Origin of the sequence: Rhodococcus sp. YH3-3, from assembly GCF_001653035.1 — a bacterium.
Classification (GTDB): Bacteria; Actinomycetota; Actinomycetes; order Mycobacteriales; family Mycobacteriaceae; genus Rhodococcus_F; species Rhodococcus_F qingshengii.
Window position 1 is genome coordinate 2,443,890 of record NZ_BCWH01000002.1, and the last position, 57,671, is coordinate 2,501,560.

Sequence of the window (57,671 nt, forward strand, 5' to 3'; positions counted from 1 at the left end):
ATGAACAGCAACGAGACTTTCACGTACCTCGCGCGCAGCGTGGATCCGGCGGTTGCTGCCGAGATCTCGGACAAGTTCCGGGAGGTCGGCCTCGAGCGTCAGGACATCCGCGAGTACCCCGGTGGCTCTCTGGCCGCGAATCTCGTCGGCGCGACCGGCTGGGACGGGCACGGTTTGCTCGGTCTCGAAGATTCGATGGACTCCACGCTCGCCGGAACCGATGGATCCGAAACGTATGACCGCGGTTCCGACGGCGCTGTGATCCCCGGTAGCTGGCGTGACAAGCAACCGGCAGTCAACGGTTCGGGTGTCGAGCTGACCATCGATTCGGACCTCCAGTTCTACGTTCAGCAGCAGGTCCAGATCGCCAAGGACAAGTCGGGCGCAAAGAACGCTTCGGTTGTGGTCATGGACTCCAAGACGGGACAGGTGTTGGCCATGTCCAACGACAGCACCTTCAACCCCGCAATCGGCATCGACAAGAACGCGCCGACAGCCGAAATGGGCAATCCGTCGGTCAGTACGCCGTTCGAGCCCGGATCGGTGAACAAGATCGTCACCGCAGCAGCGGCCATCGAGGACGGTAAGACAACTCCGGACGAAGTTCTGCAGGTCCCGGGCAGCATCACGATGTCCGGTGCCACAGTCAAGGACGCGTGGGATCACGGTGTGGCCCCGTACACCTCTACCGGTGTGTTCGGAAAGTCCTCGAACGTCGGCACCTTGATGCTCGCTCAGCGAGTGGGCGAGGATCGCTACGCAGACATGCTGAACAGGTTCGGCCTCGGACAACGCACCGACGTCGGACTTCCCGGCGAGAGCGCGGGCAGCGTTCCGAGTCGCGACCAGTGGTCGGGCGGAACCTTCGCGAACCTGCCGATCGGGCAGGGTCTCTCGATGACAACCCTGCAGATGACCGGGATGTACCAGGCCATTGCCAACGACGGCGTGCGAATTCCTCCGCGGATCGTGAAGTCGACTGTCGATTCTTCCGGCACGCGGACCGAGACGCCGCAGCCCGAGGGCGTCGAGGTGGTCAGCGCCCAGACAGCGGCGACCGTTCGGGACATGTTCCGGTCGGTCACTCAGGAAGACACCGGCAACCAACGAGGAACCGGTGTTGCCGCGGGCGTCGAGGGATACCAGGTCAGTGGAAAGACCGGGACCGCGCAGCAGGTGGATCCCGCGTGCAAGTGCTACTCCAACTCCAACTACTGGATCACCTTCGCGGGAATCGCGCCTGCGGACAATCCTCGATTCGTGATCGGAATCATGCTCGACGCACCGGTTCGCGGCGTGGACGGCGGCGGCGGTCAGTCGGCGGCACCGTTGTTCCACAACATCGCGTCGTGGATGCTCCAGCGTGACAGTGTCCCGATGTCGCCGGACCCCGGTCGCAAGTTGGTGTTGCAGGCGGACTGATTGCGGTGTGTCGGTTTCGACACGGTCTTCGGGTGAATCCCGGACACGGTAATCTCAAACGTCGCAGTAACCTCATTCATCGCAGTGCGCCGAACTTTGCTTGCGTTGCGACCGCCATAGACAACGACCGCCATAGACAACGACCGCCATAGACAACGACCGCGATAGAACAACGACAATTGCCAGGAGTCGAGTGACAGTGCCGAATCGTTTGCAATCGTCGAACTCGGACGGCGCTCCCGGGACGCGTCCGACACAACCGGTTGCTACCGCGATCACGGCGCTCTCCGAACTGTCCGGGGCTCGCCTCGAATGGGTGGGGCAACCGGGATCACAGTCCTCGGAGGTCGTCGTCAAGGGCGTCGACCTGCGTGCGCAGGGAATCGTGACCGATGACCTCTTCGCCGCTCTGCCCGGTGCACGGACCCATGGCGCTCAGTTCGCCGTCGACGCTCTGGGGCGCGGTGCGACCGCGATCTTGACCGACGAGGCCGGCCTCGAACTGATCGAGGCCGCGGACAAGGCGCCTGACCGGTCCGTCCCAGTTCTCGTTCATCCGAACCCGCGGGATGTGCTCGGTGAGATCTCCGCGGAAATCTACGGCCGGCCCTCGGAGAAGATGCAGGTCGTCGGGATTACCGGTACATCGGGCAAGACCACGACGTCGTACTTGCTCGAAGCTGCGATTGCCGGAGCCGGCCGCAAGCCCGGCCTGGTCGGGACCATCGAGACTCGAATCGACGGCCGCCGGGTGCCCAGCGCTCTGACCACGCCGGAAGCTCCGCAACTGCATGCTCTGTTCGCCGTGATGGCAGAGCAGGGGATCGATACCGTCGTCATGGAGGTCTCCAGTCACGCTCTTGCTCTCGGACGCGTCGACGGCATCCGCTTCGACATCGGCGCGTTCACCAATCTTTCGCAGGACCACCTGGATTTCCATCGGGACTTCGAGGAGTACTTCCAGGCCAAGGCTCGGTTGTTCGATCCTGAGTCGACGGTGCGAGCCGAGCATGCCGTCGTCTGCGTCGACGACGTGTGGGGTCGACGGATGGCCGAGTTGGCCGCGACCGACGAGAGCGACGCGGTGACCACGGTCTCGACCTCGACGGCCGAGGCCGAGTGGACGGTCGGCGCAGTCGAGGTTGCCGAGGACGGCTCGCAGACCTTCGAGTTGGTCGGGCCGGATGGACAGTCGTGGCCAGTCTCACTTCGTCTCCCCGGGCGATACAACGTGGCCAACGCTGCGCTGGCGTTGACCGTCAGTTTTGCTGCGGGACTCGACCCGGACGCGGCTGTTCGAGCGCTCGGGACCGTGGACGTCCCGGGGCGAGTTCAGCGGATCGACCGGGGGCAGAGCTTTCTCGCCGTGGTCGACTACGCCCACAAGCCGGCAGCGCTCGAAGCCGTGATCGCCACGCTGCGCAACCAGGTTCCCGGCCGAGTGGCCGTGGTGGTCGGTGCGGGCGGTGACCGCGACGCCGGCAAACGGGCACTCATGGGTGAAGCGGGTGCGCGAGGCGCAGACCTGCTGATCGTCACCGACGACAACCCACGCACCGAGGATCCGGCGAAGATTCGCGCTTCGGTGATGCAAGGCGCCATGGACGTGCTCGAATCCGAACGCGGCGAGGTTCGCGAAGTGGGGGACCGGGCCGCCGCGATCGAGCAAGCAGTCCGGTGGGCACAGCCAGGAGATGTCGTCCTGGTGGCAGGCAAAGGCCACGAAGTAGGTCAAGAAATCGACGGGGTCAAACACCCGTTCGACGACCGCGAGGTGTTGGGCGAAATGATCGGCCGATTCGCGATCAACACAGCACATGGAGGCAAGCAATGATCCCGATGACGCTCTCTCGGATCGCCGAGATCGTCGGAGGAACCCTGCACGACGTCGACGATTCGTCGACGCAGGTGACTGGAACCGTCGAATTCGATTCGCGCAAAGTAGCTCCAGGTGGGCTCTTCCTCGCCCTACCCGGAGCGCGTGTCGACGGTCATGATCACGCGGAAGCGGCGGTGGCAGCGGGCGCTGTGGCGGTGCTCGCGGCGCGGCCGGTCGGAGTTCCGGCAATCGTCGTTCCATCGGTGCCGAACGACGGTCCCAGTGCAGTGATGCTGCTCGAACACGACACCGACGGGTCCGGAGCCGCGGTCCTGCATGCCCTCGGCCTTCTGGCCCGAGCCGTCGTCGACGAACTGGCAACTAACGGCGCACCGACCGATGGTGGACTGACGCTTGTCGGAGTCACCGGTTCTGCCGGCAAGACCTCGACCAAGGATCTGATAGCAGCGCTGCTGCGCGAGTGCGGCGAGGTGGTTGCGCCCCCCGGGTCGTTCAACAACGAATTAGGTCTGCCGTGGACAGTGCTCCGCGCCGACGAGAGGACCCGCTTCCTCGTTCTCGAGATGTCGGCCCGTGGGGTCGGTCATGTCGGCGAACTGACGAAGATCGCGCCGCCGAAGATCGGCGTAGTTCTCAATGTGGGCACTGCCCATCTCGGTGAGTTCGGTTCGCGTGAAGCGATCGCGGTCGCCAAAGGTGAACTGGTGGAAGCACTCCCGTCGGCAGCCGACGGTGGAGTTGCGGTCCTCAACGCCGACGACCGCATGGTCGCCGCAATGGCGAGTCGAACCAAGGCCCGGATCGTATTCGTCGGTCAGTCCGAAGACTGCGACGTTCGGGCGACCGACGTGGTTGTCGACGACCAGGCCAGGGCTTCCTTCACACTGAACTGTTCACAGGGTTCTGCACGTATTCGCCTGGCCGTTCACGGCGAACACCACGTGAGCAACGCCCTGGCCGCGGCGGCCGTCGCACTCGAGAACGGCCTCGCGGTTGCAGACATCGCGCGTGTCCTCGAGGGCACGAAGGCAGCGTCCGCGAGGCGGATGGAAGTCACCGAGCGCGCCGACGGCGTCACCGTCGTCAACGACAGTTACAACGCCAATCCCGATTCCATGCGCGCTGCGCTCAAAGCGTTGGTGTCCATGGCGCGATCGGATCGGCACTTCGGTCGCCGTAGCTGGGCTGTGCTCGGAGAGATGGGTGAGCTCGGACCGGAATCAGTTGTCGAGCACGACGCGATCGGTCGCCTGGCCGTCAGACTCGATGTCAGCAAGTTGATCGTCGTCGGGACGGGCCGCACCTCGCGTGCGATGCATCAAGGAGCAGTGATGGAGGGGTCGTGGGGTGACGAGTCCGTCGTCGTGCCCGACGCAGCTGCGGCAATCGCCATTCTCGAAGCGGAACTCGAACCGGGCGATCTCGTCCTGGTGAAGGCGTCCAAGTCGGTGGAACTGTGGACGGTCGCCGAAGCGATACTGGCCGCAACGCCCAGCGACAACACCGGTGACGCGAACACCGATGGCGAGAACGGCGGGGATTCGCAGTGATCCAGATTCTTCTCGCCGCAGGCATCGCGCTGGCGGTCTCCATCATGCTCACGCCGATCCTGATCAAGGCGTTCTCGAAACAAGGTTTCGGGCAGGAGATCCGAACCGAAGGTCCAGCCAGTCACCAGGCCAAGCGCGGCACTCCCACGATGGGCGGCGTCGCGATCCTGACCGGAATCTGGGCCGGCTATCTCGGCTCACACCTCATCGGTCTCGGCATGGACAACGCGGAGGGACCGTCGGCGTCCGGCCTACTCGTTCTCGGTCTGACCACCGCGCTCGGTGGAGTCGGTTTCCTCGACGACTTCATCAAGATCCGCAAGCAGCGCAATCTGGGACTGAACAAGACAGCGAAGCTGGTCGGCCAGTTCGTCGCTGCCATTGCCTTCGGAATTTTGGCCCTTCAGTTCCGCGGTGACGACGGGCTGACTCCGGGCAGTGTTCATCTGTCGTACGTCCGCGACATCGCCACCGTCTCACTCGGTTCCGTGGTCTTCATCGCCTTCTGCTACCTACTGGTCAGCGCCTGGTCCAATGCCGTCAACCTGACCGACGGCCTCGACGGATTGGCCGCCGGAGCGATGAGTTTCGTTCTCGGCGCCTACGTCATCATCACGTTCTGGCAGTTCCGCTACTCGTGCGAGACGAATCCCGGTAAGGGTTGCTACGACGTCCGAGACCCGCTCGACCTCGCGGTGCTCTGCGCGGCAGGCGCGGGCGCGTGCATCGGTTTCCTCTGGTGGAATGCCGCACCCGCCAAGATCTTCATGGGCGACACCGGTTCTCTTGCCCTCGGCGGCATGCTCGCCGGATTGTCGATCACCACCAGCACGGAACTGTTGATGGTGGTCATCGGTGCACTGTTCGTCGCGGAGGCCGCGTCGGTGGTGATCCAGGTAGCGGTGTTCCGGTCCAGCCGACGGCGGGTCTTCCGAATGGCGCCGTTCCATCACCACTTCGAACTCGCCGGGTGGGCTGAAACCACGGTCATTATCAGATTCTGGTTGCTGGCGGCTATTGCGTCGGCTATCGGATTGGCACTCTTCTACAGCGAATACCTCGCAGCGCTCGGAGGCTGAAAACCATGACCAGCTCAGCGGCTTCCGAGAATGATCTGTCCTGGCTTCGCGGTACGCGCGTGCTGGTCGCCGGAGGGAGGGTGTCCGGTCAAGCGACTATCGAGCCTCTCGTCGCCCTCGGTGCTGTCGTGACGGTCGCCGATTCGACCTTGGACTTGGCGGAGCGCTGCGCGGAGCTCGGCGCGGACATGGTGACCACCACCTCGATCGAGGATGCTCCGGATTCGATCACCGAGTACGGGCTCGTCGTCACCAGTCCGGGCTTTCGGCCGGATGCACCGATCCTTGCAGCCGCCGCCGGTCACGGGATTCCCATCTGGGGAGACGTCGAGTTCTCCTGGCGCGTCGACCACAGCGGGCACTTCGGCACACCCCGTAAATGGCTCGTCGTGACGGGGACGAACGGAAAGACCACGACGACGTCGATGCTGGCCTCGATTCTCGACGCCGCTGGAGTTGTCGGCCGAGCCTGCGGAAACATCGGGCTGCCGATACTCGACGCACTCGCCGAGACGTCGCCGCGCGTGGAGTACCTCGCTGTCGAACTGTCGTCCTTCCAATTGCACTGGGCGCCTTCGGTGCGTCCGGATGCCGGCGTGGTCCTCAACGTCGCCGAGGATCACCTCGACTGGCACGGCGGAATGAGCGCGTACGCCGAGGCCAAGTCGCGGGCGCTGAGCGGAAAGGTCGCGGTGGTCGGCCTCGATGACGCGATCGCTTCCGAACTGGGAACTCGCGCAACTGCAGACATTGTCACCGGGTTCAGATTGGGTGAACCGGGCGAAGGGGAACTGGGGGTCGAAGCGGGACACCTCGTGGACAACGCATTCGGCGATCACGTCCGCTTGGCCGAAGCAGCGTCGATAGATCCCGCCGGCCCGGCAGGCGTCATGGACGCGCTGGCCGCCGCCGCCTTGGCGCGGGCACTCGGATTCGAGGCAGACGTCGTCGAACGCGGTCTGGCCGCACACAAGGTCGGCCCACACCGAGGGGCGCTGGTCGGCCGTGTCGGGTCCGTTGTGTACATCGACGACTCCAAGGCCACCAATCCGCACGCAGCCAGACCGTCGATACTCGCGCACGATCGCGTCGTCTGGGTTGCAGGCGGTCTGCTCAAGGGAGCCAGCGTCGACCAATTGGTGAGCGAAGTCGGCCCTCGACTCTCCGGCGCTGTCCTTCTCGGGCGTGACGCTGGTGTGATCGAGGACGCGCTCGCGCGACACGCACCCGATGTTCCCGTGGTGCACGTGATGTCGGGGGACGATGCAGTGGTGAGCGAAAACAGCAGCAACTCGACTCTCACCATCCGGCTGCCGTCGGGTGCCGACGCGGATGCCGTCATGGCCGCAGTGGTAATCGAAGCTGCCGAGTTGGCGTCCCCCGGTGATGCAGTTGTACTCGCCCCGGCCGCCGCGTCCTTGGACATGTTCGCCAGCTACGGACATCGTGGTGACAGCTTCGCCGCCGCCGTAGCCGCATTACCCGATCCGTTCACGGATTCGCCTGGCCAAGCCGGGAACTTGCTATGACCAAGGGTCCCAAGACCCGAATCGGTGCCTGGTTGGCGCGGCCGTTGGCGTCGTTCCACCTGGTGGTGACGATTGCCACGATGTTGACTGTCTTGGGGCTCGTGATGGTTCTGTCGGCGTCGAGCGTCGAGCAGTACGTGTCCGGTGGCTCGGCGTATTCGTTGTTCACCCAGCAGTTGATCTTCGCGATTCTCGGAGCTGTGCTCTTCTACGTCGCGCTGCGGATCCCGGCGAGAGTGCTCCGGCAGTACTCGTTTCCGCTGTTCGTCGTCGTGCTGATCATGCTGGTACTCGTCCTGATTCCGGGAATCGGCACAGAAGCGCAGGGCGCGCGTCGCTGGTTCAACGTCGGCGGGTTCTCGGTGCAGCCCTCGGAAATCATGAAGGTCGCGTTGGCGATCTGGGGCGCCCATCTGTTGGCTTCGCGGCGGCCGGACGACCGATCCGTGAAGTCGATCCTGATTCCGCTCGTGCCCGCAGCAATGCTGGTCTTCGCGCTGGTCGTCGCGCAACCGAACCTCAGTACGACCATCGCATTGGGAATCATCGTCGGGGCCCTGCTGTGGTTCGGTGGGCTGCCACTGAAGCTCTTCGGCTCGATCGCGGTGACGGGCGTCGTCGTGGCGGGCGTGCTGGCGATGACGGCCGGTTATCGTTCCGATCGAGTTCAAGCCTTCTTCAACAAGAGCGACGACCTGCAGGGCAACAACTATCAGGCCAAGCAGGCTTTGTATTCGCTCGCCGACGGGGGCCTTTTCGGACGCGGACTCGGTCAGAGCGTCGCCAAGTGGAACTACCTACCCAACGCGCACAACGACTTCATCTTCGCGATCATCGGCGAAGAGTTGGGATTTGTCGGCTGCGCAGTGGTGATCGGTTTGTTCGCTGTATTCGTCTACACGGGATTGCGGATCGCAGCCCGCAGCATCGATCCGTTCTGGCGGCTCCTGTCGGCCACTGCAACTACCTGGATCGTCGGCCAGGCAATGATCAACATCGGTTACGTCATCGGACTGCTGCCGGTGACCGGACTCCAGTTGCCCTTGGTCTCCGCCGGCGGTTCGTCCTTGGCGATCACGTTGTTCATGTTCGGTGTCATCGCCAATGCAGCGCGCCACGAGCCCGAAGCAGTTGCCGCTCTGAACTCCGGGCAGGACGGCAAGATCTCGAAGTTGCTCAGACTGCCGAAGCCCGTGCTGTACCCCCCGCCGTCAGGGGGCCGGCCGATCCGTCGACCGAAGCCCGCACGGCAGATCGAACCGGCACGCGGACGCGACGGCCGGCGCGCGATCGAGACGGGCGATCGACGCAAGCGGGCAGATCAAGGCGCTCGCCCTTCCTCGGATTCCAACCGAGGTGCGGCCGCTGGGTCACGGAAGCGCACCGCGGGAGGGCAGAATGGTCAGCGTCGGCAGGCGCCGACACGTAGGGCACAAGATCCACGAGAAGTTCGAGAGCGAGGAATTCGTAGGTGAGCGGCAACAAATCGGCTCTGTCGGTAGTGGTGGCAGGGGGAGGCACGGCTGGTCACATCGAACCCGCACTTGCTGTCGCGGACGCGGTCAAGGCCGCTGCGCCCGACACCAGAATCACTGCGCTCGGGACGGCGCGTGGTCTAGAAACCACCTTGGTGCCGGCTCGCGGGTACACGCTCGAGCTCATTCCCCCGGTTCCGCTTCCTCGTAAGCCCACGATGGATCTCGTCAAACTGCCGACACGCATCCTCGCCTCGGTGCGCAAGACCCGTGAGGTACTCGATTCCGTCGACGCCGACGTGATCGTCGGTTTCGGTGGCTACGTCGCGCTTCCGGCCTACCTTGCAGCACGTGGTGGTGTTCTTCGGCGCCGCCGCAAGATTCCGATCGTCATCCACGAGGCAAACGCGAGCGCCGGAATCGCGAACAAGATCGGTGCTCGCCTGGCGACGCGGGTGCTTGCCGCCGTTCCGGGGTCAGGTGTGAAGAACCGCGGCGATCAGGACGCCGAGATCGTCGGCATTCCGGTCCGGGCGTCGATCGCGAATTTCGATCGAGCGGGACTCCGCTCGCAAGCTCGCGAGTACTTCGGACTTCCTCAGGACGGTCCCGTTCTGCTCGTCTTCGGCGGATCGCAAGGCGCGAAGTCGCTCAACGACGCGGTGTCCGGAGCAGCGGAAGAACTGGCGAAGGCCGGGATCTCGGTCCTTCACGCACACGGACCCAAGAACTCCCTCGAAGTCACGCAGTACTCGGAGACGGCACCGTATGTGGCTGTTCCCTATCTTTCGCGGATGGATCTCGCGTATGCCGCAGCCGACGCGACTATCTGTCGTTCGGGCGCGATGACCGTCGCCGAGGTCTCGGCGGTCGGGCTTCCGGCCGTCTACGTTCCGTTGCCGCACGGCAATGGTGAGCAGGAACTCAACGCGAAACCCGTTGTCGCAGCGGGCGGTGCGATCATCGTCTCCGACAACGAGCTCACGCCGACGTTCGTCGCCGGTACCGTCGTCCCGATGCTGAGCGACAGCGCGCGCCTCGACAAGATGAGCAGTGGCGCTGCCAACGTCGGGCACCGCACCGCGGCAACCGAGATCGCACGGATCGTGCTCGACATCGCGGCAAAGGAAAACGCCGTCCAGGAAAACGCAAGGGGAAACCGATGACCGCGCTGCCCGCCCACCTCGAGCGAGTACACATGGTCGGAATCGGCGGTGCCGGTATGTCCGGCATCGCTCGAATTCTGCTTTCCCGCGGGGGCCTCGTCTCGGGTTCGGACGCCAAGGAGAGCCGAGGAGTCCTGGCGCTCCGTGCACGCGGGGCGCAGGTCCGGATCGGCCACGACGCCGATGCTCTCGACCTGCTGCCGGGTGGTCCGACCGTCGTCGTCACGACGCACGCGGCTATCCCGAAGGACAACCCGGAACTCGTCGAGGCCGCTCGCCGCGGAATCCCGGTGATTCTTCGTCCGGCTGTCCTTGCATCACTGATGCAGGGCAATCGCACGTTCCTGGTTTCGGGTACACACGGCAAGACGTCGACAACGTCGATGCTCGTGGTCGCCCTGCAGCACTGTGGTTTCGACCCTTCGTTCGCCGTTGGCGGCGAACTCAACGAAGCGGGAACGAATGCCCATCACGGCAGCGGTGACGTCTTTGTCGCGGAGGCGGACGAGAGTGACGGGTCGCTGCTGCAGTACGACCCCAACGTGATCGTCGTGACCAACATCGAGGCCGATCACCTCGACTATTTCGGGAGTGTCGAAGCGTATGTGAAGGTGTTCGACGATTTTGTCGACAAGTTGCGTCCGGGTGGGCTCTTGATTGCTTGCCTCGACGACCCGGGATCGGCGGATCTCGCGAAGCGAATCGTGGCCTCGGGCCGTTCGGACATCCGGGTACTCGGTTACGGATCGGCAGACGCGCAGGAGGTGGAGGCGGGCACCGCCTTCGAGCCTGTCGACGGTGTCGAGGTCGGAGTCCGACTACTGGGCTTCCATGCGCACGACGTCGGGGGAGTCCTGCAGTTCCACCTGGCGGGCGAGAGCGCCGCGCGAACCGTGCGGATGGCAGTGCCGGGTCGTCACATGGCGCTCAACGCACTTGCGGCTCTACTGGCTGCCCGTGACGCCGGCGCCGAGACGGAGGAGATCGTCGAGGGGCTCGCCGGATTCGGTGGCGTACACCGCCGGTTCCAGTTCACCGGCCGCGAGCGTGGTGTCCGGGTGTTCGACGACTACGCCCACCATCCGACCGAAGTTCGGGCGGTTCTCGGCGCGGCGGCGGATCTGGTTCGACCGGAGGACGATTCGTCGTCGACCAATTCGGCAGCCGGACGCGTGATCGTGGTCTTCCAACCTCATCTCTATTCACGCACCGCCGCGTTTGCCGAGGAGTTCGCGCAGGCGCTGGACTTGGCCGACGAGGTTGTCGTTCTCGATGTCTACGGCGCTCGCGAAGAGCCGATGCCGGGCGTCAGTGGTGCGCTGGTCGCTCAGTCGGTCACGAAACCTGTTCACTATCAACCGGATCTGTCGCAGGCGCCAAAGCAGGTGGCGGCGTTGGCTCACCCCGGCGACATCGTCATCACGATGGGTGCCGGTGACGTGACCATGCTCGGCAAACAGATCCTCGATGCTTTGCGTTCGGCGCCGCATCCCGCGCCGCGATGACACCCGACGCACGAAGTCGGCGCGGGCGTCGAGATCCTCGAGCCAGACAAGCCACCAGTACGCGTCGGCGCAGTACTCGCACCGAATCGCGATACTCGACGCGGTCGACGGAGCCGGCTCCCGAACCCACACCGACTCGTAAGTGGTTCAAGCGACCGCTGATCGTGGCACCGCTGGCAATCGTGCTGGTGGTGGGAATTGCGTTGACGGCTTGGTTGTCGCCGGTGCTCTCGGTCCGGGGCACCGAAGTTCTCGGTGCGACGACCGTCAGTGAGGAACAGATCCTTTCGCTCCTGGCCGTACCGACCGGTCAGCCGTTGATGCGGGTAGACACCGGCGCCGCCGCCGCACGTGTGGCGACGATTCCGAAGGTGGCCTCGGCTCGTGTGCAGCGGATGTATCCGTCTACTATCCGCGTCACCGTCACCGAACGGGTACCGGTCGTCTTCGTCGACTCACCTGAGGGTGCACACCTGCTGGACGAGAAGGGCGTCGACTTCGAGATGGGCGTCCCGCCGCCCGGGGTTCCGCGTCTGGTGACACCGACGCCGGGGTGGAACGACGAGCCGACGCTTGCCGCGCTCGAGGTGTTGTCGGTGTTGCCGCCGGATCTGCGATTTCAGGTGGGAGAGGTTGCCGCTCGGTCGATTTCGAGTGTCACGCTGACTCTGCTCGACGGTCGCGTCGTAAACTGGGGCGGTGTCGAGCACTCGGATCGTAAGGCTGCTGTGACGCTTCCGCTGTTGACCCAACCGGGGCAGACGTACGACGTGTCCAGTCCTGATCTGCCGACGGTGCGATAGCGCCCGGTGCAGCCGTGCGTCAGTGCGCAGCAAATACTTCGGTGTGTCTCGGCGCGCCTAATGGCGGAACGCGACGACGGTGCATAGCGTTTCGTTTCAGATCGAATACTTGACATAACTCTAACCCTGTGGTTGAGGTTTAGGGTTGTTCTCGAAGAGCATGAAGCTACAAAAACAGCAGTAACAAAGACAGCAGCACTGACAAGCAGCGTGAAACACGACACGGAAGGCGAGAGCCGATGACGCCCCCGCACAACTACCTCGCCGTAATCAAGGTCGTCGGCATCGGCGGCGGCGGCGTGAACGCAGTCAACCGCATGATCGAACAGGGACTCAAGGGAGTCGAGTTCATCGCGGTCAACACGGACGCGCAAGCCCTTCTGATGAGTGACGCCGACGTCAAGCTCGACGTCGGTCGTGAATTGACCCGTGGCCTCGGCGCCGGTGCCGACCCGGAAGTGGGTCGCAAGGCAGCCGAAGATCACAAGGACGAGATCGAAGAGGTCATCAAGGGCGCCGACATGGTGTTCGTGACCGCAGGCGAGGGTGGTGGCACCGGAACCGGTGGTGCCCCTGTCGTGGCAAGCATCGCCCGGAAGCTGGGCGCACTCACCGTCGGTGTCGTGACGCGACCGTTCTCTTTCGAGGGCAAGCGTCGTGGGGGACAGGCGGATACCGGAATCCAGGCGCTCCGCGAGTCCTGCGACACGCTGATCGTCATTCCCAACGATCGCCTGCTCCAGCTCGGTGACGCGGCCGTCAGCCTGATGGACGCGTTCCGCAGCGCGGACGAGGTTCTCCTCAACGGCGTCCAGGGCATCACCGACCTCATCACCACCCCGGGTCTGATCAACGTCGACTTCGCGGACGTCAAGGGTGTCATGTCCGGTGCCGGTAGTGCGTTGATGGGAATCGGTTCCTCTCGGGGTGAGGGACGCGCGATCAAGGCGGCGGAATCCGCGATCAATTCCCCGCTCCTCGAAGCTTCGATGGAAGGCGCCCGCGGCGTGCTCCTGTCGATCGCCGGCGGTAGCGATCTGGGTCTGTTCGAGATCAACGAGGCGGCTTCGCTGGTGCAGGAAGCTGCCCACATCGACGCCAACATCATCTTCGGAACGGTCATCGACGATTCACTCGGTGACGAGGTTCGTGTGACGGTCATCGCTGCGGGATTCGACGGAGGAGCTCCGGCTCGTCGTCCCGTGGAGTCGACCGCGCAGGGACGTGGAGCTATCGGCGCCGGGCGCGCGGGTGAGGTCGGCCGGTCGCCGGTGGCCGCCGAACCTGCTGGCGAGCAGCCGATTTCCGCAGCGCGCGAGACCACCGGTTCGGGCAGCTTGCCTCCGATCGGTGGCCCCCGCCATGCGCCGGTCCAGGAAGACGAGGGCGACGACGACGTCGACGTGCCGGTCTTCATGCGTCGCTGACGTAGGGCTACAAACAGTTTCGAGAACAGGGTGCCCGGAATTTCTGGGTACCCTGTTCTTGACTGGATGTCCGGTCACGTCTGAGCCGGACGACAACTTTCGACGTTTGTGAGCACACTTATCTTGAGTACCGAGAAGTCGACCACCCGCACCCGCATTCGCCGCGTCGTGACCAGCCGAGCCGGTGGTGTTTCCGCGTCACCGTACGAGTCGTTCAATCTGGGCGATCACGTCGGAGACGATCCGGCAGCCGTCGATGCGAATCGCCGACGTCTGGCACGCGAAATAGGCGTCGAGCCTGACCATCTCGTGTGGATGGAACAAATCCATTCGCGCAACGTCACTGTCGTGACGGAACCGACCGACGAAGTGATTCCGGTGACGGATGCTCTGGTCACCACTGTTCCCGGCCTGGCGCTAGCCACCCTCAGTGCAGATTGTGTTCCCGTTCTGCTCTCCGACGAGGAGGCCGGTGTGATCGCGGCCGTTCATGCCGGACGGATCGGTGCCCGCATCGGTATCGTCCCGCGCGTCCTCGCGGAGATGGTGCGTCAGGGCGCGGACGTTTCGCGTATCGGCGCCTTCCTCGGTCCGGCTGCGAGCGGACGCCAGTACGAGGTTCCCGCTGCGATGCGCGCGGACGTGGAAAAGCACTTGCCGGGCAGCGCAACTCGCACCGAGAAGGGCACGCCGGGGCTCGATCTGCGTGCGGGACTGCGTAAGCAGTTGCTCGCCGCGGGTGTGTCCGGTGTCGCCGAGGACCCGCGGTGCACGATCGAGGATCGCGCGTTGTTCAGTCATCGCCGAGAATCTCTGACCGGGCGTCAAGCTGCAGTGATCTGGATGGAAGCGCCCGCAGCGCAGGAAACCGTCTAGGCAGAAATGCGCGAGACGGAAATGCGGCTGACAGAAATATCGACGGCACTCGACTCGGTGAGGGCGCGATTGGCGGCCGCCTGCCTTGCCGCCGGTCGCGAGGTTTCCGACGTAGCACTGCTGCCGGTGACCAAATTCTTTCCGGCGTCCGACGCTCGAATCCTGTACGAACTGGGTTGCCGTGAATTCGGTGAGTCTCGTGAGCAGGAAGCAGTGGAGAAGGTCGCGGACTTCGACGGCGCTGCACAGACGGGCGCGATCGATGATCCGGTTCGCTGGCACATGATCGGACAGTTGCAGCGCAACAAAGCTCGGTCGGTAGCGAAGTGGGCCTATGCAATTCACTCGGTGGACAGTGCGCGACTGGTCGATGCACTCGATCGGGCTGCGCTGAGTGCTTTGTCGGACGGTGAGCGCACGGAGCCGCTCCGGGCGCTCATCCAGGTAAGTCTCGACGGAGACCCCGCGCGTGGCGGAGTTCCGACGGGCGAGCTAACGCCTCTCGCCGAGCGGATCGAATCAGCCGAAGGTCTCGAATTCGCGGGACTGATGGCCGTCCCGCCGCTTGGATCAGATCCGGACGAGCAGTTCGAAATCCTCCGCAGGGCACATCTTTTGATCCTCGAATCGCATCCCCGGGCAACCGAACTCTCGGCCGGTATGACCGGCGATCTGGAGGCTGCAGTGCGCCACGGATCAACCTGCGTGCGTGTCGGAACCGCACTGCTCGGCTCACGACCAGTAATCTCGAGGTGATCGCTCAGGTGATCGCCCAACCCGTCCACACCGCTGCGACCGGTCGCAGTCGGATTGATTCCGCCGCGCCAAGGAAGGTCGATCAATGAGCAACCTGCATAAGTTCAAGGCTTACTTCGGCATGGTTCCCCTCGATGACTACGAGGACGAATACGTGGAGGAGCCCGATCAGGCTCGCCGCGCACCCCGTCGTAGTCACGACGGCTATGCCGAGCGCGACGACCGCGAGTTCGTCGAACCTGCCTTCTCGAAGGCGAGCTACGCGCCCAGTCGTCGTGACGAAGAGGACGCGGAGTTCGATCGCTACGATTCCCGGCCCCGCGTCGACACCGTTCCCAGCCGCAGCAGCCGCCCGGCGATGGCGCCGCGCCCGGTCGACGACGGCGGCCCGCTCGCCAAGATCACGACACTGCGTCCGCAGAGCTACGCAGAGGCCCGCACGATCGGTGAGCGGTTCCGGGACGGCACTCCCGTCATCATGGATCTGGTCGACATGAGCAACGCCGACGCGAAGCGTCTGGTCGATTTCGCGGCCGGCCTGGCGTTCGCATTGCGTGGTTCTTTCGACAAGGTAGCCACCAAAGTGTTTCTTCTCTCACCGGCCGACATCGACGTTTCCGCCGAGGAGCGCCGTCGGATCGCCGAGACGGGTTTCTACAGCCAGAAATGATGGTCTCGACCGCAGTCCGGCCCCTGAGCAGGGGTGACGTGAGCACATTCGAACGGCGGCCCGTCCCGGCGGACGCCGCATTCGGACCCATCGCCGGCCGTTACAAGACGGACTCGATGCGGACCGGTTCCGGAATTGCTGCGGTGTGTCTGTTTTGGACACACCGCAGAAGTCAGGCAGAGTGAGGGTGTGGACGCGCTTCTCTCTGTGATCTATCTGGTGCTGGTTGTCTTCTGGCTGTTGCTGATCGGCAGAGTGATCGTCGAGTTCGTTCGTTCGTTTGCCAGAGATTGGCGACCGACCGGATTGGTCGCAGTCATTCTCGAAACCATTTTTACGATCACCGATCCTCCGGTGAAACTGCTCCGCAGGTTGATCCCCCCGATCAACCTCGGTGGAGTTCGCTTGGATCTATCCATCATGGTCTTGCTTTTCATCGTCATCATCCTGATGTCGGTTGTTCGCTGAGCGCAGTCCGAGTGAGTGGTATGCCAGAATGGATGCCATAACTCATCCAGTGGTTCGCCACTACGTAGACTGTGTTGCAACTGAATGCTTGCTAGACCGCCAAATGACGCGTGAAGGGATCCTTCCATGCCGCAACTGACTCCAGCTGACGTGCACAACGTTGCGTTCAGCAAGCCGCCTATCGGCAAGCGTGGCTACAACGAGGACGAGGTCGACGCATTCCTCGACCTCGTCGAGCAGGCGCTGTCGCAGCTCATCGAAGAGAATGCGGACCTGCGCCAGCGCGTAGGTGAGCTGGATCAGGAGCTCGCGGCTGCCAAGAAGTCGCCGGCACCTGCTCAGCAGGCAGCACCCGTCGCAGCGCAGCCCAAGCCGGAGCCCGCTCGGGTCGTCGAACCGCCCAAGCCTGCACCTGTTGCAGCGCCGGTTCCCGCCGCCGCTGCCGTTGCAGCGCCGCAGAGCGGCGACACCCACATGCAGGCCGCAAAGGTCCTCGGACTGGCTCAGGAGATGGCGGATCGCCTCACCAACGATGCCAAGACCGAGTCCGAGCAGCTGCTCGGCAGTGCCCGCACCAACTCCGAGCAGCTCATGAGCGAGGCTCGCAGCAAGGCTGACGGCATGATCGCGGATGCGCGCAACAAGTCGGAGGCGATGCTCACCGACGCTCAGACTCGCTCCGAGACCCAGCTTCGCCAGGCTCAGGAGAAGGCAGACGCTCTCAAGGCGGACGCCGAGAAGAAGCACACCGAAATCATGGCGACCATCAACCAGCAGCGTTCGGTCCTCGAGGGCCGTATCGAGCAGCTCAAGACGTTCGAACGCGAGTACCGGGTGCGCCTGAAGTCCTACCTGGAATCGCAGCTCGAAGAGCTCGAACAGCGCGGCTCGGCCGTTCCGGTCGACGGTGGACAGGATTCCTACAGCCCGTCCTTCGCCAAGGGAAACAGCTGACCGAGAGCGCCCCGTCGGCTCAGCTATCGGACCGGACAAAGGTTGATACGTGCTGGTCGTGACGTTGGTTCTCGCGGGAGTTGGTTTCGCTCTCCTGATCGTCGCCCTGACCACAGGGTCGCTGATCTGGGCGTGGGCATGTATCGCGATTTGTGTAGCAGGTGCCGTCCTCCTGCTGGTCAGTGCGCTGACCAGCAGGAAGGCGGTTCCTTCGTTGGATGACCCGGCATCGGGCAGCGGAATGTCGTCGCCTTACGGTCGAGTCGAGAGTTCCTCGAATTCGTCGATCGACGATGCAGCCACCGCCAACGATGACAATCAGAGAAATCATGGCGAGTCGCCGGGTGGCCCCGACAAGTCCTAGGGCGAGTTCCGACAAGGTCCAGGACGAGTATTAGACTGTCCAACACGAATACCAGGCTGTGATCCGGCAATCACCGGGGAGCTTTCGGAAGAACGGTTCTTGTCGCTTCAGGCGCCCAGAACTCAGTAGAACCGAACGGGTGAGCCCGTCACAGCTCGATCGAGTGGTACCTCGGGATCCAAGCGCGGATCTACGGGGTGCAAACGGGGTGGTACCGCGGTGTCGGCGCACAAGCGCCACGTCGTCCCCGTGCCGAGTCCGACTGGCACGAGGAGATCGCCATGGCGAGTAACGGGTATCCCAAAGTCGACTACGGTGTCCCCGCCGACACCGGAGTCAAGTTCCCCGAACTGGAACAGAAAGTCCTGAAACAGTGGGACGACGACGACACCTTCCGTGCGTCGGTTTCCAATCGGGACGGCAGCGAAGAGTTCGTTTTCTACGACGGACCGCCTTTCGCAAACGGCTTGCCGCATTACGGTCACCTGCTGACGGGGTACGTCAAGGACCTGGTGCCGCGCTTCCAGACCATGCGTGGACGCAAGGTCGAGCGACGCTTCGGCTGGGACTGCCATGGCCTGCCCGCAGAACTCGAAGCGGAGAAGCAACTCGGCATCAAGGACAAGGCCGAGATCGAAGTCATGGGTCTGGCCAAGTTCAACGAGTACTGCAAGGCCTCGGTGCTCAAGTACACCGACGAGTGGCGCGACTACGTCACCCGCCAGGCACGTTGGGTCGACTTCGACAACGACTACAAGACCCTGGACGTCGACTTCATGGAGTCCGTCATGTGGGCCTTCAAGGAGCTGCACGACAAGGGCCTGATCTATCAGGGCTTCCGCGTGCTGCCCTACAGCTGGTACGAGCAGACTCCGCTGTCCAATCAGGAGACTCGTCTCGACGACGCGTACAAGATGCGTCAGGATCCTGCAGTCACGGTCGACATGCCGCTGGTCGCTCCGGGTTCACCATTGGACGGCGCAAACGCGATCATCTGGACCACGACTCCGTGGACACTGCCGTCCAACTTGGCCACTGCGGTTCATCCCGAGGTCGACTACGTCCAGGTGCTCGGCGAGGACGGAAAGCGGTACGTGCTCGCGGAAGCACGGGTTGCTCATTACGCACGTGAGCTGGGGGAGGACCCCGAGGTCGTTTCCCGTCACAAGGGCGCCGAGTTGGTCGGACTGTCGTACATACCGCCGTTCGACTTCTTCCTCGGACATCCGAACGCGCACGTCGTGCTTTCGGCCGACTACGTGACAACCGATTCCGGAACCGGAATCGTCCACCTCGCACCGGCTTTCGGTGAGGAGGATATGGATGTCGCCACAGCCAACGGTATCGAGGTCGTGCAGCCGCTCGATCCGGGTGGAAAGTTCACCTCGATGGTTCCGCCGTACGAGGGCTTGATGGTCTTCGACGCCAACCCGGTCATCATCAAGGACCTCAAGGCCGCTGGAAAGCTGCTGCGGCACGAGACGATCGAGCACTCGTACCCGCACAGTTGGCGCAGTGGGCAGCCGCTCATCTACATGGCGGTTCCCTCGTGGTTCGTCGCGGTCACCAAGTTCCGCGATCGCATGGTCGAGCTGAACAAGGACATCACGTGGGTGCCCGAGCACATCCGTGACGGCCAGTTCGGCAAGTGGCTCGAAGGTGCACGCGACTGGAACATCAGCCGAAACCGCTACTGGGGCAGCCCGATCCCGGTGTGGGTGTCGGACGATCCGCAGTACCCGCGTACGGACGTCTACGGATCGCTCGATCAGTTGGAGGCAGACTTCGGTGTGCGTCCGACCGATCTGCATCGCCCGATGATCGACGACCTGGTCCGCCCGAACCCCGACGACCCGACCGGGAAGTCGATGATGCGCCGCGTTCCCGAGGTGCTCGACTGCTGGTTCGAATCCGGTTCGATGCCGTACGCGCAGGTGCACTACCCATTCGAGAACCGTGAATGGTTCGAGGGCCATTTCCCGGGCGATTTCATCGTCGAGTACAACGGGCAGACTCGCGGCTGGTTCTACACGCTGCACGTGCTGGCCACCGCACTCTTCGATCGTCCGGCGTTCAAAACCGTTGCTGCGCACGGCATCGTGCTCGGCGACGACGGACTCAAGATGAGCAAGTCCAAGGGCAACTACCCGGACGTGAAGGAGGTGTTCAACCGCGACGGCAGCGATGCCATGCGATGGTTCCTGATGTCTTCGCCGATCTTGCGCGGCGGAAACCTCATCGTGACCGAGCAGGGCATCCGCGAAGGTGTGCGTCAGGCATTGCTCCCGCTGTGGAACGCCTGGAGCTTCCTGCAGTTGTACGCGCCGGAATCCGGTGTGTGGCGTACCGATTCGGAGAACATCCTCGATCAGTACATCCTGGCCAAGCTCGCTACCACCCGCGACGTGATCACCGAGGCCCTCGAGGTCAACGACATCGCCGGCGCGTGCGACGAGCTTCGGTTGTTCTGTGACGCACTCACCAACTGGTATGTGCGACGGTCGCGTTCGCGGTTCTGGGACGAGGATCGCGACGCGATCGACACCCTGCACACCGTGCTCGAGGTCGTGACGCGTCTCGCTGCGCCGCTGTTGCCGCTGGTGTCCGAGGTGATCTGGCGCGGGCTGACCGGGGAGCGCTCGGTTCACCTGGCTGATTGGCCCGAGGCGTCGGAGCTCCCCGCGAACCCCGAGCTGGTAGCGGCGATGGACGACGTCCGGACCGTGTGCTCCACGGTGCTGAGCCTGCGCAAGGCGCAGAATCTGCGTGTTCGTCTTCCGCTGCCCGAAGTCACGGTTGCGGCGCCGGATGCCGAGCGTCTGCGTCCGTTCCTCGGACTGATCGCCGACGAGGTCAACGTCAAGAAGGTCGATCTGACCGATGACGTCGACGTGCACGGGCGCTTCGAGATCGCGGTCAATGCGCGTGCTGCAGGACCGCGTCTGGGCAAGTCCGTTCAGACTGTCATCAAGGCGGTCAAGGCGGGCGACTGGACCGAGAACGCGGACGGCGTCGTGGTTGCGGCGGGCATCGAACTGCTGCCCGAGGAGTACACGCAGAAACTGGTTGCGGCCGAGCCGGATTCGACGGCGGCACTGCCGGACGGTGCGGGACTGGTCGTACTCGATTCCGCTGTGACGGAGGAACTCGAAGCCGAGGGGTGGGCCAAGGACCGTATCCGTCAGTTGCAGGATGCGCGCCGCGCCGCCGGTTTGGACGTCTCGGACCGGATCAACGTCGTACTCGAGGTTCCGCAGGACTGCAAGGAGTGGGCGGAGCGTCATCGCGAATTGATCGCCGGTGAGGTTCTGGCCACCTCGTTCTCGGTGGGTGAAGCGGGAGACGACGCCGTCGATCTCGGTGACGGTATCCGCGCCGCGATTACGAAGGTCTAATACCGCCATATCTACTCCGGCTCCCCGATGAATGTCTGTATGTCGGGGTGCCGGAGTAGTTTGCTCTCATGAGTACGAGCAAGGAAACCGTGGCGCGCATTCTCGAGCAGTTGGAACCGCTCGACGTGCGGGCAAGGGCGATGTTCGGCGAGTACGGAGTGTATTGCGACGAGAAGATCGTGGGCTTGATCTGCGGAGACGTCCTGTTCGTCAAACCCACGGAGGTCAGTACCGAGTTCGGATCAGAGGCCGATCTGGCTCCGCCGTACCCGGGGGCGAAGGATTACTACCGGGTTCCGGAGGAACGGTTGCAGGACCTCGATCACCTTCACGCCTTCATTCAACGGACTGCCGACGTATTGCCCCTGCCGAAGAAGAAGTCGACCGAGAAGAAGGCGCGGACGTAGATTCTGCACCTACTTTTGAGAGAACCGTAACGCCCGATGAATCAAGGTGATCCCACACGAAGTCGCAGGTGGGTGCTGCATCTCGACATGGATGCGTTTTTCGCTTCCGCCGAGCAGTTGACGCGTCCGACGCTGCGAGGTCGCCCGGTGCTGGTCGGCGGCTTGGGCGGGCGCGGAGTGGTGGCCGGGGCAAGTTACGAAGCGAGAGTTTTCGGTGCGCGTTCGGCGATGCCGATGCACCAAGCACGCCGGATGGTCGGTGGCGGAGCGGTGGTATTGCCACCGCGGATGTCGTTGTATTCGGTTCTGAGTAAACGCACCTTCGACGCGTTGCGCCTTCGTATGCCGATCCTCGAGCAATTGTCGGTGGACGAGGCCTTCGGCGAACCGGTGGAATTGGCCGGAGTCGGCGCCGACGAGGTCCGCGCGTTTTGTGAGGACCTGCGGGCGTTGATCAAAGCCGAGACCGGGTTGGTTGCCTCGATCGGTGCCGGCGCAGGTAAGCAGGTCGCCAAGATCGCGTCGGGACTGGCAAAGCCCGACGGCGTCGCAGTGATTCCTCCCGGGATGCAGCACGAGTTGCTCGATCCACTTCCGGTGCGAAAGCTGTGGGGGATCGGTCCTGTTGCCGAGGAAAAGCTCAAGCGTCTCGGAATCGAAACCATCGGAGGGTTTGCCCGCACTCCCATAGCGGAGGTGGCGTCGATACTCGGAACCACTGTCGGACCGGGGTTGCATCGGCTCGCACAGGGGATCGACGATCGGCCGGTCGCCGAGCGTGCCGAATCCAAGCAGATCAGCGCGGAATCCACGTTCGCCGCAGACATCGTCACGATGGCACAATTGCGCGCGGCCGTCGAAAGTAGTGGTCGTGCAGCATTTTCCAGGCTGGAGAAGGACGGAAGAGCTGCTCGCACCGTCGTACTGAAGCTCAAGAAGTCCGACATGAGTATCTTGACTCGATCCGTGACGCTGCCGTTTGCCACCATCGACCGCCAAATCCTTATCGCGACCGCGCAGAAACAGGTCATCGATCCACAGGAATTGGGGCCGATTCGCCTGGTCGGTGTGGGATTCGCCGGTTTGTCCACGGTTCGGCAAGGATCACTTTTTCCCGAGTTGGATCAGGATGTTCCCGGCTATCCGGTCGAGACTCTCACGGGCGCCCTCGATGAGGCCGAACTCGACGTTCCGGTGGCCGCACGCGTCCCTCAGCGCTACTGGCACCCCGGTTTGGACGTGAAGCATCCAGAATACGGACACGGTTGGGTGCAGGGCGCGGGGCACGGTGTGGTGACGGTTCGCTTCGAAACCCGTTCCAGTGGAACGGGAATCGCCAAAACCTTTGCCGAATCCGATGAGGTGCTCGAGGTAGCAGATGCGGTCGACAGCCTTCTCTGAGGATGTCCTTAGACTTTTTCCGCTTACCGTTGGGTAATGTTGTCGACGATCCTCGAGCAAGCACGATGTTCGACTGACGCTCGAATGTGAACACCCGAATGGATAGGACTGAGAAGTTGAAGCTTCAGAAGATGACCGTTGCAGCCGTGGCGATCGCAGCAGCCCTGACGATGACCGCTTGTGGCTCGGACGGAGGAGATTCCGACAAGACCACTTCGGCGAAGCCCACGACCACCACCTCTGCGGCAGCTCCGTCTGAAGTTGTCCTTCCGACATCTGCCGAGCTCAACGGCAAGGTCGCTCAGGCACTCGACGAGAGCGTTCCGGCCGCAGACAAGGTCAACCTCGTCCAGGGCGCCGAGCAGGATCCCGAGCTGATCAACCAGGTCGCCGCTGCCGCCAAGGCTGCCGGCGCACAGGTCGAGATCCTCGACCCGGTCACCGACACGGGTAGCGAGACGGCAGCAGCTTCGCTGAACATCGTCGTCAACGGTCAGCCGCTGCAGCAGGGCCTGCAGGCGTCGTTCGTCTACGAAGACGGCGTCTGGAAGCTCTCGAAGACCACCGCTTGCCAGATCGTCGGCGTTGCAGGTCTGACCTCGCCGGCTTGCGCTGCTTGATCTCTCGGTAACACCTGAAACACCAGAGCGGCCGCCGACTCCCGAAGGGAGTGGGCGGCCGCTCTTCACGTGGTAAGCGACGTCAATGATGGAATCCCTCGGTGACGCGCGGCCGCGGCATCGGGCTGTCCAGTTCGTCGAGGAACGCGGTTTCCTCTTCGATGATGCGCAGCAGATTGGCCGCCAGGTCCATGCTCAGTCCGTTACGAACCACGATGCGCTGCACTGTCAGATCCGCGAGATCGTCCGGCATGGGGTAGGCCGGCACCAACCAGCCCTTGCCTCGCAACCGGTCCGAGAGGTCGTACAGCGTCCAGTTGGACGTGTGCCCCTCGGCGAGGCGCCACGCGAAGACCGGGATGTCGGAACCGTCGTTCCACAGTTCGAACGCGTCGAGTTTCCCGATCCCTTCGGCGAGAAATTTCGCCACGTCCTGGGAGGACTGCTGGATCGCGCGATAGCCGTCGTGGCCGAGACGCAGGAACAAGTAGAACTGCAGGATCACCTGAGCGCCGGGACGCGAGAAGTTCAGTGCGAAGGTCGGCATACTGCCGCCGAGGTAGCTCACCTTGAAGACGAGGTCGTCGGGAAGTAGATCCTGCGATCGCCAGACCACCCAGCCGAGGCCGGGGTAGACGAGCCCGTACTTGTGCGCCGAGGTGTTGATGGAGTGGACGCGCGGTAGTCGGAAATCCCATTCGAGTTCGGGCTGAAGGAACGGTGCGATCATCGCACCGGAAGCGCCGTCGACGTGGATGGGGACGTCGAGTCCCGTCTTCGCCTGGATCGCATCGAGTGCCTTCGAGATTTCCAGGACCGGCTCGTACATCCCGGTGTACGTGACGCCCATGATCGCGACGACACCGATGGTGTTCTCGTCGACGTACTTGTCCAGATCGTGACCGTCGAGGGTGCGGTGTTCCTCGCTGATCGGCACGTAACGCGCTTCGACGTCCCAGTAGTTGCAGAACTTCTCCCAGCACACCTGGACCGCGGAACTCATGATGAGATTTGGCTTTTCGGTGGACTTGCCCGCGGCTTTTCGTGCGAGCTGCCAGCGTCGTTTCATCGCCAGGCCGCCGAGCATGCAGGCTTCGGACGAACCGATCGTCGAGGTGCCGATTGCGTCCTTGGGGGAGGGTGAGTGCCAGAGGTCGGCAAGGATACGCCAGCAATAGGTTTCGATCGCGGCGGTCTGCGGATACTCGTCCTTGTCGATCATGTTCTTGTCGAACGACTCGGCATACAGTTTGGTGGCGTGATCGTCCATCCACGTGCTGACGAACGTCGCGAGATTGAGCCGCGCATTGCCGTCGAGCATCGTTTCGTCGTGGACGATCTGATACGCGGTCTCGGGAAGCATGCCATCGGGTTCGAGTGTGTACTTCGATGCAACCGAATCCTCGCCAGGCCTCGAGAAGATCGGATTGACGGCTACGTAATCGGTGTGATCTGACCTTCTGGGTTCCGGCATGAACTCTGGCTCCTCACATCAGTGTGTCGCGTTGGTCTGTTTCGTACCTACTCTCACCGTTCAGTGTGGACGGGCAGTTGTCAAAGGGTCTGTGGTCCCGAATCATTCGCGAAAGGCCGAGACAGGACGAATCCGCTCGTTGTCAGGGCGTTTGTGCGCGCAGGCGATCTGCGGCGGCCGATGCCATCGAGAGGAGAACATCGGGGGCGATCGGACTCGGCGCCGTCGCGGACAGCTGAGTCAACGTCGTCCCGACTGCGGCCACGATCGCGTCGGCAACCAAGGTGAAACCGCCACTCTCCGTGATGATTCGGAAAGCGAAAGACGCGTCGCCGATGTTCGGGTCCGACGCTCCGCCGACGCGATAGGTGATTGTCGTTCCGTCGGCATCGGTTCCCGAATACTCCGCACACCCAGCCAGCGTGGTCTGAAGTTTCTCGAAAGCTGCTGCTGCCGCGGTGCCGTCGGCGTACGAAGCAGAGTCCTGATCGATGCTCGTGAAATCGGGGCCGGTGAACATGTCGGAGAGGTCGGCGACCGATCCGGGAGCCTGGGTGGCTATCGGCGCCAGAACCTGGGCGCAGACGGCGGGGTCGGTGCTCGACTTGTCCGCCTCCGAATTTTCCGGCGCCGGTGCGAGGCCGAGGTCGTCGACCGGGTCGGGAACTACGTCGAAGTCGGCAGGTAGCTCGGACAGGGTGAGCGCGGCTCGTTGCAGGCCGTCACGGTCGAGAGGCGCCCCGCTCAGCGGTGCGGCCGGAGCAGCCGTGAACGGCGCCAAGCCGACCTGTGGGGCGGAAACCTGCGTAGTCGTGTCGGCACCAGGCGAGTCGTCCGAGCCGCAACCGGTCACGACGAACAGTGCCGCCGTTGCGGTCAGACCAAGTGCGAGAAGCGACCGGCGTGTCACGATTCCCACCGAATGCTGTTGGAGATGGTCTGCCGGATCACCGAGGAGCTGTCCGGGTCGCCGTATGCCTGGTCGCCGCCGACGGTCATCTGTCCGTCGATCGGCAAGGGGAGTGAGAGGTCGACGGTGAGGTTTCCGGAGCCGGCCATGACGTATTGATCGATGTTCAGCGTTCCGGCGTCACCAGCCAGGTTCCAGACCGGGCTCTGCGGGGTCTGCGATACGTCCACCGCGAGCGAAAGCCGATTGCCCTCGCGCGCGGTGAGCGTGACGGTGGTTGTCTGATCGAGCAGGATTTCGCTGCTGACTTGCTGCCGAACCACCCAACGTGCGCCGACACCGACCGGAGCGTCGGGGAGTGCAACGGTCCGGTAGACCGCTTGGCCCAGCGCTTGTTCGATTGCAGCGCGGGCAGCATTGGCCGAGTTGGCGGAGGGCTTCAACCGTAGGGCGGTGATGGCGCCCGAATCCGTGACCGACAATCCGGCCGCAGACCCGTCGGCCCCGCTCAGCGCAGCCTGCAGCGTTGCATCGGGCGAGGTCATCGACGACAGCGTGAGGTCAACGACTGCGGTGGGATCGTCAGCGGTCACGTTTGCCGAGAGCGGGATCGTGATCTCCGGCGAAGAGAAATCCTGCGCCGGTTGTTGATCGATCTGCTGACTCACGACGGCCTGGGTGACGAGCGTCGCCGTCTGCGTGGTGCCGACAGGCAAGTTCGTACGCAAAACCTCGCGCGGCTCGCTTCCCGCCTCGAGAACTTCGACCGTCGCGGCGGTCACCGGAACAGTCACCTCACTCGGCGAGGAGGTCGGGGTGTTCGGAGGTTGATCCGAGTCGCCGCAAGCGGTGAGAACGGTGGTGAGAGCGAGGGCAGCGAGGGCGAACGGAACGCGTCGGCCGGTCGTGGACAGCAGTGGCACGCGCTCCAGGCTAGCCGCAGTTGCAGAGTGCGTGACCCGGTGCGGTGAACATGAGGGATGATGGTTGCGTGAGTACAGACCATCCAGACCGAGATGTCAACGCGGAGGATCAGCCGATTACCGAAATCTCGAAGGCCGACGAGCCCGAAACCGTGAAACCGGAAGCCGTGAAATCGGAAGACGGTGACCTGGCGGTTGTGCCGGTCGAAAAGCCCCGCCGGCTGACCATGCTCATTGCCATCGCCGCTGTCATCCTGCTCTCGGACATTCTCACGAAGGTGTGGGCAGTCGCCGCGGTCAAACCGGGGCAGCCGATCGAAATCATCGGTGACGTGGTCACATTCACGATGGTGCGCAATCCGGGGGCAGCGTTCTCGATGGCGACGTCGATGACGTGGATCCTCACTCTCGTCGCAATCGGTGTGGTCATCGGTGTGATCAAGATCGGTCGCACGCTCCGATCACCGTGGTGGGCGCTCGGTCTCGGCCTCGTTCTCGGCGGCGCGCTGGGTAACCTCGTCGACCGATTCTTCCGCTCTCCCGGAATCATGCGCGGACATGTGGTGGATTTCGTCTCCGTCGGCTGGTGGCCGGTGTTCAACATCGCGGATTCCGCGATCGTCTGTGGCGCGATTCTGCTCGTCGTCCTGACACTGTTCGGCTTCGAACCCAACGGTGAACGCCTGCGTGATCACAAGGCGGACGACAAGAAGCTCACCGAATCGAAGGCTGCAGCCGAGGGAGAAACCAAGTGAGGGAATCCCGTTCGATGCCAGTGCCCGACGGTCTCGATGCCATGCGCGTCGATGCCGGCCTCGCGCGCCTTCTCGGACTCTCGCGCACCGTGGTCGCGACACTCGCGGAAGAAGGCTCGGTACTCGTCGACGGTGTGGCCGTCGGCAAGTCCGATCGTCTGACCGCAGGGTCGTGGCTCGAGGTAGTCCTGCCCGAACCGCCGCGGCCCCTGACCATCGAAGCGACACCGGTCGAGGGAATGGAGATCCTCTACGCCGACGACGACGTCGTGGCAGTCGACAAGCCCGTCGGAGTTGCCGCGCACGCCAGCGTCGGGTGGACGGGACCGACCGTCATCGGCGGACTTGCCGCGGCCGGTTTCCGCATCTCGACGTCCGGTGCCCACGAGCGTCAGGGCATCGTCCACCGCCTGGACGTCGGAACGTCGGGTGTCATGGTGGTTGCCACATCCGAGCGCGCGTACACGTTGCTCAAGCGCGCTTTCAAGCAGCGGACCATCGACAAGCGCTACCACGCTCTCGTGCAGGGACACCCCGACCCGAGCAGCGGAACGATCGACGCGCCCATCGGACGCCATCACGGGAACGACTGGCGATTCACGGTCACAGCCGACGGCAAGCCCAGCGTCACGCACTACGACACCATCGAGGCGTTCCAGGCAGCGAGTCTGCTGGACGTGCACCTCGAAACCGGTCGCACACACCAGATCCGTGTCCACTTTTCGGCGTTGCGCCATCCGTGCTGCGGCGACCTGACCTACGGCGCGGACCCTCGACTTGCCGAAAGGCTCGGCCTCGAGCGCCAGTGGCTGCACGCCGTGTCTCTTGGATTCGCACATCCGGCGGACGGTCGCTGGGTCGAGATCAAGAGCAAGTACCCGAAGGATCTCGAACACGCACTCGAAGTTCTCCGGTCCTCATGACACCGCGCGGGCTTACCCCCGCGCCGGCCGTCGTCGCGGTGGTGGTCGGTGTGGCGGCGGTGGTGGGCGTGGGGTTCGCGAATCCCGTGCCGACCCCGCCGATCCGGACGGACACCCTGGGTCCGGACAGTGGGGAAGCTGTCCCGGACTACCTCGACCGAGCGCGAGATTCCGTCGCGTCGGTCGATGGGCCGGTGTGGGCGTTGGTCTCGTTCACGAAGGCACTCACCGTCGACGAGGTCATCACGTCGACCAGCAGTGTTCAGGTGCCGGGCGCTGAGGTCTCGGGCGTTCGCGTGTCCAGGGTCATGTTCCGAGTTCCGATCGAGCGCGTCCAGACGCCGCTCATGTCGGTGCCCGTTCCCGACAACGACGAAGCAGTACGCAGATCGCCCGGTGTTGCAGCCACGCGACTGGTCTCGCTCGGCGGCGACACCGATCGTCAGCAACAGGTGGCGCTCGCGTCGGCGAAGCAATTGTCCGCCGGGTGCGCCTGCGCGGTGGGCGTGCTGGTGCGAGCTACTCCCGAAGGACTCGAAGCGATCGAACATGACTCGAACGTCCGTGCAGTGGAAGCGTTGCCGTCCGACGCCTCGCCGTGGTTGGCAGCCGTCCGTCCCTTGCTGCCGGAGTACGTGGACGTCGTTGCTCCCGGCCCCGACGATGGTCCGGTCCCGTGAACTCCGGTTCTGTGAACAAGGACGAACGCGCTGAGTCCCGTTCGTCCTCGGGGATCTTCTACGGTGTGGCGGCTTTCCTGTTGTGGGGAACGTTCCCGGCCTTCTTCGGATTACTCGACTTCGCCGATCCGGTCGAGATCCTGGCGCACCGGGTGGTGTGGACCCTTCTGTTGATGCTGATCGTGTTGGCCTTTGCCGGCCGCCTCGGATCGCTTCGCGGAATCAGCGCACGCACCTGGCTGCTGGTGACCGCGGCGTCAGCGGCGATCGCCGTGAACTGGGGGACGTACATCTATGCCGTGGTGTCAGGCCGCGTCGTGGAGGCGGCTCTCGGGTACTTCATCAACCCGCTGGTCACCGTTCTGCTCGGCGTCGTGATCTTCCGCGAACGATTGCGTCCCGCCCAGATCGCCGCGCTCGTTCTCGCTGCCACGGCAGTTGTGGTGATCACGGTCGACTTCGGGAAACCTCCGATCGTCGCTTTGCTGCTCGCCGGCTCGTTTGCCACCTATGGGTTGGTCAAGAAGGTGGTTCCGCTCGATCCTCGAACCAGTTTGACTGCCGAGGGAGTCGTTGCCGCACCGTTCGCGGTCGGCTACCTCGTGTTTCTCGGCCTGACCGGGGCCGGTGCATTCATCAGCAGCGGTACCGGGCACAGCCTGTTGCTGCTTGCCGCCGGCCCGGTCACCGCGCTGCCGCTGCTCCTGTTCGGCGTCGCCGCTCAGAGAGTTCCGTTGGCGACGATGGGCATGCTGCAGTACCTCACCCCGGCGCTCCAGATGGCGTGGGGTGTGGCCGTCATGCACGAGGACATGCCGGCCTCACGCTGGATCGGCTTCGTTCTGATCTGGGCTGCACTGGTGATCTTCACGACAGACACCTTCGTCGCCGGTCGACGTTCGCGGCGTTCGGTGAGGTCGAGCGCCGAACCCGAGGTTCCGGTCACGTGACCGGAGGCGGCGCACGGCGACTCCGCTACGTCGGTCGCCGGTCGTGTCGGCAGCGCGGAATACACTCGATCTCGCTCCCAGACCTTCAGAGAGGCGCACGTGGCTGACTCGTTCGTACATCTTCACAATCACACCGAGTACTCGATGCTCGACGGTGCGGCCAAGGTCGGCGCCATGTTCGAGGAGGCCGCTCGTCTCGAAATGACCGCAGTCGGCATGACCGACCACGGAAACATGTACGGCGCCAGCCAGTTCTACAACGAGGCAAAGAGCGCCGGCATCAAGCCGATCATCGGCATCGAGGCCTACATCGCACCCGAGTCTCGCTTCAACACCAAGCGAGTTCTGTGGGGAGATCGCAGCCAGAAGTCCGACGACGTCTCCGGTAGCGGTGCGTACACCCACATGACGATGGTGGCCGAGAACGCGACCGGACTCCGCAACCTCTTCAAGCTGTCGTCGCTCGCGTCCATCGAGGGCCAGCTCGGTAAATGGCCACGGATGGACGAGGAGCTCATCGCCGCGCACGCCGAGGGCATCATCGCGACCACGGGTTGCCCGTCCGGTGAGATCCAGACCCGCCTTCGTCTCGGTCACGATCGCGAGGCTCTCGAAGCTGCCGCGAAGTGGCAGGAGATCTGGGGCCCGGACAACTTCTTCCTCGAACTGATGGATCACGGTCTCTCGATCGAGCGCCGTGTGCGAGAGGGTCTGCTCGACATCGGCAAGCAACTCGGTATTCCGCCACTTGCCACCAATGACTGCCATTACGTCACCAAGGACGCCGCCGAGAATCACGAGGCGCTGCTCTGCATTCAGACCGGCAAGACGCTCTCCGACCCCACTCGCTTCAAGTTCGACGGCGACGGCTACTACCTCAAGTCCGCTGCCGAGATGCGCGCCATCTGGGACAACGAGGTACCGGGGGCATGCGACAACACCGTTGCAATCGGCGAGCGTGTGCAGTCGTACGAGGACGTGTGGGCGTTCCACGACCGCATGCCGATCTTCCCGGTCCCGGAGGGACACACGCAGCAGACCTTCCTGCGCGCCGAGGTGATGCGCGGACTCGATCGCCGATTCCCGAGCGGACCGCCGCAGGAGTACCTCGCCCGCGCCGACTACGAGATCGGCGTCATCAACGAAATGGGCTTCCCGGCCTACTTCCTCGTGGTCGGCGACCTGATCAACCACGCCAAGGACGTCGGGATCCGTGTCGGGCCCGGCCGTGGATCGGCTGCCGGTTCGTTGGTGGCCTACGCGATGGGTATCACCAACATCGACCCCATCCCGTACGGGTTGCTGTTCGAGCGATTCCTCAACCCCGAGCGTGTGTCCATGCCCGATATCGATATCGACTTCGATGATCGCCGTCGCGGCGAGATGGTTCGCTACGCGACGGACAAGTGGGGCAACGACAAGGTCGCCCAGGTCATCACCTTCGGCACCATCAAGACCAAGGCTGCCATCAAGGACTCGGCTCGCGTCCAGTTCGGCAAGCCGGGCTTCGCCATCGCCGATCAGATCACCAAGGCACTCCCGCCGCCCATCATGGCCAAGGACATCTCTGTCTCCGGTATCACCGATCCGAAGCACGAGCGGTACAAGGAGGCCGTCGAGGTTCGAGCACTCATCGACTCCAGCCCGGACGTCGCGAAGATCTACAAGACTGCGGTGGGTCTGGAGGGGCTGATCCGTAACGCCGGTGTGCACGCCTGCGCGGTCATCATGTCGTCCGAACCGCTCACCGACGCAATCCCGGTCTGGAAGCGCGCCCAGGACGGCGCAATCATCACCGGGTGGGACTACCCTTCGTGTGAAGCCATCGGCCTGCTCAAGATGGACTTCCTCGGTCTGCGAAACCTCACGGTCATCGGCGACACGCTCGAGAACATCAAAGCCAACCGCGGCATCGACCTCGACCTCGACACTTTGCCGATGGACGATGCGGCAACATACGAACTGCTCGCCCGCGGCGACACTCTCGGTGTGTTCCAGCTCGACGGCGGCGGTATGCGCGAGTTGCTGAAACTGATGCAGCCCACCGGATTCGGCGACATCGTCGCCGCCTTGGCGCTGTATCGACCGGGACCGATGGGTGTGGACGCCCACATCTCGTACGCCAAGCGCAAGAACGCCTTGGAAGACGTCAAGCCGATTCACCCCGAACTGGAGGAGCCGCTCGCGGAGATCCTCTCCGAGACCTACGGCCTGATCATCTACCAGGAGCAGATCATGCAACTGGCGCAGAAGGTGGCCGGGTACACCCTGGGTCAGGCCGACTTGCTGCGTCGCGCGATGGGTAAGAAGAAGCTGTCCGAGCTGGAAAAGGCCTACGCCGGCTTCCGGCAGGGCATGTTGGACAACAACTTCAGCGAAGCCGCCATCAAGGCGCTGTGGGACACGGTCCTTCCCTTCGCCGGCTACGCGTTCAACAAGTCGCACTCCGCCGGCTACGGACTCGTGTCGTACTGGACTGCGTACCTCAAGGCGAACTACCCGGCCGAGTACATGGCGGGTCTGCTGACCTCCGTCGGTGACGACAAGGACAAGTCCGCCATCTATCTCGCCGACTGCCGCAAGTTGGGCATCACCGTTCTCCCGCCGGACGTCAACGAGTCACGCGTCGACTTCGCGACCGTCGGCGACGACATCCGTTTCGGTATGGGGTCGGTGCGCAACGTCGGCGCCAACGTCGTCGCTTCGATCATCAAGGCGCGCACCGAGAAATCGAAGTTCACCGATTTCTCCGACTATCTCGGCAAGATCGACGCGATGGCTTGCAACAAGAAGGTCACCGAATCTCTCATCAAGGCCGGTGCTTTCGACTCGTTGGGTCACCCGCGCAAGGGCCTGATGTTGGTTCATGCCGACGCCATCGATTCCGTGATGAGCACCAAGAAGGCAGAGGCGATCGGACAGTTCGACCTCTTCGGCGGTGCCGAAGCGGACGAGTCGATCACCTCGGTGTTCGACGTCAAGATTCCCGAGGAGGAGTGGGACTCCAAGCATCGCCTGGCACTCGAACGAGAGATGCTGGGGCTGTACGTTTCCGGTCACCCGCTCAACGGTGTCGAGCACATTCTTCGCCAGCAGTCCGACACGTCCATCGCTGCGATACTCGAAGGCGGCGTTCAGGACGGTGCCCAGGTAACTCTCGGCGGCATCATCGCCTCGGTGGACCGCCGGGTCAACAAGAACGGTCTGACCTGGTGCATCGTGCAGCTCGAAGATCTCGTGGGTGGAATCGAGGTGCTGTTCTTCCCGCAGGCGTACGCCGTGTACGGAATGGACATCGCCGAGGATGCCATCGTGTTGGTCAAGGCTCGCGTTTCGATCCGAGACGATCGGATGTCACTGATCGGCAACGACCTTGCGGTACCTGATATTTCGGCGATCGGGGTTGCGCGTCCGCTGTCGGTCTCGCTGCCGCTTCGGCAATGCACCAAGGACAAGCTCAGTGCTCTCAAGCAGGTGTTGACCAGGCATCCGGGGACGTCCGATGTCCATGTCCGACTGATCGGCGGAACCGAAATCAGCTTGTGGAAGGTCGACGATGTCCTTCGGGTCGAACCGTCCTCGGCACTGATGGGCGACCTGAAGGCATTGCTCGGACCGAGTTGCCTGACGGTCTGACCGCCGAGCGGACCTGAACCGAACGAAGGGACCTTGCTGCTGATGCAGCAAGGTCCCTTCGTGGTTCGCGGGAGTTCGGGGGAGTGCGGTGATCAGGTGGTGCGTGAGTAGTGCACGCGCCGTACCCACCACGTGACTACAGCGGCCGTTGCGGCAGTCAGTACGGCCACCTGCATCGACTGCGTGACGGCACCGGCGACGACGAACAGCACGAACCCGACCACGAGAGCTTCGATCTTGTACAGCGGCCACCGAGTTCCGGCCAGATCGACGCAATAGTCTGGGGAGGGGCGTGATTCGCGAGTGGAGATATCTGCGGTGGTCATCTCGTCCCTTTCCGATACGGCTGTTCGAAGCTGTGGTTTCAGAGTAGCCAGAGATGAGAGTTCGGGCAAGCGAACTTTATTGATCGGCAGCTCACTTAATCGATCAACCAGGGGAGTGCGCGGGCGACAGGCCTGGTCGGCGTGGTTCGGTGGCCAAGGTGCTCGAGTGGGTGTTCACTGGTACACATGCCAATCACAGGTGAGTACGAACCCAGTCCAGCGTCGTGGGCCGCCGATCAGGTCGCACGCATCGAGAACTCCGGTGGCACCGAGGGAAACGACATGAACGGCATGCCCGTCGTCGTTCTCACGACCATCGGGGCAAAGTCCGGCAAGGTCAGGAAGACGCCGCTGATGCGCGTCGAGCACGACGGTTCGTATGCCGTTGTGGCTTCGCTCGGTGGCGCCCCGAAGAATCCGGTCTGGTACTACAACGTCAAAGCCGACCCGCACGTCACGCTGCGTGACGCGACGCAGGTCTTCGACCTGGTTGCTCGGGAAGTCACCGGCGACGAGAAGGCGGTCTGGTGGGAGCGCGCTGTCGCTGCGTACCCCGACTACGCCGATTATCAGACGAAGACCGATCGTGAGATTCCGGTGTTCGTGCTCGAACCCAAGTAACCCCGCATTCCACAAGAAGCGCTGCATCAATCACAAGTAAATCGTCACTCCCGGGGGTCGGCGATCCCGACTCCCGTGAGTGTGTCATGGAGGTCTGATGAGTCCGAAAACCGTTGCAGATCAATTGGTTCAGCAGCTCGTTGACGCGGGTGTCAGTCGGATCTACGGCATTGTCGGTGACAGTCTCAATCCCATCGTCGATGCGGTTCGTCGCACCGGTGGTTCCGAGAAGGGCGGAATCGATTGGATACACGTCCGGCATGAGGAAGCAGCTGCGTTTGCGGCCGCAGCGGATGCCCAGATCACCGGAAAACTCGCAGTGTGTGCCGGATCCTGCGGCCCCGGAAACCTTCACCTGATCAACGGCCTGTACGACGCTCATCGTTCGGGCGCGCCGGTCCTCGCGATCGCCTCGCACATCCCCAGCGCCCAGATCGGAATGGGCTACTTTCAGGAAACGCATCCCGAGCGGATCTTCATCGAATGTTCGAGTTACACCGAACTCGTCAGCACCCCAGTGCAATCACCACGCGTGGTGCAGTCGGCGATTCAGCATTCGGTGGCTCGAAACGGCGTCTCGGTGATCGTGCTTCCCGGGGACATCGCCGACTGCCCGGCCGAGGGCACTCCGCCGACGCTCGTCGAAACGCGAAGGCCGACAGTCGTCCCGGATGCCGGTGACGTCAAGGCGTTGGCAGATGTGATCAACGGCTCGCGTAAGGTTGCGATCTTCGCCGGCGCGGGCGTGCGAGATGCGCGCGCGGAGGTTCTGGCGTTGGCCGAAACCGTCGGCGCTCCCATCGGGCATTCACTGCGTGGCAAGGAATGGATCCAGTACGACAATCCATACGACGTCGGGATGACCGGATTGCTCGGTTACGGTGCGGCGCACGACGGTATCCACGGCGCCGATCTCCTGCTCCTGATCGGTACGGACTTTCCCTACGATCAGTTCTTGCCCGACGACGTTCGCACTGCTCAGATCGACATCGCGGCCGAGCGGTTGGGGCGTCGAACCAGCCTGGACCTGGCTGTGCACGGCGACGTCGCGAGCACCTTGAGCGCACTGATTCCGCAGCTCGATCGAAAGACCGACCGCGGGTTCCTGGAGGATACGCTCGCCAAGCACAACACTTTGATGACCAAAGTGGTTGGTGCATACACGGATCCGGTCAGGCAGCGGACGCCGATTCACCCCGAGTATGCGGCCTCGATCTTGGACGATCTGGCGGCCGACGACGCAATCTTCACCGCCGACACCGGGATGTGCAACGTGTGGACGGCGCGCTATCTCAATCCGAACGGATCGAGACGCTTCATCTCCTCGGCGCTGCACGGATCGATGTCCAATGCGCTCCCACATGCGATGGGTGCTGCATGGTCGAGTCCGGGGCGTCAGGTCATCTCGGTGTCGGGCGACGGTGGATTGTCGATGCTGCTCGGTGAGTTGGTCACCGTCGCGATGTACAAGTTGCCGGTCAAGATCGTGGTGTTCAACAACTCGACGCTCGGAATGGTCAAGCTCGAGATGCTGGTCGACGGCCTTCCGGATTTCGGGGTCGACGTGCCCGCGGTCGACTACGCGGCGGTTGCTGCTGCGCTCGGTATCTTTTCGCGCCGAATCGAGAATCCCGCGGATATCGAAGCGGGCCTACGCGCCGCGCTCGATCACGACGGTCCGGCCTTGGTTGATCTGGTGACCGATCCGCTGGCATTGTCGTTGCCGCCCACCATCACCGGTGGTCAGATGAAGGGCTTCGCTTTGGCGATGTCGAAGATGGTGATGAACGGCGGCGTCGGCGAGGCAGTACAGATGGCCAAGTCGAATCTGCGGAACGTGCCACGTCCCTCACAGTTGGATCCGCGCGGCTGACCTACCGCCACCCTGCCTCGCAGACCATGCGGGGCGGGGTGGTGGGAAGGTTGATCTCCGACGTGCGAAAATGGCGGGGTGTCTAACTCGCCCGATGTCGTAGTAACGAAGTCCACCGTCCCCGCGCTCGACGCGCAGGAGATCGACGCGGCCATCGAGCGAATTCAGCACGTCATTGCGGCGACGCCCCTGCAGTACAGCGATCGTCTTTCGGCGTTGACCGGGGCACACGTGTATCTCAAGCGTGAGGACCTCCAGGGCGTTCGTTCGTACAAGATTCGTGGCGCGTACAACCTGATCGCTCAGCTCAACGAGGCCGAACGCGGTGCCGGCGTAGTGACTGCCAGTGCCGGTAACCATGCGCAGGGTGTTGCTTTCGCGTGCCGAACGATGCAGATCAAGGGTCGGATCTACGTTCCGGCCAATACCCCCAAGCAGAAGCGTGATCGCATCCGCGCGCACGGTGGAGCGTTTGTCGAACTGTTCATGATCGGTGAGACCTATGACGCCGCCGCTGCTGCGGCCGCCGAGGACGTAGCCGAAACCGGCGCAACCATGGTTCCCCCGTTCGACGACGTGCGCACCGCTGCGGGGCAAGGAACCATCGCAGCGGAGATTCTCACGCAATTGGACGCCCCTCTCGACACGATCGTCGTGCCGGTCGGCGGCGGCGGTTGCATTGCGGGCATCGCCACCTACCTGCACGAACGGTCGCCCAAGACGTCGATCGTCGGGATCGAGCCGTCCGGTGCGGCGTCAATGACGGCCGCTCTTGTTGCCGGGGGCCCGGTGACTCTTCCCGACGTCGATCCATTTGTCGACGGCGCAGCGGTCAAGAGGATCGGCGATGTTCCCTACGAGGTCGTCTCACGTCTGGGTGCCGCCGTGGTGTCGCACGCGTCGTTGCCGCTCGTGGCTCGTCAACTTCAGACACGGTCCGGTTCGGGATCGTTTGTCGTCAATCAGATCGACGAGGGCGCTATCTGCACGGCGATGCTCGAGCTGTATCAGAGCGAGGGCATCATCGCCGAACCTGCGGGAGCGCTTTCCGTTGCGGCACTTCAGAATTTGACGTTCGAGCCGGGTTCGACCGTCGTGTGCCTGATCTCCGGTGGCAACAACGACGTCTCTCGTTACGGCGAAATCCTCGAGCGTTCGCTCGTTCACCTCGGGCTCAAGCACTACTTCCTGGTCGACTTTCCGCAGGAACCGGGAGCGCTCCGTCGCTTCCTCTCGGACGTGCTCGGGCCGGACGACGACATCGCGCTGTTCGAGTACGTCAAGCGAAACAATCGCGAGACGGGTGCCGCGTTGGTGGGTATCGAACTCGGTTCCGCTGACGGGTTGGCGGCGTTACTCGAGCGGATGGAGCGCGCGCCGATGCAGTCCGAGAGGCTCGAGCCGGGAAGCCCGGCGTACCGCTATCTGACGTAAGAGACGCCCCCGGTCAGGGCCGCAGTCGCTCGACCACCTGTCGATGCAATTCGGGATCCGGCTGGGGGAGCCCGAGCATGGCCGCCAGATACAGGCCGTCGCCGACGAGTCGGATGATCTCGGCCTGCACAGGGTCGGCGATCTCGGTCTGAAGGCCCTTGTCCCAGCTCCGCATCACATGTGTGACGGCCTTCTGGATTTCGTCGTGTTGTCCGTTGACTGTTCTCAGTGCCGCGATGATCGACCGGAAGAGTGAGAGTTCTTCGCTTTCGTTCGCATCGGGGATCTGCAGATAGAACTCGGTGACCGTCGTACCGCCGGCTACGGCGTCTTCGAGTTGCTGATCCGAGCGTTCTCCGAGTCTGCGGACCATCGCCGCGAGCAGTGCTTCCTTGCTGGGGAAGTGATAGAGAAGTCCGCCCTTGGAAACCCCGGCTTCGGCGGCAACGCCTTCGAGCGTGACTTGGGCGACGCCGCTGACCAGCAGCAGCTTCTCCAGTGCGTCGAGAATTCGATCGCGAGTGTCGGCAGCCATGTGATGTGACCCTACCCGGAAATAACTTTACCGCTCGGACGGTTCACTGTTACCGTTGACCTACTGTACCGGCTGGACGGTGCAGTGAAGTCTTTTCGAAAGAACTCAGAGAAAGTCGCAGGGGAGCAATGTCAGTGTCGGCAGATCACACGTCTGCAATCAATCCCGACGAGGTTCGGGCGACAAAGCGTGACTGGGCGGGCTTGATAGTCCTTGCCTTTGCTGTGTTGCTCATCGCAGTCGACGGCACGGTGCTCGATCTTGCGCTTCCGTTCATCAGCGCCGACCTCGAGCCGAGCAGCACGCAGTTGCTGTGGATCATCGACGTCTATTCGTTCGTGCTCGCCGGTCTGCTCATCACCATGGGTACGCTCGGCGACCGGATCGGTAGGCGAAAACTGCTCCTGATCGGCGCAGTCGGCTTCGGTCTCGCCTCGATCATCGCCGCTCTCGCTGTCAGTCCCGAGATGCTCATTGCCGCCCGCGTGCTGCAGGGTATTTCCGGTGCAACGCTGATGCCGGCCACCCTCGGTCTGATCCGCACGATCTTCGTCAACCCGCGTCAGCGCACCGAGGCGATCGGTGTCTGGGGCGCGATGGCCGGTGGCGGTACCGCGGCCGGCCCGTTGGTCGGTGGTTGGTTGCTCGAGCACTTCTGGTGGGGTTCGGTCTTCTTGATCAACATTCCGGTCATGATCGCGCTGGTTGTACTCGGCCCGATCCTGATCCCGGAGTCGAAGGACCCCAATCCGGGTCGATTCGACCTCATCAGCGCTGGTCTGTCGATGGCGACCATGTTGCCGCTGGTGTACGCGGTCAAGGAATCCGTGGTGCACGGCGTCAGCATCACGTTGCTGGTGATCGGCCTCGTTGGTCTCGCGGCGGGTTACGTGTTCGTGCGTCGTCAGCGGATGCTGAAGGATCCGATGTTGGATCTGAAGCTGTTTGCCAACGCGTCGTTCTCCACCGCCGTCATCACCAACCTGCTCTCGATCTTCGCGCTGGCAGGTGTCCTGTTCTTCGGCTCGCAGTACCTGCAGTTGGTGCTGGGTAACTCGGCGCTCGACGCCGGCCTGCTGATGCTCCCGGGTATGTTGCTCAGCGCATTCACCGCGGTTGCGGCGGCCTGGTTGATTCGCCGGTGGTCGGTGTCTCACGTGCTCAGCGCGGGCCTCGCGGTTGCCGGTATCGGTGCTGCGATGCTGCTCGCGCTCGGCGTCGACAGCGGCCCGTTGATGTTCGTGATCGGCTTCGGTCTGGCCGGTGCTGGTGTCGGTGTCGCGTTGACGTTGACATCGGATCTCGTGGTCAGCTCGGTGGAACCCGAACGCGCCGGCGCTGCGTCCGCTGTGTCGGAGACCGCGTACGAACTCGGCATCGCGCTCGGCGTGGCGATCCTGGGCAGCGTGGTGATGGCGATCTTCCGCAAGGGAATCGACACCTCGATGCTCGAAGCAGATCAGGCGCACGCTGCACAGGGCACGCTCGGCGGTGCCCTGCAGGAAGCAACGTACCTACCTGGTGAACTCGGTTCGGTGCTTGCCGATTCCGCGAAGTCGGCGTTTGTCGACGGTATGCACGTTGCTGCCGGTGCAACAGCTTTGGTTCTGTTCGTCAGTGCCGCATTGGTGTTGCGGATGCTGCGGAGTACACCAGAGAACGCGAAGCGTTAATACCGGAATCTCGAGAGTTAGTCAGCTTTCGAGTACGACGAACGAGTGCCCCAGCACCACTGTTGCGGACGCGGTCTCGTCCTGTGTCGGCGGATCCCACCAGAGGATGGGGGTTCCGCCGACCGGAACCGAGGCCGCGTCCGTTCCCAGATTGCACACGATCTGTAATGCGCCGCGGCGCAAGGTGATCCACTGGTCGTCCTCGTCGTAGTCGACGTGCAGGTTCCCCAGCCAAGGGTCGGTGATCTCGATTCGCTTCCTGCGCAGGGCAAGTAGATCGCGATAGCAGGCCAGGACGCGAGCGCGTGTCTCGTCGTCTCGCTCGTCCCAGTCCAGTTTCGATCGCAGAAATGTCTGTGGGTCTTGCGGATCCGGAATGTCGTCACTGTTCCAGCCGTGCGCCGCGAACTCCGCTTTGCGGCCTTTGGCAGTGGCCTCGCCGAGTTCCGGTTCCGGATGCGAGGTGAAGAACTGGAACGGAGTGGTCGCTCCCCATTCCTCGCCCATGAACAGCATCGGTGTGTACGGCGATAGCAGGACCAGCGCCGCCTTGATGGCCAATTGTCCTGGCGTCAGATAGGCGCTCGGGCGGTCCCCGATCGCGCGGTTGCCGATCTGATCGTGGGTGCACGTGTATGCGAGCAGGGCGCTGGCGGGCTGATGCGTGATGTCGATCGGCCGGCCGTGAACCCGTCCACGGAACGAGGAATACGTTCCGGCGTGGAAGAAACCGCGCCGCAATGTATTTGCAAGGGATTCCAAGGATCCGAAGTCGGCGTAATAACCCTGGCGTTCGCCGGACACGGCCGTGTGAATCGTGTGGTGGATGTCGTCGTCCCACTGCGCGTCCAAGCCGAACCCGCCGGCCGCTCGTGGTGTGATCAGAGTGGCGTCGTTGAGATCACTTTCGGCAATCAACGTGAGCGGTCGGCCCAGATGGGCCGACAGTGTTTCCGTTCGGACGGCGAGTTCCTCGAGGATGTGCGTTCCGGTGTGATCGACCAACGCGTGGACGGCGTCGAGGCGTAGACCGTCGATGTGGAAATCACGCATCCATCGCAGGGCATTGCCGATGATGTACTCGCGAACCTCGCCCGACTGCGGGCCTCCGATGTTGATCGTTCGGCCCCAGGTGTTCGCTCCATCGGCAATGTAGGGGCCGAACTTTTCGAGGTAGTTGCCCGACGGGCCCAGGTGGTTGTAGACCACGTCAAGAATCAGGCCGAGTCCGCGTTCGTGGGCCGCATTCACCAAGCGTTGCAATCCGTCCGGGCCACCGTAGATCTCGTGGACCGTGTACCAGAGCACACCGTCGTAGCCCCAGTTGTGAGTTCCGTTGAAGCCGTTGACCGGCATGATTTCCACGAAGCCGACGCCGAGGTCTACCAGGTGATCGAGACGTTCGATCGCGGCGTCGAATGTTCCTTCGGGGGTGAACGTTCCGATGTGCAGTTCGTAGACCGATGATCCTGGGAGTTGTCGTCCGGTCCACTGAGAGTCGGTCCAGGACGCCTCGTCGAGTTGGTGCAGTTGGGAGCGGAGATGCACGCCTTCGGGCTGGCGTGGTGAACGCGGATCCGGGAGTGTTTCACCGTCGACGACAAAGCCGTAGCGAGCGCGGTTGTCGCAGTCGACCTCGGCGCGCCACCACCCGTCGTCGGTCCGGTCCATCTCGTGCGTGATGCCGTCGACTTCGACCCGGACCGATTCCGGTGTTGGCGCCCAGACCTCGAATGTATGCACACGATCAGCATGCCTTGTTCGGCCGGATGTGGCAGCCCGGCGGGCTGGTTCCGTCGTCAAGGACTGTTTCTATCCGCAGGTGTTGCCGGACGGTGCAGACAGCGTGATCAGTTTCGGAGCGGGGGCGCTGCAGCATCCGCCCTCGGCTTTCCCTGTGTCGGTTTCTGCTGTGTCAGGTTCGTCGAAAATGCCTGCGCCGCCGCAGACTCCGGTCTCCGGAAGGATCAACTCGACACGGGCCGCTGCTTCGTGATCGCCGGCGAGCTCGGCTGCGATGCTGCGAACCTGCTCGTAGCCGGTCATCGCCAGGAAGGTGGGTGCTCGGCCGTAGCTTTTCATTCCAGCCAAGTACACCCCCGGCTCCGGATGGCGAAGCTCCTTCGCGCCATGCGGGTAAACGGTGCCGCACGAGTGGACGTTCGGGTCGATCAGCGGAGCAAGCTCGACCGGTGCTTGTAAGACCGGGTCGAGGCCGAGTCGAATTTCCGAGAGCCAGGACAGATCGGGGCGGAAGCCGGTCAGCGTTATGACGTTGTCCACGTTCTCGATGCGATCACCCGCATCGGAGGCGAGTATGAGTTGTCCCGAAGGGGTAGTTGTCACCTCTGCGGTGCGGAAGCCGGTGACGACTCTCAACAGGCCATCCTCGACGGCCTTCTTTGCACGCAAGCCCAGGGCGCCGCGCGTGGGCAGTTCGTCAGCGTCGCCGCCTCCGAATGCAGAGCCGATGTTTCCTCGGCGGACCGCCCAGGTGATGCGGGTGCTCGGAGCCTGCTCCGCCAACCCTGACAGCGCAACGATCGCCGTCAGCGCGGAGTGGCCACTACCTGCGATGACGGTGTGCGTTCCGGCGAACTGTGCCCGCACTGCCGGATCGTCGAGATCAGGAACCCGGTACCGGATCGCAGTACCCACAGCGCCTTCGCCGAGTGCAGGAAGACCTTCACCACCGAGCGGGTTCGGGGTGCCCCAGGTGCCGGACGCATCCACAATGGCCTGGGCGAACATCCGATCCTCGGTTCCGTCCCGGCGCCGCAGGTGAATCGAGAGGGGTTCGCTGTCGCGTCCGGCGTCGACGACCAGGTCACGTCCGCGTCGAGCGACGCCGATCACCTCGGTGTCGAACTGGACCAGGTCGGCGAGGGCCGAGGCGAGTGGTTCGAGGTAGAGCTCGCGCCATTGCCGGCCGGTCGGATAGGTCTGCCCGTCGGGTGAGCTCCATCCATTCTGGTCGAGGAGTCGCCGCGCGGCGGGGGAGACGAGTTCGGACCACCGGGAGAACAGTCGAACGTGATTCCACTCGGAGATCGCAGCACCGGCTGTGGTTCCGCGCTCGAATACAAGGGGTGTGAGTCCGCGCTCGCGCAGTTCTGCTGCGGCTGCCAGGCCGATCGGGCCGGCCCCGATCACGACAACGGGTAGGGGGTTCATTTTCGTGCCTTTCATCGACGATTATCGATCTACGGAGAACTGTATCGACGATCATCAATGTAGGCAACCATCGACAGCTGTCGATATAGTGGAGAGATGACTTCGCTGCAGACTCCGACGGTGCGAGTCGGCGATTCGGACCCGGATCAGATCCGTTCTTCCGTCCTCGCGCAGGGCGATGCCGATACCTACGCGCAGTGGTTCGCCTGCCTTGCCGAGCCGATGCGCGTCCGATTGCTTCACCGGGTAGCGAGCGCGGTCGGTGGTATTACCGTCGGAGCGCTCGCCGAGGCGTTGGGGATCGGGCAACCGACGGTGTCGCACCACCTGCGCAAGCTCGCCGATGTGGGTTTTGTGACCATGCGTAAGGAAGGGACGAGCACGGTCGTCGCGATGAGTCCGACGTGTTGCGTTGCCTTGCCGCAGGCGGCGGATGTGGTGATGGGAGTCCTTACTCCGCGTCCGTGCTGCCCGAGTGATTTGCCCGACGATGTCTCTGTCCGGGCCATGATCGACGACGACTGGGATGCGGTTCGCCGTATTTACGGTGAGGGTATCGACACCCGAAATGCCACCTTTGCCGCTGAGGTCCCCTCGCGTGAGCATCTCCACGAACGGTGGCTGCCGCAGCATCGATGGGTGGCGACTATCGGGGGTGTTGTTGTCGGATGGGCTGCGTTGAGTCCGGTTTCCGAGCGTGACTGCTACCGCGGGGTTGCCGAGAACTCCGTGTACGTTGCGGACGGCATGCGTGGTCGTGGCGTCGGAAAGGCGTTGTTGCGCAAGCAAGTCATGGCCGCCGACGCCGACGGACTCTGGACTCTGGAGACGTCGATGTTCCCGGAGAACCGTGCCTCCATCTCGCTCCATCATTCGGCCGGGTTTCGAACGGTCGGCCTTCGCGAGAAGATCGCCGAACTCGACGGCGTGTGGCGCGACACTGTTCTGCTCGAGCGTCGAACGGCGATCGCCGAGGGATGAGTCCGGGATCCGGCTGACCGGATGCCCGATTGCGCGTTGATTCGATATCTGTCAATATCGAAGAATGTCGAATCAAGAGCTGCCGGACTCCGAGGCTTGCTGCACCCCGCTCGTTCGTGAACCGTTGACCGAGGATTGGGCCGGCGACTTGTCTCGGATGTTCAAGGCCCTCGGCGATCCGGTTCGTCTCCGCTTGCTCAGCTTGGTGGCAAGTCACGAGGGTGGTGAAGCCTGCGTCTGCGACATCTCCGACTCGTTCGACTTGTCTCAGCCGACTATCTCGCATCACCTGAAAGTGTTGCGCCAGGCCGGGCTGCTCGATTGTGAACGACGCGGGACCTGGGTGTACTACTGGGTTATTCCGGCTGCGCTGCAACAGCTTTCCGCCGTTCTGCTGGTAGAAGGTGCGAGCGTGAGTGCCGCGGACGCTTGCGCTGAGGTCACCGCATGAGCGACACCGCTGCCACCACCGAACACCCCGAAGTCGTCGGAAAACTCTCCACCCTCGACCGCTATCTGGCGGTCTGGATCGGCGTGGCCATGGTCGTCGGCCTGCTGGTTGGACGCTGGATCCCCGGTGTGAACACTGCCCTGGACAAGGTGCAGATCGACGGCATCTCGCTACCGATCGCCCTCGGTCTGCTGATCATGATGTACCCGGTCCTGGCGAAGGTCCGCTACGACCGCCTCGACACAGTCACCGGGGACAAGAAACTCCTCGCCGGCTCCCTGTTCCTGAACTGGGTTCTCGGCCCGGCGCCGATGTTCGCCCCCGCCCGGCTGTTTCTGCCTGACCTGCCGGAATACCGAACCGGTTTGATCATCGTCGGTCTCGCTCGCTGCATCGCGATGGTGATCATCTGGAACGACCTGGCCTGCGGAGACCGCGAAGCCGCCGCGGGGCTGGTCGCCATCAATTCGGTGTTCCAGGTGATCATGTTCGCCGTGCTCGGTTGGTTCTACCTCTCGGTCCTGCCCGGGTGGCTCGGCCTCGAACAGACCACCATCGACACCTCGCCCTGGCAGATCGCCAAATCCGTTCTGATCTTCCTCGGTATCCCGCTGCTGGCAGGTTTTCTGTCCCGCTTCTTCGGCGAACGCGCCAAAGGCCGCGACTGGTACGACAACAAGTTCATCCCCAAGATCAGCCCCTGGGCGCTCTACGGTCTGCTGTTCACCATCGTCGTGCTCTTCTCGATGCAGGGCGAACAGATCACCTCCCAGCCTTGGGATGTCGTCCGGATCGCGCTGCCCCTGCTCGCGTACTTCGCGCTCATGTGGGGCGGAGGCTACATCCTCGGCGCCGCAATCGGATTGGGCTATGAACGCACCACGACCCTGGCGTTCACCGCCGCGGGCAACAACTTCGAACTCGCGATCGCGGTAGCCATCGCCACCTACGGCGCCACCTCGGGGCAAGCTCTTGCCGGTGTCGTCGGCCCGCTGATCGAGGTACCGGTGCTCGTCGGGCTGGTCTATGTCTCCCTTGCTCTACGCAAACGCTTTGCAGTCGAAGAGGTTTCATCCAGTCGAGAAAGAGCGAGGTCATGAGCAAACCATCGGTGTTGTTCGTCTGCGTCCACAATGCCGGTCGATCTCAGATGGCCGCGGGATTCCTGAGCCATCTCGCAGGCGACGCCATCGAGGTCCGTTCCGCCGGATCCGCACCCGCCGAGACCGTCAATTCGGCAGCGGTCGAGGCGATGGCAGAGCGCGGTATCGACATCTCAGCGCAGTCTCCGAAGATCCTCACTGTCGACGCCGTCCAGGATTCGGATGTCGTCATCACCATGGGCTGCGGCGACACGTGCCCGATCTTCCCCGGCAAGAGTTACCGAGACTGGGTTCTCGACGACCCGGCCGGACAGGGCCTTGAAGCAGTTCGCCCGATCCGTGACGAAATCGAGCGGCGCGTTCAAGCTTTGATCGCTGAACTCACCACTGCAGCGAAGTCTCCCTGACCGATCCGGGAATCGACAGGATCATTCGCCGGTGGGCTCGATGTGTTCGGCACCGAGGACGGAGAGTCGGTATTCCTGTGCGTCCTGCTCGGTTTCGAAATCTTTCTCTTCGAGGAGATTCCGGTCGGCGTCGAGGTATCGGTAAGTAGTCATTCCTCCACCGTGTCACTGATGAACGATTCGTGCTCGGATACCGGTTCGATTTCGTCGACGGCTATTTGAATCAGCCTTCCGTAGCGCCGGATCAGATCCTCCGACGACAGTGAATCCTCACCGAGGAGTTCGAGCGTCCGCATGCCGGTGGCCAGTCCGAGCAGCAGTGAGACGACGATCTGGCTGCGTACCAAACCGGGCTCCGTGTCGCCGATGCGGCGCGCGATCCCGTGAACGTATCGTTGCTTGATCTCGGCCCGAGCGGCGTCCGGATCTGGCGCCTCGTGAACGTGTACTGCGAGCATTGCCCACGGATCGGTTTCATCGGATTCTCTACGAGCGACAAGTTTCTCGACCAGTTGACAGCCGATGTCTCCGGTGGCGTCGGCATTCGGATCCTCGTCCATCGGAGGTGCGGACGGGATCGCAGCCGAGTACAGCCGAGCTTTGCTGCCGTAGATCTTCATGACCAGGGCAGGCGAGTAGCCGGCTGCGACCGCGATGTCCTTGATGGTCGTCGATGCGTAACCTCGTTCCGCGAACAAGGCTTTCGCTGCTGTGAGGATGCTGGCTTCGCCGCTGCTCATGTCGCTCGCCTCCACCTCGAAACCCGATCGCCATGCGTTCGGTTGCTCATACTGGCGTTCATACTGTCGTCAACGGCTCGGCATCGACGGGTACGTCGAAATCGACGACGGTGGACTGCGCGATGACCGCTATCTGACGAGCCAATGTGCCGTGTCCGCTCTCGGTCAGCGCGGTCAGGATGTACCGGCCGGATGTGGGAAGTGCGATTCCGTAGTGCCCGGTTCCGTCGGTGACCGTGGATGCGACGAATTCGCCGGTCGGTTTCGTGAGTGTGACGACGGTTCCCGAGGTTGTTCGGCCGCCGACTCCGACCTTGCCGGAGATGGTGAGGCGGTCACCGAGTTCGACGGTGTGCGTCGATTGCGCGCTGTCGAAGCTGATTACCTGCGATCTCGGGGACCAACCGTCGGCGCTCGTGACCACCAGGTACCGGCCGGGCCGGGGTAGGGCGAGGGAGAAGTTGCCTTCGTTGTCGGCGCGACTCCAGTCAATCGGTCGACCCTCCATGTCCATCACGGTGACAACGGCCTGCCGGATCGGTCGGCTGTCGGTCCGGATCACACGACCGGCAACCACAATTTCCGTTTCGGACACGGCGGCGTCGGGAAGCTCGAACCCTTCCGGGGTCACCGGGCGAAGTGCCGCTTCCGGTTTTGCGCCGCGGCGAGGAATGAACGCAGCGGCAGCGGCAGCAGCCACGGCGGCGAGGGCGGCCAGCCAGAAGATGTTCTTGAAGGCGTCGATCGACGGAAGGCCCTCGCCCGGCCCGGACGGGATGACCATCGAAGTGAGCATGGCGGCAACCACCGCGCTGGACGTGGAAGTACCGACTGAGCGGAGCAGCGAATTGAGGCCGTTTGCCGACGCGGTTTCGGTAATCGGAACCGATCGCATGATCAGCATCGGCATCGCGGAGTAGGCGATTGCGGTTCCGATGCTGACCACCGCCGCGCTGATGATGATCAGTGCTATCGAACCGGTCAGGAACACTCGCGCGATGTAGGCGAGCGCGAGCACCGTGCCGCCGACGATCAGGGTGATCTTGGCTCCGAATCGCTTCGTGATGTTCGCGGAGACGGGCGCGAAGAAGACCATCGCGAGGCCTGCCGGAATCATGCACAGTCCGGCCGCCATCACGCCCAGTTCGAAGCCGTAGCCGGAGATCTTCGGCATCTGAAGTTGTTGGGTGGTGGAGAGGTTGTTCGCGTACATCGAGAAGCCGACGAGGATCGAGGCGACGTTGGTCAGCAGAACAGGCCGCTTGGCCGACGTTCGTAGATCGACCATCGGCTGGGTGACGCGGAGTTCGTAAGGGAACCACAATGCGAGAGTCACGATTCCGATGACGAACATCAGCAATGTCAGTTCGCTCGTCCATCCCCAACGGGCGCCCTTGGAGATGGCGAGGAGGATCGCCGTGAGTGCTGTCGAGAGCATGACCGCGCCCAGGAAGTCGAATTTGCCGCGGGTACGAACGCTTGATTCCGGGACGACGACGGCTACCGCGATGATCAGCAGGACGCCCACGATCGCCGAGAGCCAGAAGATGGCGGGCCAGCCCAGATGCTCGAAGATCAACCCGGACAGCGGGAGCCCGAGTGCGCTGCCGATTCCGAGAGTGGCACTCATCAACGCTGTTGCCGACGCCACCTTCTCCTTGGGCAGTTCGTCGCGCATGATGCTGATTCCGACGGGGATCATCGAGATCGCGAAGCCCTGGAGACCACGTCCGATCAGCAGGGCGACAAAGTTGCCGCCGATCGCCGCGACCAGTGATCCGACCACGATCATCGTCATCGAGATCAGCATCATGCGTCGTTTTCCGAACATGTCTGCCAGGCGGGAGACGATCGGAGTGGCGACGGCACTCGTGAGGAGCGTGACGGTGACGAGCCAGGAGGCGTCGTCAGCGCTGACGCCGAGGATCTTCGGGAAATCGGGCAACAACGGAATGACCATCGTTTGTTGCAGCGCGACCACGGTGCCGGAAAGACAGAGAATTGCGGTAACGAGCCGACTTGAACGGCGAGTGGTCGGAGACGAGTGCAATGCCAAGAGACGGTCCTTCACGCGGCGATGGTGAACGGGAATTCACCCATGAGTGAACCACTGTTCACCCGTCGGTGTCACCTTCGGTGAATATGCGATTTCTCACGACGGCAACTCGCCCCAGGGTTTCCGAGTCGGCATGGCGGGAACAACGTCAGTGGTTGGTCTGCGCCTGCGCGAGCGGGCAGCGAGGAGGAGTGATGCATGCCGAAGTGGGTGACCGTCTCCACGTCCAGGGGCGCGTGGTGGGGCAGGCGGAGGTAACTGCCGAGGTTCTCGAGGTGCACGGCGAGGACGGCGGTCCTCCCTATCTGGTCAGGTACGACAACGGCCACGAGGCGTTGGTGTTTCCCGGTAGCGATGGCTGGATAGACCACCCCGGAAAAGGCTCCTGAGCTGCACGATTCTTTCCATGCACGGTCGTTGCATCGAATGCGGCTAAAGTGTGCGCAATGGAGGGCAGACGCCAGTACCACTCCCGCGTGCGTGAAGCTTCCGCGCAGCGAACGCGTGAACTCATTCGTGATGCGGCGACGGCCTTGTTTGTTCGAGACGGGTATGTCAGTGCCACCGTCAAGCAGATTGCCGCCTCGGCCGGCGTCGCCGATCGGACGGTGTTCACAGCCTTCCCTGGCGGGAAACTCGAGATCTTCGAAGCGGCCCTCGCTGCGGCGCTCGATGCCGAAGAGGTTCCACTCGGCGCGCCGAACCTGGCCTCGGACCCCGATGACGTTCGCCGGATCGTCTCCCAGATCGTGGCTCAGGGCATCGGACTGCTCGAACGTGCCGGCGCTCTGATGATGGTCGCGGTCGAATCCTCGGGTGCGGATGCCGACATGCGTCGACTATCCGAGGAGTCGTCGGATCAGTCGGCCGTCAATGCGATGTCGATAGCCGAGGGTCTCTCCGAGCATGGCTTGTTGAGGCCTGAGATTTCGCTCGAGAAAGCTGCGGGCATACTTGCCGCTTTCGTCTCGCCTCAGCTTCATCAGCAATTGCGTCGGGTCAGTGGATGGGACGTCGATGCGTACCGAGGATGGCTCGAGTTCAACATTCGCCAGAATCTAATGTACTAATTGGTCTGTTTTCGTTAGCATGGCGAGGGTTTTTTATTCTCGGGAGGAATCGCCAGCGTGCCCTATGCCTTGTTCGGCCTCATCACGATGTTGCTGTGGATTTTCTGCATCGTCGACGCCATCACGAGAGATGACGCCTACATCCAGTACCTACCCAAGGTTGTCTGGATTCTGATCATCATCTTCCTTCCCACCTTAGGGTCCGTTCTGTGGCTGGTGGTCGGGCGCGGACAGAACGCGCCCCGCGGATACGTCGGCCCAACCGGTTACGGCGAATACGAGCGCCCGGGACGTGCCGTTGCGCAGGATCCGGCGGCGGACGAAGCCTTCTTGCGTCAGTGCCGCGAACGGGCGGAAGAGCAGCGTCGAATTGCCAAGCAGCAGCGCCGCGACGGCGACGCTGATCGGATGTGAGTTATCGGTAGGCCGTGAGTCGGTCCAACACGAGCCGAAGCGGCGGCCACGACGATCGGCCGCGACGCGTCACCGCATAGGCAGTGAGGATGACGGGCGGATCGACGAGTGGTTCGACGCGCACGCCTTCGCGAGTCTTGCGTTCGAGCGGCATCAGCCCCACGCCGTAACCACTGAGGATCAAGAGTTCGACCAAGTCGAGACTGTCGATCTGGTGAGTGATCCGAGGGGTGAACCCGGCCAGCGACGCGAGGGTTCGCACAGCGCGCTCGTCTGCCGTGTTGCGTGAGTTCACTATCCATGACGTGTCGGCGAAGGCGCGGAGATCGATTCCGGATTCTGTGGACTTGTCGGGAGCTCTGGCGTCGTCGGGAACACACAGTCCCCAGGGCGTCGACCAGAGCGGAATTGCTTCGAGTAGTGGGCTCGGCGACGCGGGGGCAAGGTTGTAGTCGTACGTCAGTGCGAGGTCTAGATCGTCGCGTTCGAGGAGTGCAAAAGCCTCGACGGGTTCGTATTCGTAGATCATCACGTCCACCTGCGGGTGACTGCGTTGCAGGCTTCGAGCGACGGGGAGCATCGCGGTTCTGATCGCAGTTGCGAATCCGCCGACTCGCAGGGTCCCCACCGGTTCCGCGTCCGGATCGAGGTCCAGGCGAGCTGCATCGACGGCTGCCAGGATGGTGACGGCATGATCGGCCAGTCGTTGACCGGCCGGCGTCAGCCGCACCCGGCGACCGTCGGGCTCGATCAGTGCGGTACCGGTCTCCGCGGTCAAGGCCGCGAGTTGTTGGGACACTGTCGACGTCGTGAGGTTGTGCGCTTCGGCGACCGCACGCATCGAACCCAAGCGGGAGAGTTCGAGGAGGAGATGGAGTCGACGGGTTTCCATCCTTCGATCATTCACTAATCGTGAACATAATGTAGGTCAAAATCGCGTGGACACGAACGGTTGGCCTCCCGTTCAATTCAGCTATGGATACGAAAGCGCGGGCCGGAGTGGGCCTGGCTGTTTTGGCGATGTTGTGCGTGCAGCTCGGGCTCGCCGTGTCGGTGGGCCTGATCGATCAGCTCGGCGCAGACGGAGCGGCGTGGCTACGACTCGCCTGGGCAGGCATCATTCTTCTGATCATCGTCAGGCCCCGCCCTTCGGCGTTCACTCGCAAGGCGTTTCTGGCTTGCGTGGTTCTGGGTGTGGTCACCGCAGGCATGACGCTCCTGTTCATGGCAGCGGTGGAGCGCCTTCCGCTGGGAACAGCAAGCGCATTGGAATTCTTGGGTCCGCTGACGGTTGCTTTGCTCCGGGGGCGTGGCCGCGTTCTGTGGCCGATTCTGGCAGGCGTGGGCGTCGTGCTTCTCACCGAACCGTGGGCCGGGACAGTCGATCTGGTCGGTGTGGCGTACGCACTCGGTGCGGCGCTCTGCTGGGCGATGTACATTTTGCTCACCCAGCGCGTCGGCGACGAGGTTGCCGGTATCAACGGGCTGGCGGTGTCGATGGCGGTAGCCGGGTTGGCCGCGACAATTGCCGTAGGCCACTCGGCTATCGGGCGGCTGACTCCGCATCTGATTCTCGTGGGCCTCGGACTCGCGATCTTGCTGCCCGTCGTGCCGTTCGTTCTGGAGATGGTCTCGTTGCGAAGGCTGTCCACGGCGGCGTTCGGCACGCTGATGAGTCTCGAGCCTGCTTTCGCGCAGCTTATCGGTCTGGTTGTGCTGCAACAGGTTCCGAGTGTTCTGGCCGTGGCAGGTATCGCGTGCGTCGTCGTCGCAGGGATCGGCGCGGCCCGCGGTGGTGCTCGAGGTGGCGCCCGGAAGCCGACTGAGCCACCCTCCGATTCCGAGCGAACGTACCTTTCGGCGCCTTCATGAGACCGAGAGTGCCGTTCGCTCAGGTCGCGTTCGCTCAGTGCGAGTGCGCCGCGGCGATTGCTCCGTCGAACACGTCGGCGACCTCGCCGAGGGAATCGAGAATCGGCTGACCGGATCGTTCGACGCGAGCCCGCACCAGCGAGCCCTCGAGCGCGGACACTGCCAGGACGGCAAGCCGTTCCGCTCGCGCACGTCCGACCCCGGACGCGATCAGTGTGTCGCGCAGTAGCGAAGTCCACTGTCGATACACCGCCTGTCCGGCGGCTGTCACGCTCTCCGAATCGGGGGCAAGTTCCAACAACACCGTCGTGATCGGCGAGCCTTCGTGGAAATCCGAATCGCTCACCCATCCGGCGAGCAACCGCGCGTACTCGCGCAGCAGCGACCCGGCGTCCGATTGGCTGTCGGCGAGTTCGGTCAGGGTGTCGGTGACCAACTGCCCGCCGACGCGGACGACCTCTTCGCCGATCTGCTCTTTGCCGCCGGGAAAGTAGTGGTAGAGCGAACCTTTCGGCGCCCCGCTCGACTTGAGGATCTCGTTGAGGCCCGTTGCCGCATACCCCTGGCGGCGAAACAGATCGGCCGCAGCTCGTACGAGTGCTTCGCGGTGTTTCGGGGGAGTCGCCACGAGTTGGAGCTTAAACACCCCAGCGATCCACCACAATCTATGTAGACTGGTCTACATGGGAAATTCTGAAATGCTCGAACAGTTGCGCGCGGTCAACGCCTCGGCGGCCTTCAACCGGTGGGCCGGATTCGAAGTCACGGAGGCCGAACCGGGTCGCGTTTGTCTGCGGCTCGAATGGCGTGAGGATCTGGGCCAGTACTCGGGACACCTGCACGCTGCGCTCGTGGCGGGACTCGTCGACACCGCGTGCGGATTTGCTGCTTTCACCCAGGTAGGTGTCGTGGCGGCGTCCAACTGCGCGGTCAATTTCGTGAGTCCGGGCGTCGGAACCGCATTTGTCGCTACGGCGCGCTCGGTCAAGGCCGGGCGCAAGCAGGTGTTCGTCACTGCCGAGGTACATGCCGAACGCGAAGGCGAATCGGTGCTCGTCGCGTTCGGCACCACCCTGTTGGTTCCACTCGCCCCTAAGGCCTAGGCAAGACAGAGCTGAAGGTCACGGAACGAGGATGAACTTTCCCGCGGGGTGCGAACTCTGCAACTCGGTGTGAGCGAGTGCCACGTCCGCTAGCGGGAAGGTCTTGGCGATCTTCACGAGGAGGTGTCCGGAACCGGCTTGTTCGACAAGTTCGGATCGTGCCTTCAAACGCGCTTCCGCACTTGCCGGATTGCCTCCGCCGACGGAAGCGAAGCCGTCGGTCTGGGCGCGTCCGAACGCGACGATGGTGACGATGCGACTCTTGTCGGTGACCAAAGCCAGAGATGCATCGACGGCTTCGTCCGTTCCGGCGGTGTCGAACGCCGCATCGACGCCGTTCGGCGCGAGTTCACGGACACGCGCTTCGAGGCCGTGGCCGTAGAGCACAGGCGTGGCGCCGAGCGAGCGCACGTAATCCTGATTCGAGGCTCCCGCAGTGCCGATCACCGTAGCTCCGCGACCAACTGCCAGCTGAACAGCGATCGCGCCGACGCCGCCGGACGCGCCGTGGATGAGAACGGTGTCGCCGGAACCGACCCGAATGGTGTCGAGGGCGTCGACTGCAGTTCCGCCGACCAGAAGGAGGCCGGCTGCCTGTTCCCAGCTGATGCCTGCGGGCTTCGCGGTGACAGAGGAGACCGGCACGACTACTTGTTCGGAGTAGAGGCCGTTGCCGGGGCTGACGATCACTTCGTCGCCGACGTTCACATTTGTGACGCCGTCGCCGACAGCCGAGACGACGCCCGCTGCCTCGCCGCCGAGGCGGATGGGAAGTTTCTCGGGGTCGGTGCCGAAAGCGCCGCTGTAGAGCTTGAAGTCGAAGGGATTGACGCCGATCGCCTTCACGTCGACCAGGACTTCACCTGATTTCGGTGCCGGTAAATCGACGTCCACCAGCTTCAGGACCTCGGGCGTGCCGTACGTCAGCGCTACAACAGTTTTGGTCATGTCTCGCGCAACCGTCCTCGGGGAAACGATATTCCCCGAGGACGGGAAAAACTCGAGAAGATTCGATCAGCGGATCAGGGTGCCCAGATCGAGCGGCATCGCGATGCCGGTGATGTGATGGGCCTCGTCGGAACCGAGGAACGCGACGGCGGCGGCGATGTCCTCCGGCTGGCTGACCGGGTCGGGCAAGGTCTGCATGAAGATCGGACCGAGTGTGTGGGCGTTGGCGTCGATGAGCGGCCGCATGTCCGTCATCTGCATTCCGGTTTCCACGCCGTGTGGGTGGATGGTGTTGACCCGAATGTTGTACTGCCCCAACTCCGAGGCCATCGTCTTGGCCAGACCGGTGATGCCGTGTTTGCTCGCGACGTAATGGCCGAGGAAGGGGAGGCCGCGCAGGCCGGCGACGGAGCTGGTGAAGATGATCGAGCCACCGGTGCCTTGCTTGATCAGGTGCGGGATCGCTGCCTTGGCGGTGTGGAAGACGCCGGTCAGGTTGACGTCGAGCGTTTCCTGCCACTGCTCGGGCGTGATTTCCCAGGACATGTTGGCAGAACAGATTCCGGCGTTCGCGACGACGACGTCAAGTCGCCCCAATTCGTCGATGCCGGCCGCGAGCGCCGCGGACAGCGCAGAGAAGTCGCGAACGTCGGTCTTGGTAGCGACAATTCGACGGTCCAGGGCCTTGACCATTTCGACTGTCTCGGCCAGGTCGTCGTCGGTGGCGCCGGCATACGAGGTGGATTCGAATTGAACACACGCGTCGACGGCGATGATGTCTGCGCCCTCTTCTGCCAGCCGGACAGCTTCGGCGCGCCCCTGACCACGGGCGGCTCCGGTGATGAAGGCAACTTTTCCGGTGAATCGACTGGCGGCCATGCTCAAACCTCCGACTAGTGGTGATGATCTGCTCTTCGGAAGTTAGCGCGACGAAGTTCTTTTCGGGGGTGAATGCCCAGTCAGCGGAAACCGCTCAGCGCACCCTGGTCAACAGGGCACATGGCCCGGCAGCGAAGATGTCCCGCGCATCCGAAGACAAGACGGGTTGTCCGCTCAGTGCGTCGACCCATTCGCCATCTGGCAGGTCCACTCGCGTATCTCTCCAACCGTGCGACGAGAGTCTGAGCGAATGTCGCGTCGCCAGAGCAACGACCATAGGCGGATCACCTGCCGGGCCGCGCGAGAAGCCGACCAGATGACCGGATCCGGAACCTGAAGCGAAGACCGGCCGGTACTCACCGTGATCGAACCACGAGGGGTTCTCCCGCCGCAGTGTCAGTGCCGTGCGAACGAGGTGCAACTTTGCGGTTCCTGTTGCGTCGATCGGCGCGGCGCCGGAATCGAGCAGTGATCGCCTCGTTCCGTAGTCGACAAGCCGCCGGTTGTCCGGATCGACCAACGAGTCCTCCCACAGCTCAGTGCCCTGGTAGACGTCGGGAACGCCGGGCCCGAGAAGTTGGAGCAGCTTTTGGCCCAGAGAGTCCGACCAGCCGTGACGCGCGATCCGGCCGACGAATTCGCTGACCGAATCACCGACCGGGCCGTCGATCACCTCGTCGATCCAGCGGTGCACTGCAGACTCGAAGTCGACGTCCGGATCGTTCCAGGAAGTTCTGGCGCCGGACTCGCGGACGGCTTTCTCCGCATAGGCGTGCAAACGCTCGCGCAGCTCTGGAACCGAGGCTGCCGAGCGGCCGTCCGCCGGCCACACACCGATGATGTTCTGCCACAAGAACAATCCGGTAAGCGGATCAGGGCTGGGGCACACGTCTTCCCACTCGCGAATCAGCCGGGCCCACAGCGTCGGCACCTGAGACACAACACCGATCCGTGCCCGCACGTCCTCGCCGCGTTTGGTGTCGTGAGTGGACAGACTCGTCATCGCGCGCGGCCACCGCTTCGCTCGGTCCGCGTTGTGGAGATGGAATTCGGCGACGGAGACGGCAAGCGATGCCGGGTTGCCGCCGACTTCCTGACGTGAGACCAGGCGCGCCGTCCGATAGAAGAGTCGATCTTCGACGGACTTGGCCATGACAGCGCCACACACCTGCTGGAAGCGAACTGAGGCTTCACCGCTGTTCACCAGGGATTGCGCCAACACGTTGAACGATGGTTCATGTCCGGGAGCCAATTCGTGCATGTCGCCGACGATCCGAGCGGCCAAACCGGCGAGGGGACTGTAGTCGGATCGGTACACCGGCATCCGAGCGATCGCGACGACAACTGCGTCGTTCAGTTCGATCTCACTGCAACGACTTCCGGTTTCGCGTCGGATTGCACGCACGAGCCTGCGAACCTCCGGTGCAAGGTCACCGCGCCCGGTGTCGCGTTTGAACTGACGTTCGGTGTGATGCAACCATGCACTGTCCCCGTCGTCGCCGGTCAGATCTGCCGAGAGTTCGGTCAATTCGAGTTCGGCGGCGGGATCGACGAAAATGCCGCCCAGCTGATTGAGGGCGTCGTATCCGGTGGTGCCGTCGATCGGGAGCATCGGATCGAGTGGTTCCGTATGGCCGAGGATCTTTTCGATCACGAGCCACTGATCTGGTCCGATCAGTTCTCGCAGGCGCCCGAGATATTCCGCCGGATTCGCGAGTCCGTCCGGATGATCGATGCGAACGCCGTCGATCAGTCCTTCGTCGACCCACGACTTCACTTGCCGATGGCAGAGTTCGAAGACTTGGGGGTCCTCCTGGCGCAGCGCAGCGAGTTCGTTGACGGCAAAGAACCGTCGGTAATTGACGATCCCGGCGTTCCACGGTACGAGTCGGTACGACTGCCTGGAGTGCACCTCCTGTGGAGATCCGAATTCAGTACCGGCAGCGATGGGGAAGCGGTGCTCGTAGAACGCGAGAAGTGTTTCCTCGCCATCTTTCTCGACAGTCAGTGCGTCGAGATCGTCCGGGCTGCCCAGTACCGGGAGTGAGAGTTT

The 57,671-nt window shown here is 63.2% G+C and carries 53 protein-coding genes (2 of these 53 cut by a window edge); 38 read left to right on the top strand and 15 right to left on the bottom strand.

Translation table 11 applies throughout. From position 1 onward, the window contains the following. The 20 genes from YH3_RS24435 to YH3_RS24535 form a co-directional block, all read left to right on the top strand. Positions 1-1,422 carry the 3' portion of a penicillin-binding protein 2 gene (locus YH3_RS24435; RefSeq protein ID WP_064444146.1) on the top strand. 453 nt of this gene lie to the left of the window's left edge, so 1,422 of the gene's 1,875 nt are visible here — the last part of the coding sequence; its start codon lies beyond the left edge, outside the window; it ends in the stop codon at positions 1,420-1,422. A gap of 199 nt (positions 1,423-1,621) precedes the next feature. After that, positions 1,622-3,256, top strand: a complete 1,635-nt coding sequence (locus YH3_RS24440; RefSeq protein WP_058039514.1) for a UDP-N-acetylmuramoyl-L-alanyl-D-glutamate--2,6-diaminopimelate ligase — start codon at positions 1,622-1,624, stop codon at positions 3,254-3,256. Then, the gene (gene murF / locus YH3_RS24445) at positions 3,253-4,812 is read left to right on the top strand and encodes a UDP-N-acetylmuramoyl-tripeptide--D-alanyl-D-alanine ligase (RefSeq protein ID WP_064444147.1); all 1,560 of its coding nucleotides are present in this window, start codon (positions 3,253-3,255) and stop codon (positions 4,810-4,812) included. The genes YH3_RS24440 and murF overlap by 4 nt, the downstream gene beginning before the upstream one ends. Beyond that, positions 4,809-5,891 carry a phospho-N-acetylmuramoyl-pentapeptide-transferase gene (gene mraY, locus YH3_RS24450; protein ID WP_003941699.1) on the top strand — a complete coding sequence of 361 codons (1,083 nt, stop codon included), beginning with the start codon at positions 4,809-4,811 and terminating at the stop codon, positions 5,889-5,891. Before murF ends, mraY begins: the two co-directional genes overlap by 4 nt. Before the next feature lie 5 nt (positions 5,892-5,896). Continuing rightward, positions 5,897-7,420, top strand: a complete 1,524-nt coding sequence (gene murD, locus YH3_RS24455) for a UDP-N-acetylmuramoyl-L-alanine--D-glutamate ligase (RefSeq protein ID WP_064444148.1) — start codon at positions 5,897-5,899, stop codon at positions 7,418-7,420. Further along, positions 7,417-8,895, top strand: a complete 1,479-nt coding sequence (ftsW, locus tag YH3_RS24460; protein ID WP_064444149.1) for a putative lipid II flippase FtsW — start codon at positions 7,417-7,419, stop codon at positions 8,893-8,895. Before murD ends, ftsW begins: the two co-directional genes overlap by 4 nt. Further along, a complete protein-coding gene (gene murG, locus YH3_RS24465) occupies positions 8,892-10,061 on the top strand; it encodes an undecaprenyldiphospho-muramoylpentapeptide beta-N-acetylglucosaminyltransferase (protein ID WP_003941767.1) in 1,170 nt (389 codons plus the stop codon). Before ftsW ends, murG begins: the two co-directional genes overlap by 4 nt. After that, the gene (gene murC / locus YH3_RS24470; protein ID WP_030537033.1) at positions 10,058-11,566 is read left to right on the top strand and encodes a UDP-N-acetylmuramate--L-alanine ligase; all 1,509 of its coding nucleotides are present in this window, start codon (positions 10,058-10,060) and stop codon (positions 11,564-11,566) included. Before murG ends, murC begins: the two co-directional genes overlap by 4 nt. A 164-nt stretch (positions 11,567-11,730) precedes the next feature. Next, a complete protein-coding gene (locus YH3_RS24475) occupies positions 11,731-12,369 on the top strand; it encodes a cell division protein FtsQ/DivIB (RefSeq protein ID WP_007733212.1) in 639 nt (212 codons plus the stop codon). A 239-nt stretch (positions 12,370-12,608) separates the two neighbouring features. Beyond that, positions 12,609-13,796, top strand: a complete 1,188-nt coding sequence (gene ftsZ / locus YH3_RS24480) for a cell division protein FtsZ (protein WP_003941788.1) — start codon at positions 12,609-12,611, stop codon at positions 13,794-13,796. 108 nt (positions 13,797-13,904) lie between these two features. Further along, positions 13,905-14,672 (top strand): peptidoglycan editing factor PgeF, encoded by a 768-nt coding sequence (gene pgeF / locus YH3_RS24485; protein WP_007733207.1) that lies wholly within the window; start codon positions 13,905-13,907, stop codon positions 14,670-14,672. A gap of 6 nt (positions 14,673-14,678) precedes the next feature. Further along, on the top strand, positions 14,679-15,428 hold the full coding sequence (locus YH3_RS24490; protein ID WP_007733204.1) for a YggS family pyridoxal phosphate-dependent enzyme: 750 nt from the start codon (positions 14,679-14,681) through the stop codon (positions 15,426-15,428). A gap of 85 nt (positions 15,429-15,513) precedes the next feature. Beyond that, positions 15,514-16,098 carry a cell division protein SepF gene (locus YH3_RS24495; protein ID WP_064444150.1) on the top strand — a complete coding sequence of 195 codons (585 nt, stop codon included), beginning with the start codon at positions 15,514-15,516 and terminating at the stop codon, positions 16,096-16,098. 189 nt (positions 16,099-16,287) lie between these two features. Further along, positions 16,288-16,566 carry a YggT family protein gene (locus tag YH3_RS24505; protein WP_003941780.1) on the top strand — a complete coding sequence of 93 codons (279 nt, stop codon included), beginning with the start codon at positions 16,288-16,290 and terminating at the stop codon, positions 16,564-16,566. 126 nt (positions 16,567-16,692) lie between these two features. Further along, the gene (locus YH3_RS24510; RefSeq protein ID WP_003941722.1) at positions 16,693-17,520 is read left to right on the top strand and encodes a DivIVA domain-containing protein; all 828 of its coding nucleotides are present in this window, start codon (positions 16,693-16,695) and stop codon (positions 17,518-17,520) included. Between the two features lie 49 nt (positions 17,521-17,569). Continuing rightward, the gene (locus tag YH3_RS24515; protein ID WP_007733197.1) at positions 17,570-17,884 is read left to right on the top strand and encodes a hypothetical protein; all 315 of its coding nucleotides are present in this window, start codon (positions 17,570-17,572) and stop codon (positions 17,882-17,884) included. Positions 17,885-18,165: 281 nt separating this feature from the next. Next, positions 18,166-21,279, top strand: coding sequence for an isoleucine--tRNA ligase (gene ileS / locus YH3_RS24520; protein ID WP_064444270.1), 3,114 nt, complete (start codon positions 18,166-18,168; stop codon positions 21,277-21,279). 68 nt (positions 21,280-21,347) lie between these two features. After that, positions 21,348-21,686, top strand: a complete 339-nt coding sequence (locus YH3_RS24525; protein WP_007733191.1) for a TfoX/Sxy family protein — start codon at positions 21,348-21,350, stop codon at positions 21,684-21,686. 36 nt (positions 21,687-21,722) lie between these two features. Then, a complete protein-coding gene (locus YH3_RS24530) occupies positions 21,723-23,087 on the top strand; it encodes a DNA polymerase IV (RefSeq protein ID WP_042452844.1) in 1,365 nt (454 codons plus the stop codon). A gap of 131 nt (positions 23,088-23,218) precedes the next feature. Then, the gene (locus tag YH3_RS24535) at positions 23,219-23,707 is read left to right on the top strand and encodes a hypothetical protein (RefSeq protein WP_007733181.1); all 489 of its coding nucleotides are present in this window, start codon (positions 23,219-23,221) and stop codon (positions 23,705-23,707) included. A gap of 82 nt (positions 23,708-23,789) precedes the next feature. Here the strand turns inward: YH3_RS24535 and YH3_RS24540 are convergent, their stop codons facing one another. From YH3_RS24540 to YH3_RS24550, 3 genes are all read right to left on the bottom strand, one after another. Beyond that, positions 23,790-25,181 carry a glutamate decarboxylase gene (locus tag YH3_RS24540; protein ID WP_064444152.1) on the bottom strand — a complete coding sequence of 464 codons (1,392 nt, stop codon included), beginning with the start codon at positions 25,179-25,181 and terminating at the stop codon, positions 23,790-23,792. 142 nt (positions 25,182-25,323) lie between these two features. Further along, positions 25,324-26,091, bottom strand: coding sequence for a sensor domain-containing protein (locus YH3_RS24545; protein WP_228232670.1), 768 nt, complete (start codon positions 26,089-26,091; stop codon positions 25,324-25,326). Next, the gene (locus YH3_RS24550; RefSeq protein ID WP_003941753.1) at positions 26,088-27,014 is read right to left on the bottom strand and encodes a hypothetical protein; all 927 of its coding nucleotides are present in this window, start codon (positions 27,012-27,014) and stop codon (positions 26,088-26,090) included. The genes YH3_RS24545 and YH3_RS24550 overlap by 4 nt, the downstream gene beginning before the upstream one ends. Positions 27,015-27,082: 68 nt before the next feature. On the opposite strand from YH3_RS24550, the gene lspA reads away from it, so the two are divergent. The 5 genes from lspA to dnaE all read left to right on the top strand — a co-directional run bounded on the left by lspA (position 27,083) and on the right by dnaE (position 33,958). Further along, the gene (gene lspA / locus YH3_RS24555; protein WP_050655314.1) at positions 27,083-27,769 is read left to right on the top strand and encodes a signal peptidase II; all 687 of its coding nucleotides are present in this window, start codon (positions 27,083-27,085) and stop codon (positions 27,767-27,769) included. Beyond that, positions 27,766-28,692 carry an RluA family pseudouridine synthase gene (locus YH3_RS24560; protein WP_007733161.1) on the top strand — a complete coding sequence of 309 codons (927 nt, stop codon included), beginning with the start codon at positions 27,766-27,768 and terminating at the stop codon, positions 28,690-28,692. The genes lspA and YH3_RS24560 overlap by 4 nt, the downstream gene beginning before the upstream one ends. Further along, on the top strand, positions 28,689-29,372 hold the full coding sequence (locus tag YH3_RS24565) for a hypothetical protein (RefSeq protein WP_007733159.1): 684 nt from the start codon (positions 28,689-28,691) through the stop codon (positions 29,370-29,372). The genes YH3_RS24560 and YH3_RS24565 overlap by 4 nt, the downstream gene beginning before the upstream one ends. Next, complete coding sequence (gene rarD / locus YH3_RS24570) at positions 29,369-30,322, top strand: EamA family transporter RarD (protein WP_007733157.1); 954 nt, start codon at positions 29,369-29,371, stop codon at positions 30,320-30,322. Before YH3_RS24565 ends, rarD begins: the two co-directional genes overlap by 4 nt. A 99-nt stretch (positions 30,323-30,421) precedes the next feature. Further along, a complete protein-coding gene (gene dnaE / locus YH3_RS24575) occupies positions 30,422-33,958 on the top strand; it encodes a DNA polymerase III subunit alpha (RefSeq protein ID WP_007733155.1) in 3,537 nt (1,178 codons plus the stop codon). Between the two features lie 92 nt (positions 33,959-34,050). Here dnaE and YH3_RS24580 read toward each other — a convergent pair whose 3' ends face one another. Next, entirely contained in the window at positions 34,051-34,284 is a 234-nt protein-coding gene (locus YH3_RS24580; RefSeq protein ID WP_003941759.1) for a hypothetical protein, read from the bottom strand. A 186-nt stretch (positions 34,285-34,470) separates the two neighbouring features. On the opposite strand from YH3_RS24580, the gene YH3_RS24585 reads away from it, so the two are divergent. The 3 genes from YH3_RS24585 to ilvA all read left to right on the top strand — a co-directional run bounded on the left by YH3_RS24585 (position 34,471) and on the right by ilvA (position 38,212). Next, positions 34,471-34,905, top strand: coding sequence for a nitroreductase family deazaflavin-dependent oxidoreductase (locus YH3_RS24585; RefSeq protein ID WP_003941666.1), 435 nt, complete (start codon positions 34,471-34,473; stop codon positions 34,903-34,905). A gap of 97 nt (positions 34,906-35,002) precedes the next feature. Continuing rightward, a complete protein-coding gene (locus YH3_RS24590; RefSeq protein ID WP_007733152.1) occupies positions 35,003-36,778 on the top strand; it encodes a pyruvate dehydrogenase in 1,776 nt (591 codons plus the stop codon). 78 nt (positions 36,779-36,856) lie between these two features. Then, positions 36,857-38,212 (top strand): threonine ammonia-lyase IlvA, encoded by a 1,356-nt coding sequence (gene ilvA, locus YH3_RS24595; RefSeq protein WP_007733150.1) that lies wholly within the window; start codon positions 36,857-36,859, stop codon positions 38,210-38,212. 13 nt (positions 38,213-38,225) lie between these two features. Here ilvA and YH3_RS24600 read toward each other — a convergent pair whose 3' ends face one another. After that, complete coding sequence (locus YH3_RS24600) at positions 38,226-38,747, bottom strand: TetR/AcrR family transcriptional regulator (protein WP_064444153.1); 522 nt, start codon at positions 38,745-38,747, stop codon at positions 38,226-38,228. A gap of 128 nt (positions 38,748-38,875) precedes the next feature. On the opposite strand from YH3_RS24600, the gene YH3_RS24605 reads away from it, so the two are divergent. Next, the gene (locus YH3_RS24605) at positions 38,876-40,420 is read left to right on the top strand and encodes an MFS transporter (RefSeq protein WP_007733146.1); all 1,545 of its coding nucleotides are present in this window, start codon (positions 38,876-38,878) and stop codon (positions 40,418-40,420) included. Positions 40,421-40,441: 21 nt separating this feature from the next. On the opposite strand, the gene treZ is transcribed toward YH3_RS24605, so the two are convergent. Together treZ and YH3_RS24615 are read right to left on the bottom strand one after the other, a co-directional pair. Beyond that, on the bottom strand, positions 40,442-42,163 hold the full coding sequence (gene treZ, locus YH3_RS24610; protein ID WP_064444154.1) for a malto-oligosyltrehalose trehalohydrolase: 1,722 nt from the start codon (positions 42,161-42,163) through the stop codon (positions 40,442-40,444). A gap of 69 nt (positions 42,164-42,232) precedes the next feature. Next, positions 42,233-43,594: an NAD(P)-binding domain-containing protein gene (locus tag YH3_RS24615; RefSeq protein ID WP_007733143.1), complete on the bottom strand. Its 1,362-nt coding sequence runs from the start codon at positions 43,592-43,594 to the stop codon at positions 42,233-42,235. A gap of 96 nt (positions 43,595-43,690) precedes the next feature. Between YH3_RS24615 and YH3_RS24620 the strand changes: the two genes are divergently transcribed. The 4 genes from YH3_RS24620 (at position 43,691) to YH3_RS24635 (ending at position 46,536) form a co-directional block, all read left to right on the top strand. Beyond that, complete coding sequence (locus tag YH3_RS24620; RefSeq protein ID WP_007733141.1) at positions 43,691-44,575, top strand: metalloregulator ArsR/SmtB family transcription factor; 885 nt, start codon at positions 43,691-43,693, stop codon at positions 44,573-44,575. 64 nt (positions 44,576-44,639) lie between these two features. Further along, positions 44,640-45,026: a helix-turn-helix transcriptional regulator gene (locus tag YH3_RS24625; protein WP_003941739.1), complete on the top strand. Its 387-nt coding sequence runs from the start codon at positions 44,640-44,642 to the stop codon at positions 45,024-45,026. Then, positions 45,023-46,126: an ACR3 family arsenite efflux transporter gene (arsB, locus tag YH3_RS24630; RefSeq protein ID WP_064444155.1), complete on the top strand. Its 1,104-nt coding sequence runs from the start codon at positions 45,023-45,025 to the stop codon at positions 46,124-46,126. Before YH3_RS24625 ends, arsB begins: the two co-directional genes overlap by 4 nt. Beyond that, positions 46,123-46,536: an arsenate reductase ArsC gene (locus YH3_RS24635; protein ID WP_007733138.1), complete on the top strand. Its 414-nt coding sequence runs from the start codon at positions 46,123-46,125 to the stop codon at positions 46,534-46,536. Before arsB ends, YH3_RS24635 begins: the two co-directional genes overlap by 4 nt. A 21-nt stretch (positions 46,537-46,557) precedes the next feature. On the opposite strand, the gene YH3_RS37185 is transcribed toward YH3_RS24635, so the two are convergent. Genes YH3_RS37185 through YH3_RS24645 form a run of 3 tightly spaced genes read right to left on the bottom strand, consistent with a single transcriptional unit; the run spans position 46,558 to position 49,347 of the window. Next, positions 46,558-46,689, bottom strand: coding sequence for a hypothetical protein (locus tag YH3_RS37185; RefSeq protein WP_256519392.1), 132 nt, complete (start codon positions 46,687-46,689; stop codon positions 46,558-46,560). Then, entirely contained in the window at positions 46,686-47,276 is a 591-nt protein-coding gene (locus YH3_RS24640; protein ID WP_064444271.1) for a TetR/AcrR family transcriptional regulator, read from the bottom strand. The genes YH3_RS37185 and YH3_RS24640 overlap by 4 nt, the downstream gene beginning before the upstream one ends. A 58-nt stretch (positions 47,277-47,334) precedes the next feature. Further along, entirely contained in the window at positions 47,335-49,347 is a 2,013-nt protein-coding gene (locus YH3_RS24645; RefSeq protein ID WP_064444156.1) for an MFS transporter, read from the bottom strand. Positions 49,348-49,526: 179 nt separating this feature from the next. On the opposite strand from YH3_RS24645, the gene YH3_RS24650 reads away from it, so the two are divergent. From YH3_RS24650 to YH3_RS24660, 3 genes are read left to right on the top strand one after another with little or no spacing between them, the layout of a single operon-like run. After that, positions 49,527-49,721: a DUF1918 domain-containing protein gene (locus YH3_RS24650; protein ID WP_003941743.1), complete on the top strand. Its 195-nt coding sequence runs from the start codon at positions 49,527-49,529 to the stop codon at positions 49,719-49,721. A gap of 57 nt (positions 49,722-49,778) precedes the next feature. After that, positions 49,779-50,402, top strand: a complete 624-nt coding sequence (locus tag YH3_RS24655; protein WP_030537114.1) for a TetR/AcrR family transcriptional regulator — start codon at positions 49,779-49,781, stop codon at positions 50,400-50,402. Positions 50,403-50,459: 57 nt separating this feature from the next. After that, entirely contained in the window at positions 50,460-50,816 is a 357-nt protein-coding gene (locus YH3_RS24660; protein ID WP_003941757.1) for a PLD nuclease N-terminal domain-containing protein, read from the top strand. A gap of 1 nt (position 50,817) precedes the next feature. On the opposite strand, the gene YH3_RS24665 is transcribed toward YH3_RS24660, so the two are convergent. Continuing rightward, entirely contained in the window at positions 50,818-51,708 is an 891-nt protein-coding gene (locus YH3_RS24665; RefSeq protein WP_064444157.1) for a LysR family transcriptional regulator, read from the bottom strand. An 83-nt stretch (positions 51,709-51,791) separates the two neighbouring features. Between YH3_RS24665 and YH3_RS24670 the strand changes: the two genes are divergently transcribed. After that, complete coding sequence (locus tag YH3_RS24670) at positions 51,792-52,688, top strand: DMT family transporter (RefSeq protein ID WP_064444158.1); 897 nt, start codon at positions 51,792-51,794, stop codon at positions 52,686-52,688. A 34-nt stretch (positions 52,689-52,722) separates the two neighbouring features. On the opposite strand, the gene YH3_RS24675 is transcribed toward YH3_RS24670, so the two are convergent. Then, positions 52,723-53,316 (bottom strand): TetR/AcrR family transcriptional regulator, encoded by a 594-nt coding sequence (locus YH3_RS24675; RefSeq protein WP_003941729.1) that lies wholly within the window; start codon positions 53,314-53,316, stop codon positions 52,723-52,725. A 55-nt stretch (positions 53,317-53,371) separates the two neighbouring features. Between YH3_RS24675 and YH3_RS24680 the strand changes: the two genes are divergently transcribed. Beyond that, positions 53,372-53,791 (top strand): PaaI family thioesterase, encoded by a 420-nt coding sequence (locus YH3_RS24680; RefSeq protein WP_230587613.1) that lies wholly within the window; start codon positions 53,372-53,374, stop codon positions 53,789-53,791. Between the two features lie 18 nt (positions 53,792-53,809). Here YH3_RS24680 and YH3_RS24685 read toward each other — a convergent pair whose 3' ends face one another. The 3 genes from YH3_RS24685 to treY all read right to left on the bottom strand — a co-directional run. After that, positions 53,810-54,739: an NADP-dependent oxidoreductase gene (locus YH3_RS24685; protein ID WP_064444159.1), complete on the bottom strand. Its 930-nt coding sequence runs from the start codon at positions 54,737-54,739 to the stop codon at positions 53,810-53,812. Between the two features lie 66 nt (positions 54,740-54,805). Beyond that, on the bottom strand, positions 54,806-55,618 hold the full coding sequence (locus YH3_RS24690; RefSeq protein ID WP_047270120.1) for a mycofactocin-coupled SDR family oxidoreductase: 813 nt from the start codon (positions 55,616-55,618) through the stop codon (positions 54,806-54,808). 94 nt (positions 55,619-55,712) lie between these two features. Further along, a protein-coding gene (gene treY / locus YH3_RS24695) for a malto-oligosyltrehalose synthase (RefSeq protein WP_064444160.1) crosses the window boundary here: on the bottom strand, positions 55,713-57,671 show its 3' portion. 408 nt of this gene lie beyond the right edge of the window; the window shows 1,959 of its 2,367 coding nt (coding positions 409-2,367); its start codon lies off the right edge, out of view; the stop codon is at positions 55,713-55,715.

Excerpts from the sequence above, each read along its gene's own strand:
- ftsZ (WP_003941788.1), top strand. The coding sequence starts at position 12,609 with ATGACGCCCCCGCACAACTACCTCGCCGTAATCAAGGTCGTCGGCATC.
- YH3_RS24650 (WP_003941743.1), top strand. The coding sequence starts at position 49,527 with ATGCATGCCGAAGTGGGTGACCGTCTCCACGTCCAGGGGCGCGTGGTG.
- YH3_RS24600 (WP_064444153.1), bottom strand. The coding sequence starts at position 38,747 with ATGGCTGCCGACACTCGCGATCGAATTCTCGACGCACTGGAGAAGCTG.
- YH3_RS24685 (WP_064444159.1), bottom strand. The coding sequence starts at position 54,739 with ATGACCAAAACTGTTGTAGCGCTGACGTACGGCACGCCCGAGGTCCTG.
- YH3_RS24640 (WP_064444271.1), bottom strand. The coding sequence starts at position 47,276 with ATGAGCAGCGGCGAAGCCAGCATCCTCACAGCAGCGAAAGCCTTGTTC.
- YH3_RS24615 (WP_007733143.1), bottom strand. The coding sequence starts at position 43,594 with ATGAACCCCCTACCCGTTGTCGTGATCGGGGCCGGCCCGATCGGCCTG.
- YH3_RS24540 (WP_064444152.1), bottom strand. The coding sequence starts at position 25,181 with ATGCCGGAACCCAGAAGGTCAGATCACACCGATTACGTAGCCGTCAAT.
- murF (WP_064444147.1), top strand. The coding sequence starts at position 3,253 with ATGATCCCGATGACGCTCTCTCGGATCGCCGAGATCGTCGGAGGAACC.
- YH3_RS24510 (WP_003941722.1), top strand. The coding sequence starts at position 16,693 with ATGCCGCAACTGACTCCAGCTGACGTGCACAACGTTGCGTTCAGCAAG.
- YH3_RS24525 (WP_007733191.1), top strand. The coding sequence starts at position 21,348 with ATGAGTACGAGCAAGGAAACCGTGGCGCGCATTCTCGAGCAGTTGGAA.
- YH3_RS24665 (WP_064444157.1), bottom strand. The coding sequence starts at position 51,708 with ATGGAAACCCGTCGACTCCATCTCCTCCTCGAACTCTCCCGCTTGGGT.
- YH3_RS24605 (WP_007733146.1), top strand. The coding sequence starts at position 38,876 with ATGTCAGTGTCGGCAGATCACACGTCTGCAATCAATCCCGACGAGGTT.
- YH3_RS24635 (WP_007733138.1), top strand. The coding sequence starts at position 46,123 with ATGAGCAAACCATCGGTGTTGTTCGTCTGCGTCCACAATGCCGGTCGA.
- YH3_RS24655 (WP_030537114.1), top strand. The coding sequence starts at position 49,779 with ATGGAGGGCAGACGCCAGTACCACTCCCGCGTGCGTGAAGCTTCCGCG.
- YH3_RS24495 (WP_064444150.1), top strand. The coding sequence starts at position 15,514 with ATGAGCAACCTGCATAAGTTCAAGGCTTACTTCGGCATGGTTCCCCTC.
- YH3_RS24670 (WP_064444158.1), top strand. The coding sequence starts at position 51,792 with ATGGATACGAAAGCGCGGGCCGGAGTGGGCCTGGCTGTTTTGGCGATG.
- YH3_RS24625 (WP_003941739.1), top strand. The coding sequence starts at position 44,640 with ATGTCGAATCAAGAGCTGCCGGACTCCGAGGCTTGCTGCACCCCGCTC.
- YH3_RS37185 (WP_256519392.1), bottom strand. The coding sequence starts at position 46,689 with ATGACTACTTACCGATACCTCGACGCCGACCGGAATCTCCTCGAAGAG.
- YH3_RS24590 (WP_007733152.1), top strand. The coding sequence starts at position 35,003 with ATGAGTCCGAAAACCGTTGCAGATCAATTGGTTCAGCAGCTCGTTGAC.
- YH3_RS24490 (WP_007733204.1), top strand. The coding sequence starts at position 14,679 with ATGCGCGAGACGGAAATGCGGCTGACAGAAATATCGACGGCACTCGAC.
- murC (WP_030537033.1), top strand. The coding sequence starts at position 10,058 with ATGACCGCGCTGCCCGCCCACCTCGAGCGAGTACACATGGTCGGAATC.
- murD (WP_064444148.1), top strand. The coding sequence starts at position 5,897 with ATGACCAGCTCAGCGGCTTCCGAGAATGATCTGTCCTGGCTTCGCGGT.
- YH3_RS24565 (WP_007733159.1), top strand. The coding sequence starts at position 28,689 with ATGACACCGCGCGGGCTTACCCCCGCGCCGGCCGTCGTCGCGGTGGTG.
- YH3_RS24580 (WP_003941759.1), bottom strand. The coding sequence starts at position 34,284 with ATGACCACCGCAGATATCTCCACTCGCGAATCACGCCCCTCCCCAGAC.
- YH3_RS24535 (WP_007733181.1), top strand. The coding sequence starts at position 23,219 with ATGACCGTTGCAGCCGTGGCGATCGCAGCAGCCCTGACGATGACCGCT.
- YH3_RS24585 (WP_003941666.1), top strand. The coding sequence starts at position 34,471 with ATGCCAATCACAGGTGAGTACGAACCCAGTCCAGCGTCGTGGGCCGCC.
- ftsW (WP_064444149.1), top strand. The coding sequence starts at position 7,417 with ATGACCAAGGGTCCCAAGACCCGAATCGGTGCCTGGTTGGCGCGGCCG.
- YH3_RS24620 (WP_007733141.1), top strand. The coding sequence starts at position 43,691 with ATGACTTCGCTGCAGACTCCGACGGTGCGAGTCGGCGATTCGGACCCG.
- YH3_RS24530 (WP_042452844.1), top strand. The coding sequence starts at position 21,723 with ATGAATCAAGGTGATCCCACACGAAGTCGCAGGTGGGTGCTGCATCTC.
- YH3_RS24680 (WP_230587613.1), top strand. The coding sequence starts at position 53,372 with ATGGGAAATTCTGAAATGCTCGAACAGTTGCGCGCGGTCAACGCCTCG.
- arsB (WP_064444155.1), top strand. The coding sequence starts at position 45,023 with ATGAGCGACACCGCTGCCACCACCGAACACCCCGAAGTCGTCGGAAAA.
- ileS (WP_064444270.1), top strand. The coding sequence starts at position 18,166 with ATGGCGAGTAACGGGTATCCCAAAGTCGACTACGGTGTCCCCGCCGAC.
- YH3_RS24690 (WP_047270120.1), bottom strand. The coding sequence starts at position 55,618 with ATGGCCGCCAGTCGATTCACCGGAAAAGTTGCCTTCATCACCGGAGCC.